Origin of the sequence: Alloyangia mangrovi (assembly GCF_002300555.2) — a bacterium.
GTDB lineage: Bacteria > Pseudomonadota > Alphaproteobacteria > Rhodobacterales > Rhodobacteraceae > Salipiger > Salipiger mangrovi.
Window position 1 is genome coordinate 1 of sequence record NZ_NTHN02000016.1, and the last position, 55,362, is coordinate 55,362.

Genomic DNA, 55,362 nt, shown 5'->3' on the forward strand with positions numbered 1-55,362 from the left:
GTGGGCGAGACCGAGCGGCTTTTCCGCTTCCTGCGCATTGCCGACGCTCGACCCGCTGCAGGCTACGTGTGCAGCGAACGGCAGAAAGGTCCGCACCCCTGACGTCCGGCCGCCCAGAATTCTGCGGTCTGGATGAATGACGGCTTCGAGGAAGCTGCGATGCGGCGACCGGCCACCCATCGAAAGGCGGCTCTGGGCCGCGGCTTCAGGTAGTAGGAGGCAGGAGGGAGCTGCGCGGTTTGTCCGCTCCAGTTGGTTCTCCGTCCATCTGGAGAAGCCGGTCAGAGCGCTAGTTGCGCAGAGACAAAATCAGCGCGTGATGCGATGTCGGTGCACGGCAGTTCCGTGATCTCATATCCGAGCGCGGTGTAGGTCTCGCGCATGACGGTGCAGGTCGCTTCGGCTTCGGCGCGGGTCTGCTTGCGTTCGGTGTCCTGCGTGAAAATCTCATCCCAATACGGCGCCAGAAAGACGCGGGCGTTGTAACTCGCTGCCTTGGCCGTAGCGGCGACGTGGGGCGGCACGGGGAGGCCGCAGAGGGTCAGGTAGCCCAAGATATCAGGGATGCCGCGGTCGAAGATCACGGGGCCTGAGAGGGCCTGAGCGTCCTCGTAGACGCGGAGGTCGCGCTCAAGCATCCGTTCGGCATAGGCCATGCGGTCCGCCCAGGGGAGGGCATCTCCGCCGCTGGCCACCTCCTCGCGAATGACCGCGCGGCCGGATTCGGGGATTGTGTGGAGGCCGCGGCGGGCAAGCTCGGTGATCAGGCTGGTCTTGCCCGCACCGGGGCCGCCCGTCACGACGAAGAAATGGTCGCTCATGGGCCATCCTCGGATTTGACAGGGGAAAGGGCTGCGCAGCGATCGACGCACCGAAAGGCGCGGATCAAAGCAGCAAGAATTTTCGCAAGGAAAACAGCGCCCGTCTGCGCGGCAGAGGCAAATCCTCTGACGAGAAAGGCAGACCTATCTGGTGTGGATCAACACGGAGGCGAGCTGCCCTTGCAAGATCGAACCTCCGAGCTCTTGCTCACCATGCGATCGCTCAACCAGCTGGTCCGAGATGCCACCCGCTCAATTGGTCTCTACGGAAGCTCGTTTCCATGTTCGACATCCGCCCAATGCTTGTTAACCGGCATACGGGCTGCCTGCTTGGCTATTTCTCCAATCTGGATCGGACGAAAATCCCACTGGTCGACGCCGACATTTATGCTGTTTCGCGAGCCTGCCCATTGATCATGGACGTGGCCGAACAGCTGCAGGGCGCCTCTGCGTGCACCGTTCCAAGTGATCATCGGATAGTGGCAGAGGACGAGGCTATGATCTCCGTCCTGGATCTCAGCCATGTACTCGGTGCTTGCCCATGGGAGAGAGATGACCGCTTCATCGTCGTGGTTGCCGATGATCAGATGCTTGCGGCCGGGCAGGCTGTGAAACCAGCTCTCGAACTGCGCCGTATCGTCAGCGCGACCGAAGGCGAAATCTCCCAAGATCCACAAGTCATCATCATGCGCGACGCAGGCCTGGAAGTTGGCGATCAGGGCCGCGTTCATCTCCGCGGTTGAGGCGAAGGGGCGCTTGCAGAAGTCGATGATGCGGTGGTGGCCGAAGTGCAGGTCAGCCGAATACCAGTTGGCCATACCTATGCCCTCCGTGTTCGTCAGACCTCAGTTTAGGGACGACATCATGCGGGCGCAAATGTCTGTCAGTTCAGAGGAATTGCGTACGGCGAAGCGGTTAGAATGTCAGCAGATGCCAGTCTTGCCCGGACAAGATGCCAAGTAGAACCGGATAGGTTCCAATCTTCGGCGAATGTCACATTAGGAGATATTGGCTGGGGCGGTAGGATTCGAACCTACGGTGCGCGGTACCAAAAACCGGTGCCTTACCACTTGGCTACGCCCCAACCGTGGCGCGGGATTTACGCCAGCCTCCGGGAGGGCGCAACCCCCTTCCGGAAAAAATCTCCGACTTTTTGACCTCACCTTGCGGAACCCCCGCCCGTCTTACCGACATCCTCTGCCGAGGCCCGCCGATCGCCCCCCTCCGGGCCCGAAGAACCCCCATGAAAGGCGAAACGACCGCGTCCCGCGCGCTTGGCCGCGTAGAGCGCGATGTCGGAGGCCTCGAGCAGATCCTCGGCACCGCGATGCGCCCCGCGCCCCGGCGCCTGAAGGGCGATTCCGATGCTCGCCGAAATTCGCACCTGCGGGTCCGCGCCCTCTGGGCCAAAGGCGTTCGGCGCCTCGAGCCGTGCGATCAGCCGGTCCGCGAGTTCGGACAGGCGCGCCCGGTCGGTCAGCCCGGCGACGATGATGACGAATTCGTCGCCGCCGATCCGCGCCACCGTATCGTCCTGCCGGGTCAGCTCGAGCATCAGCGCCGCGACGCCGGCCAGCACCCGGTCGCCGGCGCCATGGCCCAGCGTGTCGTTCACCTGCTTGAAGAAATCGAGGTCGACATGCATCACCGCGAAGCTCGCGCCCCGCCGCAGCAGGTCGGTCATCGCCCGGGTCATCGCCCGCCGGTTGCGCAGCCCGGTGAGCGGATCGGTGAAGGCGCGCTCCTCGGCCGCGAGCATGGCCCCGCGCAGGCGGCGGTTGAGAGTGCGCGAGGCCTCCATGGCTGCGGATTTCGCCTCGACGAGGTAGAGCATGTCGATCGCGAGGTCGGTGGCCGAAAAATCGCTGCTGGTGAGCGCATGGTCGCGCACCGCCTCGACGAGGCCGAGGCCGAAGGAAAGGTCGAGAATCGCGCCCCCCCTCGGCGTCGGGCATGGCAAGGCCGCGCAGGCTGTCCCCCTGCCCGACAAGCCGCAGCTGCAGCCGCCGGCCGGCAAGCGAGAGGAGATCCGGCAGGTCGCGGACCTGGCGCGGGCGGAAGATGTCGAAAAGCTCGGCGAAGTGCTTGCCATGGCGCTCCTGACCGGCGAGCACCCGGTGCAGCGTCGGCCCCATGGCCTGCACCCGCCCCGCGGCATCGAGGCGCGCGTGCATGGGGCAGAGCGCCTCGAGCGTGGCCTGGGGCAGCGCGAGCGGGGTCATCGCCGCCCTGCCCCATGCGCCCCGAGCTCGAAAGCGCGCCCCTTGGTATAGGCGGTCTCGATCACGGCGATCTCGATCACCTCCGCCTCGCCCGGGCCGCTGGCCAGCTCGAGCAGGATCAGCGCCCCGTAATCATCGGCCATGGCCCGCAGCACCCCGGCCAGAACATGCGAATAGCCCCGACTGGTGGGGCCGCTGCAGTGGCAGACCAGGGTAAAGCGGCACGGCGCAGTCTGGGTCAGTTCCAGCGGCGGCAGGTCGAGATCTGGCACCGCCAGCCGGGCGCGACCGGGCAGTTCTTCGAGAGAATGCAGAAAGTCGATGAAATCCTCGCCGCCGTAGCGCATCAGGCGACGCAGCCGCTCGTTGTTGGGATGGGTCATCAGGTAGGTCCCGATATCCTCGAGCATCGCGGCGCGCGGCTTGTCCAGTTCGATCTCGGCGCGGGTCAGCACCAGGCCGATGAGCTGCGCTTCATAGTCGAGCATGGCCTCGAATTCGGGCAGGTCGAGCCGCGCCGCGTCGGCGATGCTGCGCCAGCGGTCCTGCCCGTAGGTGTCCTGCACGAAGCATTGCAACGTCCGCGCGACCAATCCATGCATGCGCCGTCCCATCCCGAGCGCCCTCGCCCATGCGCGGGCTGCCTAAGCGCCGCCCCGCCCCTTGTGCCCGCTCACGTCGTTCCCTCCTCCGCGTCAGGTCTGCCGCTGCAGGTCTGCCGGGTCGCGGGCATACTGCCCCAATCCCGCACGATCCGGCGCGGGTGAAGAGCCACGAGTCCCGGACCGACCGAGTCATTCTAACGCGGGGACGTTAAGAGTTCCGCAAAGGGTAAAATGTGGTTGAAAGGGTAAGGATCACGCCACGACGGCGCTGAGCCAGCCCGGCAGGTGCCCGATGTCGGGCAGGATCGCATCCGCCAGGTGCCGAAGTTCCTCGGCCCCGGCGGGGCCGGTCAGCACGCCCACGGTCATCATTCCCGCCGCACGTCCAGCCTGCAGGTCATGGGTGCTGTCCCCGACCATGACCACCTGTTCGGGCGGCAGGCCGAGCGCGGCGGCGAAGGCAAGCAAAGGCGCGGGCGAGGGCTTCGCCCCATGTCCGCTGTCGAAGCCGGCGACGAAGTCGAAACGGTCGCCGACCCCGACCTGCGCGAGATGGGCGCGGGCGACGGCCTCGTTGTCGTTGGTCATCACCCCCAGCCGCAACCCCGCCGCCCGCAGCGAGTCCAGAAGCGGCGCCAGAGGCACCGCTTCGGCGAGCGGTGCACGGGCGGCCTCCTCCGACAGGAAACCCTCGATAGCCTCGGGATCGCGGCGGCCGAGCGCCCTTGCCAGGCATTCCGCCGCCTCGCGGCTGGTGCCAGCGATCACCGGGCTGTCCTTGAGGAATGTGGCGGTGCCGAGATCGAAACGCAGCTCGCAGGCCATGGCCTCGACCAGCGCAGCATCGCCCTCGGAGAGGTGCTGCATGACCCCCAGCGCCCAGGCACTCCAGGTGCGGGAAAAATCGAACAGCGTGCCATCCTTGTCGAACAGCACCGCCGCGGCGCGCAGGGGGGGGCCTGGGGCTCATGTCCAGTGCACCTCGCCGCCGCCGGGCAGATGCTGGCGTGCCTGGAAGGGCAGATCGTAGGGCAGGCCCGTCTCGTCGCAGAACCCGCGCACCCAGGCATCGTCCATCAGCAGGAAGTCGAGCACGCCGCCCTGGAACCCCGGATCGGAGAGGTTGTTGCGGAAATCCTCCGCCGAGGCGCCGGTCGCCCCGAGGAACACTGGAAGCAGCTCGTCGTTCGCCGCCAGCCAGGCCACCGCCTGAAGCCCGATCAGCTCGGCCTCGTCACGCCCCACCATCTTCATCCGTCCTTGTATTTCGAAAGGCTTTGTTAACCGGTTTTCATAAAGACTGAGCGGCGAAACGGATGCAAGCCCGCGTGGAAGGAGCGCCCGGGTGGCGCGCCGGGCGGGAGGGGCCGCGGGATCTCTGCGGGATGGCTGCGGGCCACCTGCGGCGCGGAGCGGAAACGGACAGTGGGGGCAGAAAAACGCATGGCGGGACGCATACTCATCGTCGAGGGCACGGCAAGCCACCGTATCCTGCTGCGCGCCCGGCTGACCTCGGCCTTCTACGAGGTGCTGGTTGCCGAGACCGGCAGCGAGGCGCTGGCGATGATCGAGGCGGCGCGCCCGGATCTCGTGCTCGCCGCCGCCGAGCTGCCGGACATGTGCGGCAGCGGCTTCTGCACCCGGCTGCGCGCCCTGCCCGACCACGCTGATACGCCATTGGTGCTGCTCACCGAGGAAGACCTTGTCGACGAGCGGCTGGCGCTTCTTGCGGTCGGCGCCGACGACGTGATCGCCCGCGCGGTCGAGGACATCCTGCTGCTCGCGCGGCTGCGCAGCCTGCTGCGCCGCAGCCGCGCGCAGGACGAGATTCAGCTGCGCACCGACGCCAAGCGCGCGCTCGGCCTGTCCGAGGCGCCACGCAGCTTCCAGCGGCCCGCGCGGGTCGCGCTGGTCTCGCTCGATCCGGGGCTCGGGCTCGACACCATCGCGGCACGGCTGCGGGTGGGGATCGGGGCGCAGGTCCAGATAACCGCGCCCGGAACGCTCTTGCAGAGCGGCGCCATCTCGGCCGAGGTTGCCGTGCTGTTCGACACGGGGGCGGAGCCGGGCGCAGGGCTCGCGCTGCTCTCGCAGCTTCGCACCGCCCGCGCACAGCACCGCGCGGTGCTGGTCTATGTCACCAACAAGGGCCGCGACGAGGCGGCGGCGCGGGCGCTGGATCTCGGCGCCGACGAGGTGCTGCACAATGGGCCCGAAGCGCTAGAGCTCGCGCTGCGCCTGCCGCGGCTGATCGGCCGCAGGCGCCGGTCAGAACGGCATCGCGCCGCCCTGCGCAATGGTCTGCGCGCGGCGATGATCGATCCGCTGACCGGGCTGTACAACCGCCGCTACGCGCTACCCGAAATTGCCCGCAGGGCCCAGCAGGCGGCGCAGCGCGGGCAGCCGCTCGCCCTGCTTGTCGCGGACCTCGACCACTTCAAGAAAGTGAATGACCGCTGGGGCCATGCCGCGGGGGACCAGGTGCTGGTCGCCACGGCGCAGCGGCTGACAGCGGGACGGTGCGACCTGGATCTGGTTGCCCGGCTCGGCGGAGAGGAGTTTCTCATCGCCCTGCCCGGCGCGGACACCGAGGCCGCCTTTGCCGCCGCGCGGCGGCTCTGCGAGGAGGTGGCGCGGCTGTCCCTGCCGATGCCCATGCGCAGGGCAGGACGCCCGCCGCTCTTCTCGCCGACGATCAGCATCGGGATCGCCCTGATGGAAGCGGCCGGTGAAGCCGTGGAAACCGCCCTGCTGCGCGCCGATGGTGCGCTCTACGCGGCCAAGCACGCCGGGCGCAATCGCGCCCATGTCGCGCCTCCCGCCGCCTTTTCACATGGCTACGGGGCACTGCGCGGGGCCTGAGGCACGGCCCGGATCAGATCGCCCGGACCGGGCCATGGCCCGGGATCACGCTCCGAGCCCCGCCCGGCTCGGGCGCAATCCTCAGCCCTCCGGCTTGCGCGGCGGCACGCGTTTGGCGAGTTCGTCGAGTTCCGCCTCGAGCCGGTCGGCATAGGCGGCGCGCGCCTCGGGCGAGAGCGCGGTGACATACTCCACCAGCACCTGCTGCCCCATCTTCTGCCGCTCGGCAGCACGGGCATCCTGCGCGCTAAGCGCCTCGGAGAAGGCCGCGCTGTCGAAGGGCTCGGCGCGCAGTAGCGAGAGCGCATTGCGATAATCGCCAAAGGGCGCGGGCCGCGGGCGATCCCCCTGCTTGCGCTCGAAGGAGCTGAAGAGCTGCCGCCCCAGCTCGCGCCGCTGGTCCTTCGAGAAGGCCTCGGTGTAGGGGGTGATGAACTCGCGGCCGCGCGGCGGGCCGCCATGCTCGGGCCGGCCATGCCGCAGCAGGCCGCCCGCGACAACGCCGACAACCGCGAGGTTGAGCGCCAGAGAGGCCAGCAGCAGCCAGCGCATCCAGCCCGGCGAGCGCGAGGGTTTCGGGGCGCCGGAGGGCCGGCCCGGTGTCTCGGCCGCGCTCGGGCCTGTGGTCTGGGAGTCGTCCTGCGTCATCATCAAAGTCCCAACATCGCGTAGTCGAAGCCGCTCGCCGGATCGAGGGCCGAGAGCAGGCTGCTGCTGTCCGAAGACATCAGCGTGGTCATCGTCTCCGGCGAGGCGATGCCGATCCAGACCCCCGTCGCGCAGGCCGCCGCGAGTCCTGCCACCGCCGGCCAGCCGCCGAAGGCGCGCAGCGCCTCGCGCCAGCCCGAGCGGCGGCGGGGTGCCGGTGCGGCGGGCACCGCCGGACGCGGCGCGGGCTGCTCTTCAAGCGCCAGCGCCTCCATCCGGGCCATCCAGTCGCCGGAGGGCACCGGCGCGTACTGCCGCTCTGCCTCGAACAGGGACGCCAGCGTCCCCTCTTCCTTCCTGCGCTGATCAGTCATCGTCATACCCCAGCTCTGCGCGCCGCCCGGCCAGCAGGCCCTCCAGCGCCTTGCGTCCCCGCGCGGTGAGACTTTCCACCGCGCGCACGCCCAAGTCCATGATCCCGGCGATCTCCGGGTTCGAAAGTCCCTCGAGGTGCCGCAGCACCACGGCCTGCCGCTGTCTCATGGGCAACGCGTCCAGCGCCTCCTGCAGGGCGCCCTCGCGGGCACGGCCCTGCAGCGCCGCCTCGGCACCCGGCGCGGGATCGGCGGGCTCGGCGACATCGTCGATATCCACCGCGCCGCCGCGCCGCTTGCGCATGCGGTCGATGCAGAGGTTCGACACCACCCGGTAGAGCCAGGTCGAGACCTTGGCCTCGCCCTCGCGCCAGCCCGGCGCCGCGCGCCAGAGGCGCAGCAGTGCCTCCTGCGCCACGTCCTCGGCCTCGGCCCGGTCGCCAAGCATGCGGTGGGCATGGCCGAAGGCGCGCGGACCCAGGCGCTGCACCAGCGCCCGTGCCGCGGCCTGCTCGCCCGCGGCATAGGCCGCAAGCAACGCCTCGTCGCTTTCCCCGTTCATCGCGTCATAGGGCATCCGGTCCATCCTCATGCGCTAGCCCGAAGTGCCGGACCGCGCAAGGACCGGGCCGCAGGAGGCGGCCCGGTCCTCGGGCCTTCAGTACTGCCAGAAGTCCTGCATCATGCCGCCGCGCGGGCCCTGCCCGTCACGCGGGCCTCGCTTGAAGCCCTTGCCGTCGTGATCCCGGTCACGCTCGCCGTGCCACTGGCGCTCGCCGCCTTCGTGGCGCATCATCCGGTCGCCCTTCTGGTGCTCTCCCATGCCGCGCTGCTCGTGGCGCATCGGGGCGGCTGCCGCAAGCTCGTCCTGGGTCACCTGGCCATCCTCATCCGCATCGAAGCGGTCGAAGAAGCCCATCGGCCCCTGCGCCTGCATCTCTTCTAGGGTCAGCTTGCCGTCCTTGTCGGCGTCGAAGCGCTCGAGCATACGCTCCTGCATGCGCGCCTTGCGCATCTCGAGCTGCTGCGCCTCGCGGGCGGCCTGGCGGGCGTCGGCAAAGGCGATCAACTCGGCGCCCTCCAGCATCCCGTTGCCATCCGCGTCGGCGGTGGCATAGGCCTCGGCAAAGCCCGCGGCGGGGCCATGCGCCGCGAATTCCTCGCGGCTGATCGAGCCATTTCCATCGGCGTCGAAGGTTTCGAACATCTGCGTCATGGGCGCCTGACGATTGCCCTGCGGGCCCATCGGCTTGGCGTCGTTTGCAGCAAGAGCAAGGCTCGCCGAGCCCAGAACCACAAGGGCGACGCCGGTCATCAGTTTGGTCATGCGTGTCATCGCTGCGATCTCCTCATTGCATCGCGTCTCTTGCCGGCGGCCTGTTTGCCGTCCGATCACTAGCTTTCACGCGGGGCGCCGGAACTTCCGTCGTGACTCGGGAAAGTTTTTTTTGTCGGGGGCCGATTTTTCGGATCTACCCGGCCGCGCCGTCGCGGAAAAACCTGTATCCGCCAGGCCTCTTTGCGACATCACGCCGCTGCGCGCTCCTGTCCTCTTTAAATGAGGCCGGGCTTGCGCCACCTTTGGGGCATGACTTCCAAGGTGCATCCCATGACCGACCTGTCGCCGGAGCGCGAGACCGAGCGCGAGACCTGGCCCGCCGTCTGGCGCGGCTTCCGTTGCCGCTGCCCCAACTGCGGCAACGGCCCGATCCTGCGCTCCTATCTCAAGGTGCGCGACCATTGCCCGGTCTGCCGCGAGGAGCTGCACCATCACCGCGCCGACGACGGCCCGGCCTATCTGACCATCCTCATCGTCGGCCACATCATGGCACCGGCACTGCTCTGGGTGTTCACCACCTGGCGGCCCGAGCCGCTGATCCTGATCACCATCTTCCTTATTGGCTGCATCGGGCTTTCCCTCTACCTTCTGCCGCGACTGAAGGGGGCGATCGTCGGCTTCCAGTGGGCGCGCGAGATGCACGGCTTCGCGCGCGAGCACTGAGACTGCGTCTCCCCCGCACGGCCTAGAAAAGACGCAGGGGAATGCGCATGAGCAGCGACAAGACAGCCATCCGAGACGCAGCCACGGTGATCGTGCTGCGCGACCGCGACAGCCGCCCGAGCGTGCTGATGGGACAGCGCGGCGCGGGCGCCGCCTTCATGCCCAACAAGTTCGTCTTTCCCGGCGGCGCGGTGGATGCCGCCGACGCCGAGGTGAAGCTCGCCGCCCCCCTGCCCGCCGCCTGCGCCACGCGGCTCGACGAGGATGCGCCCGCGGGTCGGGGCCCGGCGCTGGCCGCCGCGGCGATCCGCGAACTCTGGGAGGAAACCGGGCAGGTGCTGGGCTGGCCCGGCAAGTGGCCGACCCCGCCCGAAGGCTGGGAGAGTTTTGCCGAGACCGGCCACCGCCCTTCGGCCTCGGCGCTGCAATTCGTCTTCCGCGCCATCACCCCGCCGGGCCGCCCGCGCCGCTTCGACGCACGTTTCTTCCTGGTGGATGCCGAGGCGCTGAAGTCCGATCCTGATGATTTCTCCGCCGCCTCGGACGAGTTGTCGCACCTGCAATGGGTGCCGCTCGACGAGGTGCGCCGCTTCGATCTGCCCTTCATCACCGAGGTGGTGCTGGCCGAGATCGCCGCCCGGGTCACCGACCGCCGCGCGCCGAGCTCGGTGCCCTTCTTCCGCAACGACGACGAGGAAAGCCTCTTCCTGCGGCTCAACGGCCGCGCTCCCGGCACGCCCGAGGAGAGCAGGCCGAAGCGTCAGCTGCGGATCAGAAGGTAATAGACCGCCCCCAGCAGCGCTGCCAGGAGCGCGAGGTTGAACATCAGCCCCGCGAGCACGCCGAGCCGCCAGTGACTGCGCTCGGCCTTCACGTCGATCGTCTCGAGATGGCGCGCGATGCGCGCCTCGGCCCGCTCCAGCGCCGGCGTGTCGAGCCGCATGGCGAGCTTGGGATGCTCGGTCATCCCCTGCGCCGCGCGCAGCGTGGCAAGGTCGCGCCGGGCCCAACGCGGCAGCCGGTGCGCCGCGCGCCGGGAACGCTTGTCAAAGCTGCCCTTGCCGAGGCCGAGGCGGCTCTCGAAGAGCGGCATGAGCCGCGCGCCGAATTTGGGGGTCTGATCCATGGCGCAAATCTCCGGCATTTGCCGCCCGTACGCAAGCGGCGGCCGTGTTGCGGGAGGGGAAGGGCCGGATTTCCGCAGGATGCCGCGCCCAACCTCCTTCGAAAGAGGTTGCAAATCTCTGCGACGAGATTTGCCCCCGCACTCCATGCGTTTTGGACTTTTCCGTGCCCCGCCCCCGGCCTAGACAGGGCGCATGCTGAACATGATCCGCCACGGCTCCGCCACCGACCGACCGCCGCTCGTCATCGTCCACGGGCTCTTCGGCTCCGCCCGCAACTGGGGGGTGATCTCCAAGCGTCTGTCGGACCAGCGAGAGGTGATCGCGGTGGACCAGCGCAACCACGGCGACAGCCCCTGGCAGGACAGCCACGACTACGAAGGCATGGCCGCCGACATCGCCGAGGTGATCGAGTGCCTCGGGGGCCGCGCCGACGTGCTGGGTCATTCCATGGGCGGCAAGGCCACCATGGCGCTCGCGCTCACCCGGCCCGAGCTGGTGAACCGGGCCATCCTCGCCGACATCGCGCCTGTGGCCTACACGCACGACCAGAACCAGAACATCGCGGCGATGCGCTCGGTGGACCTGTCGTCGATCGAGAAGCGCTCGGACGCCAACGACCAGCTGGCAAAGGTGCTGGACGATCCGACGCTCTGCAGCTTCTTCACCCAGTCGCTCGACCTCAAGGAGAAGCGCTGGAAGCTGAACCTCGACGTTCTCGAGGCGGAGATGCCGAAGATCCTCGGCTTCCCGCAGTTCGAGACCCGCTTCGAGCGGCCGGCGCTGTTCCTCTCGGGCGCCGAGTCGAGCTACGTGACGCCCGAGCACCGGGAGCGCATCCGCGCGCTCTTCCCGGCGGCAAAATTCGCCAAGCTGCCCGGCTGCGGCCACTGGCTGCACGCCGAGAAGCCGCGCGAGTTCGAGGCGGCGGTGCGGGCCTTCCTTGATCTGACCGCCTGACCGCGCAGCGGCGCCTGCCCATTTGACGGGCTGACGCAGGGGCGGATTTTCCTTTTCCGAATCCGCGCATTCCTCTTTTCAAATCGCAAGGAGAGGCCCTTGCGTAGGCGGCGCACCCGCCCCTTCTGGTTTCCGAAACGCTTATGTTCCGGAAATCTCCCCATGCGTGCGCCTGCCCAGCCCAGCCCCGGGTCAGTCCCCTTCGAGCAGGTGCAGCTTGCCCTCGAGCCAGGGCAGCTGGCGTTGCGCCGGGGTGATCACCAGGTCACTGACAAGCTGGCGCATGGTGCGCGCCACGTCGCGCGGCACACGGTCCGCCCAATCGGCCGCCGCAAAGAGCGAGATGGTGCGGGAGAAAGGCTTTATCGGCAGCGGGTGCGCCTCGATCCGGTCGTGCACGCGCTCGGCGCGCATGTAGCCGAGCGGCGTGGTGATGCCCCAGCCGACGCCGCGGGCAACCAGCGTCATCAGCGAAAGGTGGGCGCCGATCTCGAAACGTTCGGCGAAATCCAGCTTGAGCCGCGAGAGGTGCGCCTCGATCTGCCTGCCAATCATCTGGTCGCGGTCGTAGCGCAGCATCGGCAGCGCCGACATCAGCGCCTCGGTGCCGCCCGCCTCGCGCGCCTTGCCGCGCGGCGCCACCAGCACGAAGGGATCGCGTACAAGCGGATATTCGATCACGCCCGGCGTGGAGGTGCCGGGGCTGGCGGCAATGGCGATATGCAGGTGCCGCTCGACCATCGACTGCATGATCTCGTGGCTCGGCGCGGTGACCAGCTTGAAGCGGCAGCGGGTCATGTTCTCGGCCAGTATGGTCACCAGCTGCGGCGTCAGGTCGTTGTCGAAATCGTCGATCACCCCGAGGTTGAGCTGCGACAGATGCGTCAGGTCCATCACCGTCAGCTCGTTCTGCGCCAGCCGGAGCTGGCCCAGCACCGCCTGCGTGCGCATCAGGAAGGAGCGCCCCGCCGGGGTCAGTTGCATCGGCCGCCGCCCGTGATCCACCAAGTCGACGCCGAGCGCGCTCTCGAGGTTGCGCAGCTGCTGGCTCACCGCCGGCTGGCTGAGACCCGTGCGTTCGGCCGCCTGCGCCACGGATCCGGTTGCCGAGAGCGCCTCGAAGACCTCGAGCCCGCGCAGGCTGATCCCCTTCATCAGCATAAAGCCATGCCTCACCTCTGCCGGAACCCGTACCGGCGCGGCGCGACCATGGCACAGATTAACTTTTTCCGAAACTCCCCGAAATCAGGCAAGACCCCCTCCCCATGACTGTGACCCACCTCAAGCCCGCCCCGGGCCTGCCGCCGCAGGCCGCCGCCGACACCGCCGACATCGTGCAGATCATGCTCGCCCGGCTGCGCGCCGAGGGCGAGGCGGCGGCGCTCGACTATGCCGCCCGGCTTGACGGCTGGCACGGCGAGATCGTGCTGCCAGCCGCGCGGCTCGCCGAGGCGCACCGCGCCCTGCCGGTCACCCTGGTCGAGGACATCGCCTATGCCCATGCCAATATCCGCGCCTTCGCCGAGGCACAGCGGGCCTCGGTGCAGGATTTCGAGATCGAACTGCGCCCCGGGCTGCGCGCGGGGCAGCGCCTGATCCCCGTCGGCTGCGCCGGCTGCTACGTGCCGGGTGGGCGCTATGCCCATATCGCCTCGGCGCTGATGACCGTGACCACGGCGCGCGCCGCGGGGGTGGACCGGGTGATCGCCTGCTCGCCGCCCGGCAGGGAGGGGGTGCCGCACGCGATCCTGCACGCGCTGCACGTGGCGGGCGTGGACGAGGTGCTGGCGCTCGGCGGGGTGCAGGGGATCGCCGCCATGGCCTTCGGCCTCTTCGGCCTGCCCCCGGCGGATCTCCTTGCAGGACCCGGCAACCAGTTCGTCGCCGAGGCCAAGCGGCAGCTTTTCGGCCCGGTGGGAATAGACATGGTGGCAGGGCCGACCGACGTGATGATCCTCGCCGATTCCGGCGCCGATCCCGAGGTGGTCGCGCTCGACCTGCTGGGACAGGCCGAACACGGCGGCAATTCGCCGGTCTGGCTGGCCACCGACCACCGCCCGCTGGCCGAGGCGGTGATCGCACGCCTTCCGCGACTCGCCGAGACCCTGCCCGAGCCGAACCGCTCTGCCGCGCGCGAGGCCTGGGCACAGCTCGGCGAGGTGATGCTGTGCGACAGCCGCGAAGAAATGGCCGAGATCGCAGACCGTTACGCCTCCGAGCACCTGCATGTGATGGCCCGCGACCTGCCGTGGTGGCGGGCGCGGCTGCGGTGCTACGGCGCGCTCTTCCTCGGCGCCGGGACCACCGTGGCCTTTGGCGACAAGGCGGCGGGGCCGAACCACGTGCTGCCCACCGGACGTGCCGCGCGACACACCGGCGGGCTCTCGGTACACAAGTTTCTCAAGTGCGTCACATGGCAGGAGGCGGCGCCTCCGGCGCTGCCGGAGCTTGCCCGCGCCAGCGCCGGGATCAGCCGGGCCGAGGGCATGGAGGGCCATGCCCGCAGCGCCGAGGCGCGGCTGGCGCCCGGGCCCTTCCGGGCGGTTGGATGAGATTGGACAGACCGCGCCGGGCTCAGAGCCCGGTGCACATGCGTTCGGCGCGGCTCACGAAGGCCGAGTAGCGGGTCCAGAAGTCCTTGTCGGAGCGGCGGTCCGACTGGCGGACCTCCTGTGCCTGATGCGGATCGCGGTAGAATTTCACTGCCCTGCGCTGGTCGCCGCCGCTCAACTCGTCGTTCGCCGCCGCCTGCACGCAGCCGCAGAGCGCATCGTTGCGCGCCTTGCGATCCGAGCTCATGCAGGCTTTGCTCACGGGCCCCGTCGCATAATATCTGTGGCCCGAGCCCGAGCCGCCACCGCAGCCCGCCACCAGCGCCAGAATCGTCACCAGGAAAATCGGTTTCATCCGCCTGCTCTCTTACTGCCCTTCGCATCGCGGATCTTGCGCCCGCGCTTCCTCGATTTCCCGAAGGATGCCCGAAGCCTGCGCCGGATTCAATTCACCGATTCGTTGCTGGACAGGGGCTTCCGTTACGCTATGCGGCCCGCCCGGCCGCCTGCGGCGGCGAGGGGCGCCGCCCCTCTTGGCCTGCGGCCAATTCACCCCGGGATATTTGCACCTAGAAGAAAGCCTTGGGCCGCGCCGGGAAATCGCCCGGAACCAGCGCCGTGCGGGGCTTCGCCGTGCGGCGGCGACGGGAAGGACCGCGGGAGGCGCGGGCGGATGGGCGCAGCCGCGCCGCCTGCCCTTCGATCCGGCTTGACCGGACGCCAAAACCCTTACATATCGGGCCAATCATGACCGATCTCGCGCATATCCGTAACTTCTCCATCGTTGCCCACATCGACCACGGGAAATCCACCCTGGCCGACCGGCTGATCCAGCTCACCGGCACCGTCGCCGAACGCGACATGCAGGAGCAAATGCTCGACTCGATGGATATCGAGCGCGAGCGGGGCATCACCATCAAGGCCAACACCGTCCGCATCGAGTACCCGGCGCAGGACGGCGAGACCTACGTGCTGAACCTGATCGACACGCCCGGGCACGTCGACTTCGCCTATGAGGTCGCGCGCTCTATGCACGCGGTCGAGGGCTCGCTGCTGGTGGTCGACGCCACGCAGGGTGTCGAAGCGCAGACGCTGGCGAATGTCTACACGGCGATCGACGCCGACCACGACATCGTGCCGGTGCTGAACAAAGTCGACCTGCCTGCTGCAGAGCCCGAGCGGGTGAAGGAGCAGATCGAGGACGTGATCGGCATCGACGCTTCGGAGGCCTGCCTGATCTCGGCCAAGACGGGCATCGGCATCCCCGACGTGCTGGAAGCCATCGTCAAGCGCCTGCCCGCGCCGCCCGAAGGGGATCGCAACAAGCCGCTGAAGGCGATGCTGGTGGATTCGAAGTACGACCAGTACCTCGGCGTGATCTGTATCGTGCGGATCATCGACGGCGTGCTGAAGAAGGGCGACCGGATCCGGATGATGAAGACCGGCGGCACCTATGATGTCGACGACGTCGGCGTCTACCGGCCGCAGATGACCAACGTGAAGGAACTCGGCCCGGGCGAGATCGGCTATCTCAACGCCTCGATCAAGCAGGTCCGCGACACCCGCGTCGGTGACACGATCACCCACGAGAAGAAGCCCTGCGCCGAGCCGCTGCCGGGCTTCAAACCCTCGGTTCCGGTGGTGTTCTGCGGGCTCTTCCCCGTCGATGCGAACGACTTCGAGGACATGCGCGACGCCATCGAGAAGCTGGCGCTGAACGACGCCTCCTTCACCTTCGAGATGGAGACCTCGGCGGCGCTCGGCTTCGGCTTCCGCTGCGGCTTCCTCGGGCTGCTGCACCTTGAGGTGATCCGCGACCGCCTCGAGCGCGAGTACAACATCGAGTTGATCACCACCGCCCCCTCGGTGATCTACCACCTCTATACCAAGGACGGCGAGCGCCGCGACCTGCACAACCCCGCCGACATGCCCGACATGTCGACCGTGGACCACATCGAGGAGCCGCGGATCAAGGCCACCATCATGGTGCCCGACGAGTATCTCGGCGACGTCCTCAAGCTCTGCCAGGAGCGGCGCGGCATCCAGATGGACCTGACCTACGTCGGCGGCCGCGCGATGACGGTCTACGACCTGCCGCTCAACGAGGTGGTCTTCGACTTCTACGACCGCCTGAAGTCGGTGACGAAGGGCTACGCCTCGTTTGACTATGAGATGATCGGCTACCGCGAGGACAACCTCGTGAAGATGTCGATCCTGGTCAACGACGAGCCGGTCGACGCGCTGGCGATGATGGTGCACCGCGATCGCGCCGAGATGCGCGGCCGGGCGATGTGCGAGAAGCTGAAAGAGCTGATCCCTCGCCACATGTTCAAGATCCCGATCCAGGCGGCGATCGGCGGCAAGGTGATCGCCCGCGAGACTCTGTCGGCGATGCGCAAGGACGTGACCGCCAAGTGCTACGGCGGCGACGCCACCCGGAAGAAGAAGCTGCTCGAGAAGCAGAAGGCCGGCAAGAAGAAGATGCGGCAATTCGGCAAGGTCGAAATCCCGCAGGAGGCCTTCATCTCCGCGCTCAAGATGGACAGCTGATCCGGGGCTTCCCGGGTTTGCATCAGATGGCAGGCCGGGGCAGATGCGCCCCGGCCTTTCCCGTTGTGGCGGGGCTGCCCCGCTTTCCCCTCCCCTCTTCACAGCATATCCGCATGGGAGATTTCCGATGCCCGCACCGAAGACGACCGCCGCAGCGCTTGCGCTGCTGCTCTCCGCCACCCCCCCTGTCCGCCGCGATCTGCGACTACCGACCGAGCCGGCTGGTCGGCGACACGGTGACCGGCGCCGCGGCTGCCGCCACCGGCGCCGTCGCGCAGGTCGCCGGCCATGCAACGGGCCATGCAACCGGCCAGCGCGGCGACGGCGGGTTCTACACGCTGGTCAACGCCACGAGCGGGCTCACGCTGCTGGGCGGCAAGCTCGCCGCCTCGGGCGGCGCGGCGGGACTGCTGGAGGGCGGCAGCGCCGCGGCGGCAGCGGCCATGGCCAACCCGATGGTCTGGGTCCCGGCACTGATCCTCGGCGCCGGCGGCGCCGGATACGAGGCCACCTGCGCCTATTTCGTCGACGAGCGGATCACCGATTACGACCACGTGCTGATGATCATGCGCGACTTCGAGGCGCATTCCGATCCGAGCTACTTCCGGCTCGAGGAAGACACGCTGAACCCCTTCATCGAGATCCACGACGAGGCCGGCAGCCGCGCGACCTACCGGATCGAGGATCTCTACATCGTCGACGGCATGCTCAAGCACCGGAGCTGGGGGCCGAACCGCAAGATCGGCCGGGTGGTCTTCGTGCCCGACGATGCCCCGAGCGAGGCGGTGCCGGAGGGCTCGGTGGTCGAGGTGTCGGAGACCCCTGCGCCCGAAATGTCCGCCCCCGAGGTGCCCGCTTCCGCGGCCCCAGATGCGGGCGCGGCCGAGGTCCCCTCGGCACCTGCGGCGGACCCCTTGCCCGCTACCGAGTGAGCGGGTGCAGCCCGGCTGACATGAGAAGAGCCGCCCCCGAGGGGGCGGCTCCGGGATGACCGTGGTTGAGGGGGATCACTCGGTCATCGTCTCGGGACCGGTCGGCGCGCGCTCCTGCAGCATCGCCAAGATGCGCTGGTTGAGCTCGGGGTCGGCCTGTGCCGCCTGGCCGATCTGGTTGTAGGTGTTGACGTCCATGCCATCGGTCTCGTTCACCGCATCGGCCATCTCGACCTGCGCCTGCTCGACCAGGGCCTGCTTGCCCTCGGGCTCTTCCACGGCCTCGATCTGCGTCATGTAGTCCTGCTGGACGGCCTGGACCTGGGTCGCGGCGTCGACGAAGGCGGTCAGCTGCTCTTCGCTGAACTCCAGCGCGGGCGCGGCGGGGGCTTCGGCGGCCGGGGCCTCGGCGGGCGCCTCGGGGGTGGCGGTTTGCGCCATCACCGGGGCCAGCGGGGCGGCGATGAGGGCGGCGATGACGGTCGACTTAAGCAGGGTGCTCTTGAGGGTCATAGAAGTCTCCTTCCCAGAGTGCTTGCACGGGATCATCCCGTGGCTTGCCCCGAGAGCTAGGGGGGCTGCCGCCGCGCCGCAATGCGGCGATGGCGGATCCGCGGGTCCGAGCAAGGAGTTGCCGGGAAAGCGCCCGCCCGCCAGCGGTGAGCCGCGCGTCAAATCCCCCTTGCGGAACCCCGCCGGACATTCGCGACCGGAAGGCGATCCTGCGCCTGTCCCTTCACCTCGGCGTGAACGCCCCTTTTCCCGTGCTACACTTTGACCATCCAAGGGAGGATCCCATGCAACGCCTTGCCCTCGCGCTCGCGCTCGCCCTGGTCGCGGCGCCTGCCTTCGCCTTCCACTGCCCCGCCGACATGTCCAAGATCGATGCGGCGCTTGATGCGGGTCCCAAGCTGTCCGAGGCGGACCTCGCCCGCGTCCGCCAGCTGCGCGCCGAGGGCGAACGCCTGCACGCCGCCGGGCAGCACCAGCAATCGGTCGACACGCTGGCCGAAGCCCTGCGCATCCTCGGTATCAAATAGCCGCGACCCTGCCCGATGCGGTTCCGCACCAGAGGAAGAAGCCCTTTTCTCTCAGCCGCTTCGGATCCATGGTGAGCCCCCAAGGGCCCGTCATCGGGCCGCAGATGCAGGGAGGGCATCTTGGACCCACGCGCCGCCACCACCGTCTACGCCCGCTGGGCGCCGATCTATGACCAGACCTTCGGAGCGATCACCCAGGCCGCCCGCCGCGCCGCGGTGCGCAAGGTCACCGGGCCCGAGGGCACCCGGGTGCTCGAAGTCGGCGTCGGCACCGGCCTGTCGCTGCCGCTGCTGCCGCGGCACATGAAGGTCACTGGCGTCGACTACAGCGCCGAGATGCTGGCCCAGGCCGAACGCCGGGTGGCGCGCCTCAAGCTGCCGCACATCGAAACGTTGCAGCGGATGGACGCGCGCCAGCTTGGATTCGCGGATGGCAGTTTCGACCGGGTGGTGGCGATGCACATGATCTCGGTGGTGCCCGAGCCCGAGCGGGTCATGCGCGAGATCGTGCGTGTGCTGAAGCCCGGCGGGCAGCTCATCATGTCGAACCACTTCGCCAAGAAAGACGGCCCGATGGCGCATCTGTCGCGGCGCACCGCGAAGTTCGCCGACCGCATCGGCTGGCATTCGGATTTCGACATATCGGTGGTGCTGGACACGCCGGGGCTGAAGCTGCTCGAACGCCGCGCCCTGCCGCCGGTGGGAATGATGACGCTGCTGGTGCTCGAGCGCTGCGACGCGCCCTCCCCCGCGAACGATCCGGCCCGCCCGAAGCGCTGAGCCGGAGCGTGCGGGATCAGGCCAGCATCTGCCCGTCGCCGCAGACCGAGATTGCCTGCCCCGAGATCGTCCGGCCCCGCGGGCTGGCAAGAAAGAGGATTTGGTCGGCGATCTGCTGCGGCGTCACGTACTCCTTGAGCGAGGTATAGGAAAAGGCGGCGGCCTCGACCTCCTCGAAGCTCTTGCCGAGCCGCTGGGCCTTGGCCTCGAGCACCCGGCGTTGGCGGTCCCCGGCGACGATGCCCGGCAGGATCGCATTGGCGCGGATGCTGTCCTTCCCCAACTCGATGGACAGCGACTTGGTGAAGCCGATCACGCCCCACTTGGCTGCGGCGTAAGGCGTACGCAGCGCAAAACCCACTCGCCCCGCCATCGACGAGAGGTTGAGGATCGAGGCGTTGCCGCTCTGCCGCAGCGCCGGCACCGCGTGGCGCACGCAATGGAACTGCGAAGTGAGGCTGACCGAGAGGCACTGCTCCCAGGCCTCGGGGTCGATTTCCTCGACCGGGCTCGTCGGCCCGGCGATCCCGGCGTTGTTGACCAGCACATCGAGCCCGCCGAGCGCGGCGATGGCACCTTGCATGAAGCTCTCGATCTGCCCTGCGTCGGAGACGTCGCAGCGCTGCTGCCAGACCTCGGGCGGAAGCGACGCCAGCGCGGCCTCGTCGATATCGCAGGTCGCCACCCGCGCGCCCTCGGCAAGGAAGCCCTCGACGATGGCCCGACCTATGCCCTGTGCCCCGGCGGTGACGATGACTCGCGCGCCTTCGAGTTCCAGGTTCATGGCAGGATCCTCCTGCGGCTGTCTTCCATTTCCTCGGCGCCGTAGGCGCGGATCAGCTCTGCCGCGACGCGGATGTCCTCGGTCACCGCCTGCGCCGCCGCATCGCCGTCCCGGGCGCGCAGCGCCTCGCAGAGCTGGCGGTGGTGGGCGCGCGAATGGTGCGTCCGCGAGCGGCCGATCTCCTCTTCGAGCGGCACCTCCGCCTTCACCCCTATGTCGAAGTTGATGATCGGCCCGGCCTTCAGCCAGAGCATGGTGATCACGTCCATCAGCACCTTCGACCCCGCCGCCCGGTAGAGCGCGAAATGCAGGTCCTTGTTGGCCGCCACCGCCTCGGGGCTGCCATAGGCCGTATCGAGGATCGTCTCGAAACGCTCGGCCAAGGTCAGGATCTCGTCGATCTCCTCGGGCGTGGCGCGCTCGGCGGCGCGCCTTGCGGCCTGCGCCTCGGTGAGGACCCGCATATCGGTGAGGTCGGCGAATTCCTCGCCGCTCATCAGCGGCACCTGCACGGCGCGCTTCGGCTCGACCAGCAGGGCCCCGCCCGCGGCAAGCCGGCTCACCGCCTCGCGCACCGGCATCATCGACACGCCCAGACGCTCGGCCAGATCGCGCAGCGAGATGCGGTCGCGCGGTTTCAACTGTCCTGAGAGCAGCATCTCGCACAGGGTCTCATGCACCTGTTCCGAGAGCGTGCGCGGCCGCGCTTCCGGCGGCCGTTCCTGAGTTTCGCCCATGTTTCCCATTTCTCCCCGTTGACTCTTTGCGAGTCCTTCTGCAACTGTGATCTCAGATCACACCAGAACGGGCAAGACCGCAACCGTTGATCCCGCGGCAAGGGAGGAATGACTGCCACGGGAACTCGGGTCACCAGAATCTGGTGTGATCTATGGCGCCAGCCCCGAGGAGGACCGCGATGCAGCCGACACCAACGAACACCCGCCCTTCGGCGCGCCGCGCCATGCGCACCTGATCCGGGACATCCACATGGCCAAGACCCGCAAGGTGATCATCACCTGCGCCGTGACCGGCGCGATCCACACGCCCTCGATGTCCGAATACCTGCCCGTCTCCGCCTCGGAGATCGCCGAGGCCGCCATCAGTGCCGCCGAGGCCGGGGCCGCGGTGGTGCACCTGCACGCCCGCAACCCCGAGGACGGCCGGCCGGACCAGACACCCGAGGCCTTTGCCCCCTTCCTGCAGGTGATCAAGCAGGCCTCGAACGTGGTGGTCAACATCACCACAGGCGGCGCCCCGACGATGACCATCGAGGAGCGCATCCGCCCGGCGCAGACTCACCGGCCCGAGATCGCCTCGCTCAACATGGGCTCGATGAACTTCGGCCTCTTCCCGATGCTGCAGCGCTTCCCGGACCTCGCGCACCAGTGGGAGCGCGACTACGTCGGCAACAAGGACATCATCTTCAACAACAGCTTCGGGCAGATCGAGCATATCGTCACCACGCTCGGCGCGCTCGGCACCCGCTTCGAGTTCGAGTGCTACGACACGGCGCATCTCTACAACCTGAAGTATTTCCTTGATCAGGGGCTGGTGAAGGGCCCGCTGTTCATCCAGACGGTCTTCGGCCTGATGGGCGGCATCGGCGCGCATCCCGACGACGTCATGCACATGAAGCGCACCGCCGATCGGCTCTTCGGCGACCAGTACCGCTGGTCGGTGCTGGGGGCGGGCAGGAACCAGCTTCCGATTGCCGCCATGGCGGCCGCGATGGGCGGGCACGTGCGCGTCGGGCTCGAGGATTCGCTCTGGGCCGGTCCCGGCCAGCTTGCCCGCAGCAACGCCGAGCAGGTTGGCAAGGCGCGGCAGATCATCGAGGGGCTGGGGCTGGAACTCGCCACCCCCGACGAGGCCCGCGAGATCCTCGACACCAAGGGCGCGGATGCTGTCGGCTTCTGAGCCGGACCCACTCGAGAGAATGCTCCCAAACTGCCCCCGTCGCCCCTCATAGCGCCGGGGGCTTCTTTTGATTGGAGCGGGGCGCAGCCCGCCCGGTAGCAAGGCGCAGCCGCCGGGCGAGCGCCCGCCCGTCCCGGCTCACGTAGCCCGCCTGCCCTCAGGGCTTGCGAAACAGCCGCGTCAGCTCGAACAGCTGGTCCAGCCGCTCGAAGCGCTCGCGTGCATCGGGCCAGCGTTCTTCCTGCGCCGCAGCGACAAGCGCCTCGACCAGCGACAGGGTGGAGATGTTGGAATCCCAGGCCGAGGGGATCTCGACCCAGCAGTTGAAGGCATGCTCCGCGACGCCGGCGATCGGGCTCGACCACTGGTCGGTGATCAGGATCACATGCATTCCCCGCGCCGCCGCGATCTCGGCCAGCCGCTGCAGGTTGTCCTCGTAACGGCGGATGTCGAAGATCAGCAGCGTATCGCCCTCCTCCATGTCCAGCACGTAGTGCGGCCATGTGGCGGAAGACGAAGTCAAATGGGTGACCCGCGCCCGGATCGCCTGGAAATGGGTAAAGGCATATTCCGCCAGCGAGCGGGTGATCCGCCCACCGACCACGTAGAGCCGCCCCTCGGTCGAGGCCAGCCGCTTGGCTGCCGCGTCAAACTGCGCCGCGTCGATATTGGTGAAGGTCTGCCGCAGGTTCTGCGTCACCGCCTCGGCGAAGCGGTTCAGCAGGTGCGACTCCGGCGCTTCCGAGGCCCAGACCGCCCGCCGCGCCTCGGGTCCCGAGACCTTGGCCTGCAGCTCCGACAAGAGCGCCGCGTGGAAGGCCGGATAGCCCTTGAACCCCAGCTTCTGCACCATCCGCGCCACGGTCGGCGTTGACACCCCGGCATTCGCGGCCGCGGCGGTGATCGAGGCGATCCCCGCGCCGGGGTAATCGCCCAGCAGCGCCTGCGCGAACTTGCGCTCGGAATTGGTCAGCTGCGCGTAATGCTCGCGGATGAGCTGGCGCACGGTGCCGTTCGGGCTGGTTTCCACGGGCTCCCCTTTGTGCCGGGTTCAAAAATTGGGCAGAAATCGACGGCACTTGGCGCCCGGTCCCCTCGACCCAAAATCGTTCTGAAAAAATATTGACGCATTATCGAGCGCGTGGAAAGGTTTTTCCAAAGACAGGGGGACAGACGTGTCGGAAGAAGACACCACCGCATTCGAAGTGAGCAGAGCCATGGGCCGCGGCCCGGCGCTGCTTCTTTGCGAGCACGCCTCGAACGCCATTCCCGCGCGCTATGACGGGCTGGGGCTGCACGAGGAGGACCGTCGCAGCCACGCCGCCTGGGACCCGGGCGCGCTGGCTCTGGCCGAACGGCTGGCCGAGGCGCTGGACGCGCCGCTGGTGGCGGGCAGCGTCTCGCGGCTGGTTTATGACCTGAACCGCCCGCCCGAGGCCGCCTCGTCGATGCCCACGAAGACCGAGACCGTGGACGTGCCCGGCAACATCGGCCTCTCCGACGCCGAGCGCGCCCAGCGCACCCGCGACGTCTACGACCCCTTCTGCGCCGCGGTGACCGGCGCCGTGGTGACCCGCAAGGCACTGGAGACCCCCTTTGCCCTGATCACCGTGCACAGCTTCACACCGACGTGGTTCGGCCTCCCGCGCGAGGTCGAGATCGGCATCCTGCACGACGCGGACAGCCGGCTGGCGACCGCATGCTGGACGAGGCGAGCCGCCTGCCCGGCCGTCGCATCGCGCGCAACGATCCCTACGGCCCCGAGGACGGCGTGACCCATTCGCTGAAGCTGCACGGCATCGCCAACAACCTGCCGAACGTGATGATCGAGGTGCGCAACGACCTGCTCGCCGACCAGACCGGGATCGAGATGATCGCCGGAGAACTGCTGACCCTGCTGCGCCCGGCGCTGGCGGGTCTGGGACTGACGGAGACGGACAATGCCTGAAGCCATGGTCTGCTACGTGCGGATCATCGACAAGATGAATCGCGCCATCGGGCGTTTTGCCATGTACCTGCTCTTTGCGCTGATCGGCGTGCTGATCTGGTCCTCGGTCTCCAAGACCTTCTTCACACCGACGCTTTGGACGCTGGAGACGGCGCAGTTCATCATGGTCGCCTATTACGTTCTGGGCGGGCCTTACTCGATCCAGATGGGCTCGAACGTGCGGATGGACTTCTTCTACGGCGACTGGTCGCCGCGCCGCCGCGCCATCGTCGACGTGATCACCATCTGGTTCCTGCTGTTCTACCTCGGCGTGCTGCTCTGGGGGGGCGATCAGCTCGACCGCCTACAGCTTCGGCTATTTCGGCACCGAGCCCTTCAAGTTCTTCGGCGAGCTCATCTGGGCCTTCGTCACCGGCGGGCCAAGCGCCGCCGCCGAGCACCTGGGCCATCTCGAGCGCAGCCCGAGCGCCTGGCGCCCCTACGTCTGGCCGGTGAAGGTCATCCTGTGCTTCGGCGTCGCGCTGATGATTTTGCAATGCGTCGCCGAATTCTTCCGCGACATCGCCCGCATCCGCGGAGAGGACCTCTGATGTCGCAAGACCTGATCGCAATCGTCATGTTCTCGGGGATGCTGGGCCTCTTGCTGACCGGGCAGCGCGTGTTCGGCGCCATCGGATTCGTCGCCGTGGTGGCCGCGCTCTGCCTCTGGGGCGACCGTGGCGGCTTCGACCTGGGCTTTGCCGCCTCGATCAAGCTGATGAAATGGTACCCGCTGCTGACCCTGCCGATGTTCATCTTCATGGGCTACGTGCTGTCGGAATCGAAGATCGCCGACGATCTCTACAAGATGTTCCACGTCTGGATGGGCGGCCTTTCGGGCGGTCTGGCGGTGGGCACCATCGGCCTCATGGTGCTGATCTCGGCGATGAACGGGCTTTCCGTGGCGGGCATGGCCATCGGCGCCACCATCGCGCTGCCAGAACTGCTGAAGCGCGGCTATGACAAGCGCATGGTGACCGGGGTGATCCAGGCGGGATCAAGTCTCGGCATCCTCGTGCCCCCCTCGGTGGTGCTGGTGCTCTACGCGATGATTGCCCGCCAGCCGGTCGGCCAGCTCTGGCTCGCCGGGGTGATCCCGGGCCTGCTGATGGCGGCGGCCTTCGTCATCTACATCGTCATCCGCTGCAAGCTGAACCCCGAGCTCGGCCCGATCCTGCCCAAGGCCGACCGTGACATCCCCATGGCCGAGAAGCTGCGCCTGCTGCGTGCCGGGCTGCTGCCGCTGGTCATCTTCTTCGTGATGATGGTGCCCTTCGTGCGCGGCTGGACCTCGCTGGTGGAAAGCTCGGCCATCGGCGCGGTGGCCGCCTTTGTCGCGGCGGTGCTCAAGGGGCGAATGACCCGCCAGGTCTTCGAGAACTCGGTGCGCAACACCCTCGGCGTGTCGTGCATGTTCATGTGGATCATCCTCGCCGCCCTCGCCTTCGGCGCGGTCTTCGACGGGCTCGGCGCGGTCAGCGCCATCGAGGAGCTGTTCACCGAGAAGCTGGGCCTGTCCCCCTGGATGATCCTCATCCTGATGCAGCTGAGCTTCATCGTCATGGGCACCTTCCTCGACGATACGGCCATGCTGGTCATCGTGGCGCCGCTCTACGTGCCTCTGGTCGGACACCTCGGGTTCGACCTGGTGTGGTACGGTGTCCTCTACACCATCACCTGCCAGATCGCCTACATGACCCCGCCTTTCGGCTACAACCTCTTCCTGATGCGCGCCATGGCCCCGCCGCAGATCGGCCTGCGCGACATCTACACCTCGATCATCCCCTTCGTCGCGGTGATGACCGTGGTGCTGGCGATCATCATGATCTTCCCCGAGCTGGCCCTGTGGCTGCCGGACCTCGTCTACCAGAACTAACAACGAGACCCCCGTGAAGAGGGGCACAGACATCAACCACGCAACAGGAGAGACAAGATGACCCTGACACGACGCAAGATCCTGAGCGGTGCCGCACTGGCCGCTCCGGCTGCGCTCGCGGCGCCGTCCATCGGCCGCGCGCAGGAGCCGATCAAGTGGCGCTTCCAGACCTACGCGGGTGCCGCCCTCGGCGAACAGGTGACCAAGCCGATCGTCGACTACATCAACACCGCCGCCCAGGGCGAGCTGGAGATCGAGCTCTACTACGCCGACCAGATCGTGCCCACCGGCGAGCTCTTCCAGGCGCTCCAGCGCGGCACCATCGACGCCGTGCATTCGGACGACGACTCCATGGCCTCGCCCACTCCGATGCGCGTCTTCGGCGGCTACTTCCCCTTCGCCACCAAGCACATCCTCGACGTTCCGGTGCTGTTCCAGCAATACGGGCTCGCCGACATCTGGCGCGCCGAATACGAGAAGGTCGGCGTGACCTGGCTCTCGGCCGCGGGTCAGGACCCGTGCAACTTCAATACCAAGAAAGAGATCACCAGCCTCGCCGATCTCGACGGGCTGAAGCTCTACACCTTCCCCACCGCCGGGCGCTTCCTGGCGCAGTTCGGCGTGGTGCCGGTGAACATCCCCTACGAGGATGCGGAAGTCGCTGTGCAGACCGGCGAGCTTGACGGCATGGCCTGGTCGGGCATCACCGAGGATTACACCGTCGGCTGGGCGAACGTCACCGACTACTTCCTGACCAACAACATCTCGGGCGCCTGGATCGGCTCGATCTTCGTCAACCAGCAGCGTTGGGCCGATCTGCCCGAGCACCTCAAGACGCTGGTGATGGCCGGGATCAAGGCCGCCGACACCTACCGCAACCAGTGGTACTGGGGCGGCGAGGCAAAGCTGCGCGCCACCGGCGACAAGCTGCAGCTGCGCTCGGTGCCGCCGGAGGAATGGGCCGAAGTCGAAAACGCCGCCAAGGCCTTCTGGAAGGAGATCGCCCAGGAAAGCGAGGTCCACGCCAAGGTTGTCTCGATTTTCGAAGAGTACAACGGCGTCATCAACCAAGCCGGCCCGCCCTACAACTTCTGAGGCGTTCCGTCGCAACATCTCGGCCCCCGCTCAGCTATTGCGGGGGCCGATCCCCTCGCATAAATCTGCGAGTATAATTTGATCAAATCCCCGCGCCCGCGCGCGGTGACACGGACAAGCCCAGCAAGGAGCCCGCGGAATGACCGCCCCCCTGACCCTAGACGACCTGAAAAACGCCGCACGCGCCGGCGAGATCGACACCGTCCTCGTTTGCGTCGTGGACATGCAGGGTCGTCTGCAGGGCAAACGCTTCCACGTCTCCAACTTCCTCGAGCATGCGATCGAGGAAACCCATTGCTGCAACTACCTCTTCGCCACCGACCTCGTGATGAGCACCCCCGAGGGCTTCGCCTCCACGAGCTGGGCCTCGGGTTATGGCGACTACGTGATGAAGCCCGACCTCGCCACGCTGCGCCCCGTGCCCTGGCTCGAGGGCACGGCGATGATCCTGTGCGACGTGCTCGACCACCACGGCCAGCCTGCCGCCGAGTCGCCGCGCCAGATCCTGCAAAAGCAGATCGCCCGCGCCGAGGCCATGGGCCTCACCCCGATGATGGCGACCGAGCTGGAGTTCTTCCTCTATGCCCGCTCCTACGACGACATCCGTCACAGCGGCTGGCGGGATCTGGAAACCCTCTCGCCCTACAACCAGGACTATTCGATCCAGCTCACCAGCCGCGAGGAATACGTGCTGCGCCCGGTGCGCAATCACCTCTACGCCATGGGCGTGCCGGTGGAATGCACCAAGGGTGAGGCCGAGCACGGCCAGGAAGAACTGAACATTCGCTACGCCGACGCGCTGACCTGCGCCGACCACCACGCGATCTCGAAGCACGCGGTCAAGGAAATCGCCCACCAGCAGGGCCACGGCGCCACTTTCATGGCCAAATGGCACGCCGACAAGGTGGGCAGCGCCGCGCATATCCACCAGTCGCTGTTCAAGGGGACGGAGAACGCCTTCTACGACAAGGACGGCGCGCATGGCATGTCGCAGACCATGAAGCATTACGTCGCGGGCCTGCTGAAGTATGCCCCCGACGTGACGCTCTTCCTCGCGCCCTACATCAACAGCTACAAACGCTTCGCCCCCGGCACCTTCGCGCCGACCAAGACCGCCTGGTCGGTGGACAACCGCACCGCGGGCTTCCGCCTCGTCGGCGAGGACACCAAGGGCGTGCGCATCGAATGCCGCATCCCCGGCTCGGACATGAACCCCTACCTCGCCTGCGCCGCGCAGCTGGCCGCAGGCCTTGCCGGGATCGAGGAGAAGCTCGAGCTGCCCGAGCCCGCCAAGGGCGACGTCTATGGAATGGATCACGTGCCGGACGTGCCGAACACCCTGCGCGCCGCTACCCTCGCCTTTGCCGGCTCGAAGATGCTGCGCGAAGCCTTCGGCGAGGCGGTGATCGAGCATTTCGCCCATGCCGCCCGCATCGAACAGAACGATTATGACCGCGCGGTTACCGACTACGAGCTGGCGCGCGGCTTCGAGCGCGCCTGAGGAGGCTCTCATGACCACCCTGAAGAATATCTCTCCCATCGACGGCTCGGTCTTCGCCTCGCGCGAGACGCTGTCCCTCGAAGAGGCCCGCGCGGCCGCGAACTCGGCGCGGATCGCGCAGTCAGAATGGGCCGCCCGCCCGCTCGCCGAGCGCATCGAGCTCGTCATGAGAGGTGTCGCCGAGATCGGCGCCCAGAACGAGGCGATCGTGCCCGAACTGGCGCAGATGATGGGCCGCCCGGTGCGCTACGGCGGCGAGTTCGGCGGCTTCAACGAGCGCGCCTCCTACATGGCCGAGATCGCCGAAGTCGCGCTGGCCAACATCGAGGTCGGCGAGGACGCCACCTTCAAGCGCTACATCAAGCGCGTTCCGCATGGCGTGGTCTTCGTGGTCTCGCCGTGGAACTACCCCTACATGACCGCGATCAACACCGTGGCCCCGGCGCTCATCGCCGGCAACACCGTGGTGCTGAAGGGCGCGACGCAGACCCTGCTCGTCGGCGAGCGTCTGGCCAATGCCTTCCACAAGGCCGGCGTGCCCGAGGCGGTGTTCCAGAACCTCTATCTGGATCATGACACCACCTCGGCCCTGATCGCCGAGGGCGCCTTCAACTTCGTCAACTTCACCGGCTCGGTCGGCGGCGGCAAGGCCATCGAGCGCGCCGCGGCGGGCACCTTCACCGGGCTCGGACTCGAGCTCGGCGGCAAGGATCCGGGCTACGTGATGGAGGATGCCGACCTTGATGCGGCGGTGGACACGCTGATCGACGGCGCGATGTTCAACTCCGGCCAGTGCTGCTGCGGCATCGAGCGCATCTACGTTCACGAGAGCCTCTACGACGCCTTTGTCGAGAAGGCCGTGGCGGTGGTGAAGGGCTACAAGCTCGGCAACCCGCTCGACGCGGAAACCACCATCGGCCCGATGGCCAATGTCCGCTTTGCCGAGGAAGTCCGCGCGCAGATTAAAGAGGCGCTGGAGATGGGGGCAACGGCCCATATCGACACCTTCCCCGAGGACGACGGCGCCGCCTACCTGACCCCGCAGATTCTGACCAATGTGACCCACGACATGCGCGTCATGCGCGATGAGAGCTTCGGCCCGGTGGTCGGCATCATGAAGGTGAAGGACGACGCCGAGGCCATCGCGCTGATGAACGACAGCCCGTTCGGCCTCACCGCCTCGCTCTGGACACAGGACGTGGAGCGGGCGCAGAGGGTCGGCGATGCCATCGAGACCGGCACCGTCTTCATGAACCGCGCCGACTACCTCGATCCGGGGCTCTGCTGGACCGGCTGCAAGCAGACCGGGCGCGGCGGCGGCCTGTCGGTCATCGGCTACCACAACCTGACACGACCCAAATCCTACCATCTCAAGAAGGTGACGAAATGAGCCTCACCGCCAACTGGTCCTACCCCACCGCCATCAAGTTCGGCGCGGGCCGCATCGCGGAACTGCCCGCCGCCTGCGCGCAGGCCGGCATCACCAAGCCGCTGCTGGTCACCGACCGCGGCCTTGCCACCCTGCCGATCACCGAGAGCACCATCGCCGTGCTTGAAACCGCCGGCCTGCATTGCGGTCTTTTCTCGGATGTCGATCCCAACCCCAACGAGCGCAACCTCGCCGCGGGCGTCGCGGCCTACAACGCGGGCGGCTACGACGGGGTGATCGCCTTCGGCGGCGGCTCCGGTCTCGACCTTGGCAAATGCGTGGCCTTCATGGCGGGGCAGACCCGGCCGGTCTGGGACTTCGAGGATATCGGCGACTGGTGGACCCGCGCCGACGCGGACGCCATCGCTCCCGTCGTCGCCGTGCCGACCACGGCGGGCACCGGCTCGGAGGTCGGGCGCGCGGGCGTGCTGACCAACTCCGAAACCCACGAGAAAAAGATCATCTTCCATCCCAAGATGCTCCCCGCCGTGGTGATCTGCGATCCCGAACTGACCGTCGGCATGCCCAAGGCGATCACCGCCGGCACCGGGCTCGACGCCTTTGCCCACTGCGTCGAGGCCTTCTCCTCGCCCTTCTACCACCCGATGTCGCAGGGTATCGCGCTCGAGGGCATGCGGCTGGTGATCGAGTACCTGCCGCGCGCCTACGCCGACGGCACCGACCTCGAGGCGCGCGCGCAGATGATGAGCGCCGCCGCCATGGGCGCCACCGCCTTCCAGAAGGGTCTCGGCGCGATCCACGCGATGAGCCACCCCATCGGCGCGGTCTTCGGCACGCACCACGGCACCACCAACGCCGTCTGCATGCCCGCCGTGCTGAAGTTCAACGCGGACGCCATTCGCGAGCGCTTCGACAAGGCGGCGGGCTATCTCGGCATCGAGGGCGGCTTCGACGGCTTCTGCGCCTTCGTCGACCAGTTCAACGACAGCCTCGGCGTGCCCAAGGGGCTGACCGCGCTCGGCGTGACCGAGGAGACGATCCCCGAGCTTGTCAAAGGCGCGATCAAGGATCCTTCCTGCGGCGGCAACCCGATCGAGCTGACCGAGGAGAACCTCGAGGCGCTGTTCCGCGCCGCGATGTGAGCCTGCCGGTTTGAGCTATGAGGGCCGGGGCTAGAGCTCCGGCCTTTTTTTCGTCTCCACGCGACGGCAGAGGGCGCCGGGCGCGCGCCGCGCGTGGGATGGCGCCGCCACGCTCGAGGTCGGCGCTTTATTCCGGCAAAGCCCGGAAGACACCCGAACGTCGCGCTCCGTCACAAAAGCGCCAGCCCGCCGGGACGGGCCAGCGCTCGCCCGGCGCCTTCGGCGTGATCCCGGGCGGGTCGGCTCGCGACTCTCCCTTCGCCGCCCCCATCTCTTGCGCTAAACTCCTCCCACGCACCCGGAGGATCCGCCCATGCATGCGCCCACGCCCTTCACCCTCATGGCCCGCAACAACGCCTGGGCGAACGAGACGCTCTATACCGTACTCGCGGCGCTCACCGAGGAGGAGTTCACCGATCCCCGCCCCGGCTTCTTCCCCTCGCTCAGCCTGACGATGAACCACATCCTGCTGGTCGATCTCTACTACATCGACGCGCTGGAGCGCGGCGGGCTCGGGCTCTCGCTCAGGAACCGCCCGCATGTCGACGACCCGGCACAGCTCGCCGACGAGCAGGCCAGGACCGACCTGCGCCTGCTTGCCCTCTGCGAGGCGCTCACCCCCGAGACGCTGAAGGAAGAGCGCCTCACCCAGCGCGCCTCGGGCGCGGTGCACGAGAAGGTCCAGCCGCTGCTGCTGCATCTCTTCCAGCACCAGATCCACCACCGCGGCCAGGCCCATGTGCAGCTGCAGGACGCCGGCTATGCGCCGCCGCAGCTCGACGATTTCTACCTCGAGCATGGGCGCGTTGCCTCGGCCGCGGCCTGGTTCCCGCACTAGCCCCACGCGCCCCCTTGCACATGCTGCCCCGACGTCGCCTTATGGCGCCGGAATACGAACGGGGTACGGATGATGACGAAGACGGTGGCGGTGATCGGGGCGGGCATCGTGGGCGTGAGCACGGCGATCGAGCTGCGGCGCGCCGGGCACGAGGTGGTGCTGATCGACCGTGCGGGACCGGCGACGGGCACCAGCCACGGTAATGGCGGCGTGCTGGCCGCGGCGGCCGTGCTGCCGGTGACCGGGCCGGGGCTCTGGAAGAAGGCCCCGAAGATGCTGCTCGATCCGGATCAGCCGCTCTTCCTGCGCTGGTCCTACCTGCCCAAGCTGATGCCCTGGCTGATGCGCTACATGTCCCACGCCAACGCCGAGGCTGCCCTGACCCGCGCCCGCGCCATCGCGCCGCTGCTCGGCGACAGCCTCGCCGACCACCTCGCGCTGGCGGGCGGCACCCCGGCGGAGAAATGGCTCGTCGCCTCGGATTACGTCTTTGCCTATCCCGACCGCGCCGCCTTCGAGGCAGATGCCTTCGGCTGGAAGACCCGGAGTGATCTCGGCTTTCCCCACGAGGTGCTCGAGCATGGCGCCTTCCAGGCCTATGACCCGGCGATGAGCACCGACTTCGCCCTCGGTGTGCGCCAGCCGAACCACGGCCGCATCACTGACCCGGGGCACTACGTGAAAGACCTCGCCACCCATGCCCAGAGCCTCGGCGCACGGCTGGTGATCGGCGAGGTGCGGGATTTCGTGGAGGAAGGCGGCAGGCTGACCGGCCTCAGGATCGGCGGCGAGACCCTGCCCTGCGACGCCGCGGTCGTGGCCACCGGCGTCTGGTCCGGCCCGCTGGCCAGGCGCCTCGGCCTCGAGGTCCCGCTGGAGAGCGAGCGCGGCTATCACCTCGAGCTCTGGGAGCCTTCGGTCATGCCGAAGTCCCCGGTGATGTTCGCCGCGCAGAAGTTCGTCGCCACCCCGATGGAGGGCCGCCTGCGCCTTGCCGGGATCGTCGAGTTCGGTGGACTCGATGCGCCGGCCTCCGCCGCCCCCTTCGAGCTGCTGCGCCGCTCGATCCGCAAGGCGATGCCCGGGCTCACCTGGACGCGCGAGGTGGAATGGATGGGCCACCGCCCCTCGATCGCCGACTCGCTGCCGGTGATCGGCGCGGCACCGAGGCTGGCAGGGGTCTTTGTCGGCTTCGGGCACGATCACGTCGGCCTCACGGCCGGGCCGAAGACCGGGCGGCTGCTGGCGCAGCTGGTCTCCGGGCAAACGCCCAACTTCGACCTCGCGCCCTTCGCGCCGGACCGCTTCTCGTAAGCGCTGCCTGCGATGAGCCTCCTGCCCTTCCTCGCCCGCCATGCCCGCTGGCTCATGCTCATCGGCCTCGCCTTCGGCATCGCTCTGCCGCAGGTGGCCCAATTCGTCCGGCCGTGGCTGTCCGAGCTGGTGGCGCTGATGCTCTTCGTCGCCGCCCTGCGCATCGGCCCGCGCGCGGCGCTCGGCGCGGTGCACCACCTGCGCGGCACGCTCGGCGCGCTGCTGGTCTTCCAGCTGCTCTGTCCGCTGGTGCTGATCGCCCTCGCCTCCGCCCTCGGCCTGCGCGAGAGCCCCGCCGCGCTGGCGCTGATCCTGCTGATGGCCGCGGCGCCCTTGGCCAGCAGCCCGAACCTCACGCTCATGGTCGGCGGAGCGCCCGGCCCGGCGCTGCGCATGCTGATCCTCGGCATGCTGATCCTTCCCGCCACCACCCTGCCGGTCTTCGCCCTGCTGCCTGCCTTCGGCGGCGCGGCGGGCATCCTCGGCGCGGCGCTGAAGCTGCTGCTGGTGATCCTCGCCGCGACCGGGCTGGCCTTTGTGATCCGCCCGCGCCTGCTGCCGAACCCGGGCCCCGCCGCCCTTGCGCAGCTCGACGGCGCCTCGGCACTGCTGATGACCACCATCGTGCTCGCCCTCACTTCCGAAATCCGCCCCGCCCTGCTGGAGCGTCCGCTCGAGCTCGCGGGCTGGATGGCGCTGGCCTTTGCCGCCAACCTCGGCCCGCAGGCGCTGACCCTCTGGCTGCGCGCCCGCGGCGGGCACGTCGAGGCTCTGGACGCGCTGGCGATGATCGCCGGCAACCGCAACATCGGCATCTTCCTCGTCGCCCTGCCGGTGCAGGTGACCGACCCGCTGCTCCTGTTCATCGGCTGTTATCAGGTGCCCATGTTCCTCACACCTCTGCTGATGACCCCGCTCTACCGGCGTGCCCGCGCCCGCGCCGCAGGGGTTGGCTTCGCCGGAGAGGCCGCTATCACGGGCACAGACAACGGAGACCGCAATGCCCCTCAATCCCGCCGATGACGCCTTTGCCGACACCCTGAGCCGCGCGCTGCCCGAGGGCGCCCTGCGCCGCGCCGAGCCGCGCTACCTCGAGGAGCCGCGCGGCCGCTGGCAGGGCATCTCGGGTTGGGTGGCGCTGCCGCGCAGCGTCGAGGAGGTCGCGGCCATCGTCCGCGCCTGCTCAGAGGCCCGCGTCGGCCTCCTGCCCTACGGCGGCGGTACCGGGCTCGTCGGCGGGCAGATCGCCCCCGAGGGCCCCGCCCCGCTGATCCTCTCGCTCGAGCGTATGTCGGCCATCCGCGCCACCTACCCCGAGGAGAACGTGCTGGTCGCCGAGGCCGGCGCGGTGCTGGCCGACGTGCAGGCCGCGGCGCTGGCCGTGAACCGCCTCTTCCCGCTCTCGCTCGCTTCCGAGGGCACCGCGCGTATCGGCGGGCTGCTCTCGACCAACGCCGGCGGGGTCAACGTGCTGCGCTACGGCAATGCCCGCGAGCAGGTGCTGGGGCTCGAGGCGGTGCTGCCCGACGGCACGATCTGGCACGGGCTGAAACGGCTGCGCAAGGACAACACCGGCTACGACCTGCGCGGGCTGCTGCTCGGCGCCGAAGGCACGCTTGGGGTGATCACCGCTGCCGCACTCAAGCTCTCGCCGGTGCCTGCCGCCACCGGTACCGCGCTGCTGGCCGTCGAGAGCCCCGCCGCCGCCCTCAGCCTGCTTGCGCTCGCCCGCGAGCAGCTTGGCGAGATGGTCAGCGCCTTCGAGCTGATCGGTCGCATGGGGTTCGAGTTCCTCGCCGAGGCCCTGCCCGAGGTGCGCCAGCCCTTCGCCGAGCCGCCCGCATGGTGCGTGCTGGTCGAGCTCGGACTCGCGCAGGGCATGGCCCCCGAGACGGCGCTGGAAGCCCTCTTCACCGCTGGCATGGAGGCTGGCCTCGTCAGCGACGGGCTGCTTGCCCAATCCGAGGCGCAGGCGCAGCAGTTCTGGGAAATTCGCGAACGCATCCCCGAGGCCAACCGCCACATCGGTGCCATCGCCAGCCATGACGTCTCTTTGCCGCTGAGCGCGCTGCCCGAGTTCATCGACACCGGGCTGGCGCGGCTGGCGCAGGTCGGCGACTTCCGGGTCAACTGCTTCGGTCACCTCGGCGACGGCAACCTGCATTACAACGTCTTCCCGCCCAAGGGCCGGAAGAAACAGGACTACCTCGATATCCGTGCCGAGGTGCAGCGCTGCGTGCACGATCTGGTCAATGAGATGGGCGGCTCGGTCAGCGCCGAACATGGCATCGGGCGGCTGAAGGTGGACGATCTCGAACGCTACTCCGACCCGGCCAAGCTGGCGGCGATGCGCGCTATCAAGGCGGCGCTCGACCCGGTCGGGATCATGAACCCGGGCGCGGTGATCCGGGGCTGATGCCCGGCACCAGCGGGGCGGCGCAGGGCCGCCCCGGCCATGCTCATGCAGGTGACTTGTAGGCCTTCGCCGCCTTGCCCGCCTTCTTCTGCATTTCCATCAGCTCGTCCGCCGAAAAGGCCCTTACGGTCTGGATGTTGCTCACCATGCCCGAGGCACCGACCCCCATCAGGCTGGCCAGAAGGTCGTGCACGTCGGAAACCTCCGCGATCACCATCCAATCGGTCGGCCCGGTCGTGGCGTAGAAGGACAGCATCTTGCCGCCCCCCCGCCTCGACCACCGAGCGCGCGCCCTCGGCACGGTCGCTGGGATTGGCGATCATGCCCTTCAAGGCCGCCGCCGTGTAGCACCCCGTCACTATGAATGTCGGCATACCGAGTCCTCCCGGGTAGGATCCACGGGTCGTCCTCTGCACCACGCAGGCCGGTCCGGCCCGCATCCTCCCGGGTAGAATGATACCACAGGCCACCCCCGTCGCGGTGACCGGAAGCGTGTCAAACGCCGGGGATCACCTGCCCGGGATCAGGCACCCGGGATCAACGGCAGGTGCGGCTGCCGGTGCGCAACGCGCGCTCCGAGCGGATCCTCTCGAGCTCGTCTTCCACCGCGGTGCCGGAATAGACCGCGTCGTCGACGGTGACATCGTCACGCGCGTTGCGCTCGCGCAGGACGCGGGCGGCGCCCATCGTGTCCCGAGCGTTGCGCAGCACCACGACCCTCTGCAGTTCCGAGGCGCTGGTGCTGCCGCCCATCGCCGCATCGAACTGGTCGAGCGCGGCAAGCGCCTCGTCATGGCGGCAGGCGATGGCCAGCTCGGTCACCTCCGCGGACATCCCGGCCCCGCTGGCCGGGCCGGCGCTCTGCGGCGGCGCCGAATGGGTGCAGGCAGCGAGCAGCAGCGGGGCAAGGACCACGACCGCCGAGGCGCCGGTCAGCCGGGACAAGAAGGGCAGATACATGGTCTTTTCCTCGTGGTTCATCGTCCTGCGGTCCGCGCGGCAGCCCTGCCCCGCGATCCCGCCTTCTGGATGCTGCGCGGCTTGGCCGATCAATTCAAGGCTGTGGCTGGCTCCGCCGCAGCAGCGGTGCGCGACAGTGACCCGCCTACCGCGATCAGATAGGTCGGCTGGTCAGAACGGCCAGCACCCCACCGCAGACATGGCTCAGTCCCACCACGGCCCGTGGTGCACGTCCTCGCCATCCACCCGGTCGAATCCGTGGCGGCCGAAGAAATCCCGCTGCGCCTGTATCAGCGCCGCCGTGCCGCGTGGCTGGCGCAGCGTGTCCCAGAAGGCCAGCGCCGAGCCGAGCACCGGCAGCGGGTAGCCCGCCGCAATCCCCCCCCGAGACCAGCCGGCGCAGCGCCGGGATGCCCGCGTCGAGCACCGGCGCGAAGCGCGGCGCGAGGAAGAGCTGCCCCTCGGGCGGGCTCTCGCGGAAGGCGTCGGAAATGTCATCGAGCAGCCGCGCCCGGATGATGCAGCCCGCGCGCCAGATCTCGGCGATGCGGGCGAAGTCGAGCTGCCAGCCATATTCGGCAGAGGCGGCGGCAAGGATGCGGAATCCCTGCGCGTACTCGAGGATGCGCGCCGCTAGCAGAGCCGCCTCCAGCTCCTCGAAGTCCGGTGTGAACCCGGCCCGGTCCGCGCCGAGCGCCGCGCCCGCGACCTCGCGCAGGTCCTTCTCGGCAGACCAGGCCCGCGCCGCGACGGCGCCCTCGATCATCGTCGCCGACTGGCCAAGCGTCACCGCCTCGATGGCGGTCCAGCGCCCGGTGCCCTTTTGCCCTGCACGGTCGAGGATGGCATCCACCATCGGCCCCTCGCCCAGCGGGTCGTCATAGGAGAGCACGGTGCCGGTGATCTCGAAGAGGTAACTCTCCAGCGGGCCGTCGTTCCAGCGCGCGAACTGCGCGCCGATCTCGGACGGCGACAGCCCCGCGCCATGGCGCAGCAGCTCGTAGATCTCGGCGATCATCTGCATGTCGGCATATTCGATGCCATTGTGCACGGTCTTGACGAAATGCCCCGCCCCGTCCGGCCCCATGCGGTCGGCACAGGGGGCGCCGTCGAACTGCGCGGCGATCCTCGACAGGATCGGCTGCAGCCCAACCCAGCTTTCCTCGGAGCCACCAAACATCATCGACGGGCCATGCCGCGCGCCCTCCTCGCCGCCCGAGACGCCGAGGCCGACGAAATGCAGCCCATGCTCGGCGAGGAGCGCGCTGCGGGCGCGGGTCGCGTGGAAATCGGCGTTGCCCGCGTCGATCACCGTGTCGCCCTCGGCGAGCAACGGGATCACCTGCGCGAGGAAGTCATCCATCGGTCCGGTCGAGGGGATCATCGCCAGCAGCAGCCGCGGTCTCGGCAGCGCGGCGATCAGCTCTTCCAGAGTGCCGAGCGCGGTCACATGCGCCGCGAAGGGTGCGGCGCGGGTCATGAACTCGGCGATCGGCCCCGCACTGCGGTTCGACACGGCGATGTCGATGCCCTTGTCGGCCATGTTGAGCGCCAGCGCCGCCCCCATCGTGCCCAATCCGTAAATGCCGATCTGCGGGTCTGCCATGGACGCCTCCTGTGTCTCTGCCGCGAAAGGTAGCGATAACAGGCCCCGAGGCAAGCCGCCGCCACGCGCCCGCGATGCACAGCCGCTGTGCATCCCCCGTGCACGGGACCAGCCACCGCCAAAGACGCCGGAAGCCGGGCCCTGCCGCCCGGCTTCTTCTCTTTCAAAATACGCCGGGGGAACCCGCCGCAAGGCGGGCGGGGGCGGAGCCCCCTGCCCGCGTCACGCGGATCACTGGCCGAGGCACCAGCGCATGATCGCCTTCTGCGCGTGCAGCCGGTTCTCGGCCTCGTCCCAGATCACCGACTGCGGCCCATCCATCACTTCCGAGGTCACTTCCTCGCCGCGGTGCGCCGGCAGGCAGTGCATGAAGAGCGCGTCCTTGCCCGCGGCCTCCATCAGTTTTTTCGTTCACCTGGTAGGGGCGCAGCATGTTGTGGCGGCGCTCCTTGGCGCTCTGCGCGTCATGCATCGACACCCAGGTGTCGGCGACCACGAGGTCCGCGCCCTCGACCGCCTTGAAGGGATCGCGCTCGATCGTGATGCTGGCGCCCTCATTGCGGGCAAGGCCGACGAATTCCATCTCGGGATCGAGCTGAACCGGGCCGGTGAAGGTCAGATCGAAGCCGAAGCGCCCGGCGGCATGCAGGAAGGACGCGCAGACGTTGTTGCCGTCGCCGCACCAGACCACCTTCTTGCCCTTGATCGGCCCGCGGTGCTCCTCGAAGGTGAGGATGTCGGCCATGATCTGGCAGGGGTGGGTGCGGTCGGTGAGACCGTTGATCACCGGCACCGTCGCGAATTCCGCCATCTCGGTCAGCACCGCCTCGTCGAAGGTGCGGATCATGATCATGTCGACGAAACGCGACAGCACCCGGGCGGTGTCGGCGATGGTCTCGCCGTGGCCGAGCTGCATGTCGTTGCCCGAGAGCACCATGGTCTGCCCGCCCATCTGCCGCACGCCGACGTCAAAGGAGACGCGGGTCCGGGTCGAGGGCTTCTCGAAGATCAGCGCCACCATGCGCCCGTCGAGCGGGGTCTCGTCATCGGCCATGGCCTTGGGGCGGCCGTTACGGCTGTCCTTGATCGCCTTGGCGCTGTCGATGATCCCCCGCAGGTCCGCCGGGTCGGTTTTGTGAATGTCGAGAAAGTGGTTCATCTGTTGGGTCTTTTTGTTGGGCCGGGGACTCGGGGCGCTGCCCCCGTCCGCCATGCGGCGGACTCCCCCGGGATATTTTGGCCTAGAAGAAACTCAGGCGGTGCTCAGGCGGTCACCTCGGCGGCAACCTCCAGAGCGGTGGCGGTGGCGTCGAGACGGCCGACCGCCTCGGCGATCTCCTCCTCGGTGATGGTCAACGCGGGCAGAAGGCGCACCACATTGTCCGCCGCGGGCACGGTGATCACCAGCTGCTCGTAGCCGGCCTTGACGAAATCGCCCGGGGCGACCTTGGTCTTGAGCCCGATCATCAGCCCCTGGCCGCGAACCTCCTCGAAGATGTCGGGGTGGCTGGCGATGAGTCCCTCGAGCTTCTGGCGCAGCAGGCCGCCCTTGCGGCCGACCTCCTCGAGGAAGCCCTCTGCGGTGAGCACGTCCATCACCGCGCCGCCGACAGCGCAGCCGAGCGGGTTGCCGCCATAGGTCGAGCCATGGGTGCCGACGGTCATGCCCGAGGCGGCCTCTTCGGTGGCCAGCACGGCGCCGAGGGGGAAGCCGCCGCCGATCCCCTTGGCGACCATCATGATATCCGGCGTGATGCCTGCGAATTCATGGGCGAAGAGACGCCCGGTCCGGCCCATGCCGCATTGCACCTCGTCGAGGATCAGCAGGATATCCTTGTCGTCGCAGAGCTTGCGCAGCGCCTTCAGCTGGTCGTCGGGCAGCGGGCGAATGCCGCCCTCGCCCTGGATCGGTTCGATGAGGATGGCGCCGGTGTGCGCGTCGATGGCCGCCTCGATGGCGTTCATGTCGCCGAAGGGCAGATGCTTGAAGCCGGGCAGGATCGGCCCGAAGCCCTTGACCATCTTCTCGCTGCCCGCCGCGGCGATGCCCGCCGAGGAGCGGCCGTGGAACGAGCCGGTGAAGGCGATGATGTCGGTCTTCTCGGGGTGCCCCTTCTCGTACCAGTACTTGCGCGCCATCTTCACCGCGAGCTCGCAGCTCTCGGTGCCGGAGTTGGTGAAGAAGACGGTGTCGGCGAAGGTGGCGGCCACGAGCTTGTCGGCAAGCGCCTGCTGCTGCGGGATCTCGTAGAGGTTCGAGACATGCCAGAGGTTCTGCGCCTGCTCGGTCAGCGCCGCCACCAGTGTGGGGTGGGCGTGGCCGAGCGCGTTCACCGCGATGCCGCTGCCGAGATCGAGAAAGCGTCGTCCGTCCTCCTCGATCAGCCAGCAGCCTTCGCCCTTCACGAAGTGAAGCGGGGCGCGCGAATAGGTCGGCAGGACGGAGGGGGTCATGGGGGCTTCCTCTGCAATGAGGCCCGATTGGTGCCAAGGGCCCGGGGCCAAGTCAAGTTTTCAAGGGAGTGTCTGACGGACAAACGAAGAGACGCGCCCGGATTGGGCACGGCGGGAGGAGCTCAGGCTCGTCGGATTCGGATCGCTAGCGTCATGCGCAGGCTCTTGCCGGGTTTCCCCGCGTAAATCAAGCGCCTTGCGCGGATAGGCCCGCAAACGGGTCGTCCGGGTAACCGACGCCCATCAGGTAGAGCCCGTCCGGCGGGCAGACCGGCCCGCAGGCGGCGCGGTCGGCGGCCTCAAGCGCGGCCCTGACGTCCGAGGGCGCCCAGCTGCCCGCGCCGACCCGCTCGAGCGTGCCGACGATCGAGCGCACCTGGTTGTGCAGGAAGCTGCGCGCCCGCAGGTGGAAGTGAAATTCGGTGCCGGCCCCGGTCTCGACTTGCTCGATCCGGCACGCGTCCAGCGTCTTCACCGGCGAGGCGGCCTGGCACATGGTCGAACGGAAGGTGGTGAAGTCGTGCAAGCCGATGAGATGTGCCGCACCCTCGCGCATGGCCTCGAGCGACAGCGGGTTCATCACCCGCCAGACCTGCCCCTTCTCCAGTGTCGAGGGCGCGCGGCGGACCAGAACGCGGAAAAGATAGCGCCGCTCCATCGCCGAGAAGCGCGCGTGCCAGTCGTCCTCGACCGCCGCGCAGGCGCGGATCGCCACCGGCGCGGGTTTGAGGTGGAAGTTCAGCGCCTCGCCAAGGCGGAACGGGTCCCAGGCCTTGTCCATGTCGCAATGCGCCACCTGCCCGCGCGCGTGGACGCCCGCGTCGGTGCGCCCCGCGGCGGCGATGGTGTGCTCGCGCTTTTCGAGTTTGCCGAGCGCAGCCTCGATCGCCCCCTGAACCGAGGGTTGATCCGCCTGACGCTGCCAGCCCGCGAAGGGCCCGCCGTCATATTCCACCAAAAGCGCGTATCTGGGCATGCGGAGCCCCTTAGCGCGCCGCCGCGCGTCCATCAATCCCCGCCGCGGCCCGGGCTTTCTTCTAGGTCCAAATATCCCGGGGGTGAATTCGCGCAGCGAAGAGGGCAGGCGACCCGCCTGCCCCGCCCCCTCCCGCCCCGAGGCACTGGCATCCCGCCCGCTGCGCCTCTATCTCTAGGGAAACGCAGAACGAGGGACGCCGCCTTGGTCATCGGAACCATCGCCGACACGCTCACCCGCGGGGTCGGCAACGTCACCGACACGCTGTCGGAAACCTTCTTCGAGCCGGTCGTGCGGATTGGCGTGACCGGGCTGTCGCGCGCCGGCAAGACCGTGTTCATCACCTCGCTGGTCGCCAACCTGCTCGACCGCGGGCGGATGCCGCAGCTCGCCGCCGAGGCGGAATCGCGCATCCTCACCGCCTACCTGCAGCCGCAGCCCGACGACACCGTGGCGCGCTTCGATTACGAGAGCCACCTTGCCGCGCTCACCGCGCGCGCGCCGCGCTGGCCCGACAGCACCCGCGCCGTCTCGGAACTGCGGCTCTCGCTGAGGGTGCGCCCGACCGGGCTCCTGGCCGGGTTGCAGGGGCCGCGCACCGTGCATCTCGACATCGTCGACTATCCCGGCGAATGGCTTCTCGATCTCGGCCTGCTGGAGCAAAGTTTCGAGAACTGGACAGACGCGACGCTGAAGCGCCTGCCGCAGCGGCCGGGGTCCGAGCCCTTCCTGTCGCTGCTCGGCGGGGTTGATCCCAACGAGGAGTTCTCCGAGCCCAAAGCCAAGGCGCTCGCGGAGACCTTTACCGGCGCGCTGCAAACCGCGCGCGAGGCGGGGTTCTCCGACTGCACCCCGGGACGCTTCCTACTGCCCGGCGAGAAGGCCGGAAGCCCGGCACTGACTTTCGCGCCGATGCCAAAGCCCGACAGCCCTGCCCGCCGGGGCCTCTGGCGCGAGATGGAGCGGCGCTTCGAGGCGTACAAGTCGCAGATCGTGAAGCCCTTCTTCCGCGATCATTTCTCGCGCATCGATCGGCAGATCGTGCTGGTCGATGCGCTTGGCGCGATCCACGCCGGCCCGCCGGCGCTCGACGACCTGCGGCGCACCATGGCGGGAATCCTCAAGGCCTTCCGTCCCGGCTCGAACGCCTGGCTGACACAGCTCCTGCGCGGGCGGCGGGTCGAGAAGATACTCTTTGCCGCGACAAAGGCCGACCATCTGCACCACAGCCAGCACCAGCGCCTGACCGCCATCATGGAGGCGCTGACCCGCGAGGCACGCGACCGGGCGCGCTTTGCCGGGGCCGAGACCTCGGCCATGTCGATCGCCGCGCTGCGCGCCACGGTGGAGCAGACCCTGCCGCACAATGGCAGCGAGCTCGACTGCGTGCGCGGCACGCTGCTCAACCCCGACGGCTCGCGCGGGCGGCAGGCGGCCTTCTACCCCGGTGCGCTGCCCGAGGACCCGGCGCATCTGCTCACCCCGGCGCGTGAGGGCGCGACGGGCTGGCTCGACGCCGATTACGAGATCATGCGCTTCGCGCCGGCGCCGCTGACTCTGAAGCCCGGCGAGGGCCCGCCCCACATCCGCCTCGACCGGGCCGCGCAGTTCCTGGTGGGGGATCGGCTGTGAACCCTCAGCTGCGCCCCGCCCGCCCCATGGACGCCGGCAGCCTCGGCACGATGATCACCGATGCGGTGGCCGCGCACGCCTGGAAGCCCACGCTACACAGCGGCGCCGAGGACATCGCCCATGCCGGCACGATGATCGAGCGCGGCTGGGTCACCGTCGCCGAAACCCCGGGCGGCGCGCTGCTGGGGTTCCTCGCCCGCGAGGGCGCCTACGTGCACGCGCTCTTCGTCACGCCGGAGGCCCAGGGATGCGGCATCGGCAGGACGCTGCTCGAGGACGCCCAGCGCACCGCCCGGCGGCTGGAACTCTGGACCTTCCTTGCCAACAACCGCGCCCAGCGCTTCTACGAGCGGGCGGGCTTTGCCGTGACCCGGCGTGGCGACGGCTCGGCCAACGAAGAGGGCCTGCCCGATCTCTTCTACGTCTGGGAGGCGCCCGCCTCCCGCAGCATGGAGGCCCGCCGATGAGCGATCTCCCGCCCGAAGGCCCGCGCAAGCAGGGCCCGATCCTTTTCGACCTCGACGAACAGCAGCCGGCCCTCACCCCCTCCGAGGCACCGCCTGTGCCCGAGCCCGATCTGCCGGGCCCGCAGGGGAAGGCGATGACCACCGCCGCGGCGCTGGCCGCACGGCGACCGTCGAAGCTGGCGCGCTGGTTCTGGGCGCTTGCGGGCACGCTGGTCTCGGCGCTGATCTCGATCGCCGCCTGGCGCTTCGCCATGGACCTCATCGCCTCGGTGCCGCTGCTCGGGCTCGCCGTGTCTGTGCTGATGGGGCTGGTGGTGCTGGTCGGGCTTGCCATCGTGGTCAAGGAGCTTGCCGCCATGTCGCGGCTCGCCAAGGTCGATGCGCTGCACCGGGCCGCCGATGCGGCGCTGGCTTCGGATGACCTCAAGGCCGCGCGCAAGGTGGTGGACCAGCTCTCGAGCCTCTACGCCGGGCGCGAGGACACGCGCTGGGGCCGCGAGCGGCTGAAGGAGCGCGGCGCCGAGGTCTTCGACGCCTCGGGGCTGATCGGCCTGGCCGAAAACGAATTGCTGGCACCGCTCGATACCGCAGCCCGGCGCGAGGTCGAGGCCTCGGCCCGGCAGGTGGCAACGGTGACGGCGCTGGTGCCGCTGGCGCTGGCCGACGTGATCGCGGCGCTTTCCTCCAACCTTCGGATGATCCGCCGCATCGCCGAGATCTACGGCGGGCGCTCGGGCACTTTGGGCAGCTGGCGCCTGACGCGGGCGGTGATGTCGCATCTGGTGGCCACGGGCGCCGTGGCGGTGGGTGACGACATGCTCGAGCCGGTGCTCGGTGGCGGCCTGCTCGGCAAGCTCTCGCGCCGCTTCGGCGAAGGGCTCGTGAACGGCGCGCTGACCGCGCGCGTTGGCGTCGCTGCCATCGAGGTCTGCCGCCCCCTGCCGTTCACCCGCCGCAAGCGCCCCTCGGTGCGCGAGATCATCCGCACCGCGCTGGCCGGCTTCGTGATCAAGGAGAGCGGCAAGGGCTGAGCCCGGCTCTTCCAAATTCATATCATCCGGCACCACGTCACGCGCCGGCTCACGCTTGGGCCGCGGTACCTTTCAATGGATGCGGGGGTGGCCAGTGCCGTTTAAGGAGATTTCGATCGGCACTGGCCAGGGGGATACCCCTGCACAAGAGGCATCACTTGGGAGGAAATCCTCGCCCGGACCATCCGTGAGTGGTAGCGGGTCCCAGCATTTGGGCGAGGCGCACGACAGGACGCGGGCTCTAATAGGCCTGCGCTACAGGAGGTGCAGCGGATTCGGTCCCTCCGCTCCACCCGTAAGCGGAGCCAGCGGCCCCGCGTCCCGAGGTGGCGGGGGACTCACCCACCCCACCAACCCTCAGGGTTCCGACCCCGACCAGCAGGCCGAGGAACATGAGAACCGCGATCAGCACGCCGCCGGTGAGTGTACCGGCGTGCTCTGCATGGCGCGGTTCCGCCAAGGTCAGTCCTGGCTCAGACCGAAGGGTCGAGCCGAAAGAGCCGCCACGGGAATTGCCACCTGGCAGCCCGGGGTCACGATAGGCCATAACGCCTCCACGGGTTCGGATGCGGCCGCCGGGTACTGGTTGAGTGTCAGGGGTGGCGCCGCTTTTGAGGATAAAAACCCGATCTGCCCGCAAAGATCCCCTTCTTCCACGGTCCCGGTGATTTCAGGCGTCCTGCCGCCAGATATCGGCGCGCTGTTGGCGCATCCCCGCCGCCCCGTCCGCGGACCGGCGGCGCCGCGCCGGTTTGCCTAGCGTCCAGCGGGGGATTTCCGCGCATTTCCCGTGCGTACGACCGGCATCTCCGAGGCCGCTCGGGCTGCGTGCAACCACTGGACCATCGCGAGTCGGATGCCTATAAGGCGGCCATGATGCCCCGCAATGCGATCATCATTCGAATTACATGCCCGGCGCTCTGATCACTAGAGCCGCCGGGACAAGGCGTATGGACCGCCGCGCCGACCTTTCTCAGACATCCGACATAACTTCCGGGACCGCAGAACATGTGCGCCGACACCACCACCCAGACGCCTGATTACAAGGACACGCTGAACCTTCCGCAAACCGACTTCCCGATGCGCGCGGGCCTGCCCAAGCGCGAGCCCGAGTGGCTGGAGCGGTGGGCGAAGATCGGCGTCTACGATCGCCTCCGCGACAAGGCCGCGGACGGCAGCCGCACCCCCTTCACGCTGCACGATGGCCCGCCCTACGCCAACGGCCACCTGCACATCGGCCACGCGCTGAACAAGACGATCAAGGACATGATCGTCCGCTCGCACCAGATGATGGGCCATGACGCGCGCTACGTGCCGGGCTGGGATTGCCACGGCCTGCCGATCGAATGGAAGATCGAGGAGCAGTATCGCCAGAAGGGCAAGAACAAGGACGAAGTTCCGGTCATCGATTTCCGGCAGGAATGCCGCAAGTTTGCCGAAGGCTGGGTCGACATCCAGCGCGAGGAATTCAAGCGCCTCGGCATCACCGGCAACTGGGACGATCCCTACCTGACCATGGCGTTCCACGCCGAGCGGGTGATCGCAGAGGAATTCCAGAAGTTCCTGATGACCGGTACGCTCTACCAGGGCTCGAAGCCGGTCATGTGGTCGCCGGTCGAGAAGACCGCGCTGGCCGAGGCCGAGATCGAGTACCACGACCACAAGTCGCACACGATCTGGGTGCCGTTCCGCATCGTCTCGGGCGGGCACATGGCGCTGCCGCAGGGCGAGGATGACGATTATGCCGGCGCCGACACCGAGCTGCTGGCCGAAGGTCTGCACCAGGCGCGCGTGGTGATCTGGACCACCACCCCCTGGACCATCCCTTCGAACAAGGCCGTCGCCTTCAACCCGACCATCGAATACGGCCTCTACGAGGTCACCGACACGCCCGAAGAATCCTGGGTCTCGAAGGGTGATCTCTACGTCGTGGCCGACAAGCTGGCCGGCGACGTGTTCAAGGCCGCCCGCCTCGCGCCCGAGATGTATACCCGCAAACGCGGGGTCTCGGCGGACGAGCTGTCGAGCCTCACCCTCGCCCACCCCTTTGCCGGCATGGACGGCGCCGAGGGCTTCTGGGACTACGAGGTGCCGATGATCGACGGCGACCACGTGACCGATGACGCTGGCACGGGCTTCGTGCACACCGCGCCCTCGCACGGCGCCGACGACTACGAGTGCTTCGTCAAGCGCAACTGGATCGACCGGATGACCCACAATGTCGGCGAGGACTCCGAGTTCCTGCCGCATGTGCCGTTCTTCGCCGGGCTGACCGTGTTCGACCACAAGGGCAAGGAAGGCAAGGCCAACGCCGCCGTCATCGACAAGCTGGTCGAGGCCCGCGGCATCATCGCCCGCGGCCGCGTCACCCACTCCTACCCGCACAGCTGGCGCTCCAAGGCGCCGGTGATCTTCCGCAACACGCCGCAGTGGTTCGCCTCGATCGACCGCGACGTGAACGACGGGCAGGACGAGAACGGCAAGACCATCCGCCAGCGCGCGCTCACCTGCATCGACCAGGTGAAATGGACGCCGCAGTCGGGCCGCAACCGTCTCTATTCGATGATGGAAGCCCGGCCCGACTGGGTGCTGTCGCGCCAGCGCGCCTGGGGCGTGCCGCTGACCTGCTTCACCAAGAAGGGCGCGCTGCCCACCGACGAGGGCTTCCTGCTGAAGGACCCCGAAGTCAACGCGCGCATCTGCGAGGCCTTCGAGACCGAGGGCGCGGATTGCTGGTACGCTGAGGGCGCGAAAGAGCGCTTCCTCGGCACCGGCTACAACGCCGATGAGTGGGAGCAGGTCTACGACGTGCTCGACGTGTGGTTCGACTCTGGCTCCACCCATGCCTTCGTGCTGCGCGACCGCGCCGATGGCACCAAGGACGGCATCGCCGATGTCTACATGGAAGGCACCGACCAGCACCGCGGCTGGTTCCACAGCTCGCTGCTGCAGTCGGTCGGCACCACCGGCCATGCGCCCTACCGCAACGTGGTCACCCATGGCTTCACGCTGGACGAGAAGGGCAACAAGATGTCCAAGTCGCTCGGCAACACCATCGTGCCCGAAGAGGTGATCAAGCAGTACGGCGCCGACATCCTGCGCCTCTGGGTCGCCCAGACCGATTACACCGCCGACCAGCGGATCGGGCCGGAGATCCTCAAGGGCGTCGCCGACAGCTACCGCCGCCTGCGCAACACCATGCGCTTCATGCTCGGCGCGCTTGGCCACTTCGACGAGAGCGACCGTATCGAGGCTGCGGACATGCCCGAGCTCGAGCGCTGGGTGCTGCACCGCCTCGCCGAGCTCGACGAGGTCGTGCGCGAGGGCTACCGCTCCTACGACTTCCAGCACGTGTTCCAGCAGGTCTTCACCTTCTGCACGGTGGATCTGTCGGCCTTCTACTTCGACATCCGCAAGGACGCGCTCTACTGCGACGGCGACACCACCCGCCGCAAGGCCGCACGCACGGTCATGGACCTGCTGTTCCACCGCCTCACCACCTGGCTCGCGCCGGTGCTGCCCTTCACCATGGAAGACGTCTGGCTGGACCGCTTCCCGGGCGAGGAGAGCTCGGTGCACCTGCAGGACTTCCCCGCCACCCCGACCGACTGGCGCAACGCCGCCCTGGCCGAGAAGTGGGGCAAGGTCCGCATGGCCCGCCGCGCGGTCACCGCGGCGCTGGAGATCCAGCGCACGGAGAAGGTCATCGGTGCCTCGCTCGAGGCCTTCCCGGTGGTCCATGTCGAGGATGCAGAGATGCTCGAGGCGCTGAAGACGGTGGCCTTCGAGGACATCTGCATCACCTCGGACATCGCCCTCACGGCGGACCCGGCCCCGGCCGAGGCCTTCCGCATGGCGGATGTGCCGAACGTGGGCGTGGTCTTCGAGAAGGCCGAGGGCGAGAAGTGCCAGCGCTGCTGGAAGATCCTGCCCGACGTCGGCACCCACAGCCACGCATCCACCTGCGCCCGCTGCGACGAGGCGCTGGGGTAAGCCGCCCCTGCCCTGCGCCGATACCAGCAGGGCACCGCAGACATACCAGGGGCCGGGCGCATTGCCCGGCCCCTTCTCATTCCGGGTGCTTCGCGTTCAGCTTGTCTGCAGTTGAGCTTCGATGGCACTCTTGTCGATCACCGACCAGACCTCGGCAATCCGCGCGTCCTTCACCCTGTAAAAGACATTCTCGGCGAACCGCACGCGCCGCCCGTTCACCGGAAGCCCGAAGAGCCTTCCCACCGGGGTGCAGTCGAACTCCAGCCGGCTGGCGATCTGCGGCGGCTCGCAGGCAAGTAAGGCGACCTCGAAGGACAGGTCCGGGATCGCCGCGAAATCGTTCTCGAGCATGCGGCGGTACCCCGCGAGGCCGATGCGCTCGCCATTATACGCGACCGCATCCGCGACGAAATCGCCGAGCCGCTTCCAATCCTGGCGGTTCAGGCAGGCGATATAGCCGCGATAAAGCGCTGCGAGGTCTTCCGGGGCCATCCGTGCCATCTCCGTCGGTCATCTGCGCCCGGAAGCCTAGCGCGCCGCTTGCCTGCGGCAATGCAAAAGGGGCGCCCGAACCGGACGCCCCTCGACACGCGATCGACCCGGCGCTCAGCGCGTCGGGATGCTGACCCGGAGCTGCACCGTCTCGATGCCCGGGTTGTTGTCGTAGATGTCGGCGTTCGAGCGGTGGTCATAGCTGAGTCCGACCCGCCAGCCCTGGTTGGTCTCGTAGCCCAGCTCGATCCCCGAGCGGAACTCGAGCGGGCCGCCAAGGTCGAAGCCGCCGTTGTCCATGTAGAGCCCCGGCATGAGGTGCAGCTCGGCATAGAAGGGGCTGTAGCCGAAGTTTTTCTTGTAGGTGGCGCCATAGCCCAGCCAGCCCTCGCCATCCTCGGTCACCGACACGCCGATGGCCTGACCGAAGGGACCGAACTTGCGGCCAAAGTCATAGCGCAGGTAAGCCTCGCCCTTGGTCTCGGCCTGGCGCTCGACCACGCTGCCCAGAGAGAAGGCCACGCGCGGCTGCGTCTCGTTCGGCCCGAGGCAGCCCTCGGCCGTGCCGCAATAGTTCATCCCCATGTCGGTGAGACCACCGATCAGCATCAGCACCGCGAAGGTTCCGTTGGCCATTCTGCTCTCCTGTCTGCCCCGGCGCTTGTCGCGCCGTCAATTCCTGGCGTTTGCATGGCGCAGGAACGCGGCGCTGTCCACCCGGCGGACCGGCTCGGGATGCCAGCGCATCCGCGGCGCAACAGCGCGTCAGGGCGCCAATCGCGCCAGCAGCCCCTCGGCGGCCCGCTCGACCAGATCGAGCGCTCCGTCGAAATCGCGCGTATAATAGGGGTCCGGCACCTCCGTGGCGCCGGTTTCGGGTGCATAATCGGTGAAGAGCGCCAGATCCGCCTTGCCGCCTGCGGGGCGGATCGCTTCGAGATTGGCCATGTTCGCGCCGTCCATCGCCAGGATCAAATCGAAGTGATGAAAGTCATCGGACGACACCTGGCGCGCCCTGAGACCCGACAGGTCGTACCCCCGCGCCTTGGCCGCCCGCTGCATCGGCGCGTAGGGCGGCTCGCCCACGTGCCAGTCACCGGTGCCGGCGCTGTCGATCTCGAGCCCGAGGCCGCGCGCCTCGGCCATCGCACGCAGCACTCCTTCGGCCGAGGGGGAACGGCAGATATTGCCCAGGCAGACAAAGAGAATACGGTAGGTCATGCGGGTCTCCTTCGAGCCCCGTGATAGCGCGAAGGCGGCGGCGATACAAAGCACCCCACACGCGGCAAAAGGCAGTCAGGAGGCAGAATGGCAGCGCAGGGCAGAACCGCAGCGAAGATCGTCATCCTCACCGGTGCCGGGATTTCCGCCGAGAGCGGGCTCGGCACCTTCCGCGACGAGGGTGGGCTCTGGGCGCAGCACCGGATCGAGGACGTGGCGACCCCAGAGGGATTCGCCCGCAACCCGCTGCTCGTGCACGACTTTTACAACGCCCGCCGCGCGCAGGCCGCCGAGGCCCTGCCCAATGCCGCCCACGCCGCACTGGCCCGCCTGCAGCGCGAGCACCCGGGCGAGGTGATCCTTGTCACCCAGAACGTCGACGGGCTGCATGAAAAGGCCGGGGCCGCGGCGGTCCACATGCACGGCGCGCTGGAGGGCGCGCTCTGCGCCGCCTGCGGCACGCGCTGGCAGGCGCCACTGGTCATGCGCCCCGACGTGCCATGCCCGCACTGCGCCCGCCCCGCGACCCGCCCCGACATCGTCTGGTTCGGCGAGATGCCCTACTTCATGGACGAGATCGCCGAACACCTCGAGAGCTGCGACATCTTTGCCGCCATCGGCACCTCGGGACAAGTCTACCCTGCAGCGGGATTCGTGCAGGAGGCAGCCTACGCTGGGGCGCATACGGTCGAGCTGAACCTCTCGGACAGCGACACCTCACGCAGTTTCGCCGAGCATCGGGTCGGCCCCGCAAGCCGGATCGTGCCGCTTTGGGTCGAGGAGATTCTCTCGCAGTAGGTCAGCGGGTCAGCTCGACCGGCACCTCGATGCGAATCTCCCCCGCCCGCTCGAAAGTCAGGTTGAGGCCGAGCGTCGCACCCGTTTCGAGCGGCTGCGTCAGCCCCATCAGCATCACGTGATCGCCGCCGGGCGCGAAGACATGACTGCCACCCGCGGGAATCACCACGCCGCCGCTGTGCGCGGTCATCGTCATCACTCCGCCCGCCCCTTCGGAGCTGCCATGCAGCATGGTTTTCGCAGCACTCGCGGAGCTGGCCCCGAGCAGCACGTCATCTTCGGCCCCGTCATTCCGCAGCTCGAGATAGACGGCGGCGGTCGGCGCGGAGGGCATTGCGGCCCGCGCGTATGCGTCTTCGACGAGGATATCGGCACGCGCCATCCCGGCTGTGGACAGCGCCAGCGCGACCGCGGCAAAAATCTTCAGGCGCATTCTCAGAAATCCTCCGCAAGTGAACGCAATGCTTCGGAATTCGTGGACCATCCACAAGCCTGCCGCAAGGGCATGACGTGTGGACAATCCCTGTGCAATCGCCGCGTGAAAGCGAGGCATGCGCAACTTAAAGCTATGGAAACAAAAGAAAACAGCCCCGGAGCGCAGGGCTCCGGGGCTGTGGAAATCTCTGTGGGCAGGATCAGGCCTGAGCGGCCTGTGCCTTTGCGATTTCTTTTTTTCACTTTCAGGGCATTGGCGCTGAGTTCGACGTCCTTCGCCTTGGCGAGGAACTTGTCGAGGCCACCACGGTGGTCGACCGAACGCAGGGCCGAAGCCGAGATGCGCAGTTTGACGCCGCGGCCGAGGGTCTCGGACTGCAGGGTCACATCATTCAGGTTCGGCAGAAAGCGACGCTTGGTCTTGTTGTTAGCGTGGCTCACGTTGTGGCCCGTCATCGGGCCTTTGCCGGTCAGTTCGCATACGCGCGACATTGGGTCCATTCCTTCATGTCTCGGGGCGAAAGCGGGCCTTCCGCCAATATCAAAGGGCGCCGCTTGCACAGCGCCCGGAATCTGGTCGGGCTTCTCTAGCTCCAAGCCCCATCGGCGTCAAGGGCCCTTCCCTGCATAGCCCCGCAGATAGGTGTCGAGGATTTCCTCGGCCGCCCGGGCCGGGCTCAGCTGCCCCTCCTCGACCCGGCTTGCCAGCGCCGACATGGCGCCGCGGACGGGCTCCTTGCGCAGCCGGGCGAGCAGACCCTCGCGCACCTCGGCCTCGAACCAGTGGCGCGCCTGCTCGGCCCGCCGGGCGGCAAACTGCCCCGCTCCGCGGCGCCAGCCGACCAGCGCCTGCATCTCCTCCCAGGCCTTCGCCAGCCCCGCCTCCTCCAGCGCCGAGACGGTCAGCGCCTTGGGAAAGCCCTCGGGGTCCTGCGGGCGCTTGCGCAGGAGCCGCAGTGCCCCAGCATAATCCGCGCAGGTGCGCGTGGCCGCGCCCTTCAGCTCGCCGTCGGCCTTGTTCACAAGGATGATGTCGGCGCTCTCCATGATGCCGCGCTTCACCCCCTGCAACTCGTCGCCGCCAGCGGGGGCCAGCAGCAGCAGGAAGAGATCGGACATGTCCGCCACCATGGTCTCGGACTGGCCGACCCCGACGGTCTCGATCAGGATCACGTCGAAGCCCGCCGCCTCGCACAGGCCGATCGCCTCGCGCGTGCGCCGCGCCACGCCGCCGAGCTGGGACTGCGCAGGCGAGGGCCGGATAAAGGCGCGGCGGTCGCGCGACAGCCGCTCCATGCGGGTCTTGTCACCAAGGATCGACCCGCCCGAGCGCGCCGAAGAAGGGTCCACCGCCAGCACCGCCACCTTCAGCCCTTGCCCGGTGAGCATCATGCCGAAGGCTTCTATGAAGGTCGATTTGCCCACCCCCGGCGTGCCCGAGAGACCGATCCGCAGCCCTTGGCGCCCGCCGCCGCGCAGCCGGTCGAGCAGCGCCGTCGCCTGCGCGCGGTGATCGGCCCGGCCGCTTTCCACAAGCGTGATCGCCCGCGCCAGCGCGCGCCGCTCGCCGGCCTCGATGCGTGCCGCCAGGTCCTCGATATCCATGCCACCTCGCTCCGTTTGCTCCCGATTTGCGCCGCCCGCGCCTGCAATGTCCACCCGCAGGCTCTTTCTTCTAGGCAAAAATATCCCGGGGGAGCCGCCAGGGGCGGCGGGGGCGGAGCCCCTTTCGGCGCTGCGCCCGTGGCTGACCTCGGCAGTGGGGGCGCTGCCCCCAAGGCGCGGTGCGCCTCTCCCCCGGGATATTTGGACCTAGAAGAAAGGCTCAGGTGCCGCGGGGCTTGGCGCGGAGCGTGGGGTCGGCCTCGCGCGGGTCCTCGGGCCAGGGGTGGCGCGGGTATTGCGCCTTCATGTCCTTGCGCACGTCGGCGTAGGAGCCGGCCCAGAAGCCCGGCAGGTCCATGGTGGTCTGCACCGGGCGTCGGGCGGGCGAGAGCAGCGTGACCCGCAGCGGCAGCTTGCCGACCATCGGATGGCTGCGCTGGCCGAACATCTCCTGGATGCGCAGGATGATCTCGGGGTGCTCGCCCGAGTAGTCGATGGGAATCTCGCGCCCGAGCGGCGTGGTGAACTTGCCAGGCACCCTGGCGTCGAGCGCCTGCATCTGCCCCCAGTCGAGCCGGGCCCGCAAGGCAGGCAGAAGGTCGAAGCGCTTCCAGTCGTCGGCGCTCTTCACCCCGCCGAGGAAGGGCAGCAGCCAGTCCTCGATCCCGGCGATCAGCGCCTCGGGTCCCATGTCCGGCAGGTCGAGCCCGGCGGCGCGACCGATCTCCACTCGGGCACAGAAGCGACGGGCAGCGTCGGAGAGCGGGATGCCGAGGTCGCGCACCCCGTCCAGCATGGCGCGGGAGATCGCCTCGGCGGGGGCCTCCTTCCACTGCCGGTCATCGAGCGCCAGCACGCCGAAGCGTTCCTGCCGCCGGGCGATGACCCTGCGCTCGCGCCTCGACCATTCGCAGAGATCGTGCCAGCCGATCTGATCCGCGAAGAGCGCACGCAGCTCGGACTCGGCGATCGGGATGGCCTGGCGGATGCGCGCCTCGCGCGGGTTGCCGTCGGTGTCGGTGACCACGATGAGCCGGGTCTGCGCCAGCGGGTCGGCCTCGTCCATCACCGCGCCCTTGCCGCCAGAGAGTTGGTAGCGCGGCGCATCGCCCTTGCGGCGCAACCCGATGCGGTCGGGATAGGCGAGCGCGGCCTGCGCGGCGGACGAGAGCTGCGCGCCCTGCCCCTGCCCGGCGGCGCGCGCGAGCCGCTTCGCCTCCTGCTTGATGCGCTCGAGCGCGGCGCGGGTGACCTCGAAGGGGCGGCTCTCGGTGAAGCGACGCAGGTCGCGGATGGCCTCGAGGCGGTAGTTCAAGTCCGAGGGTGCGCCGCGCAGCGGGTCGCGCTCGGCCAGCAGCGCGGCGAGCGGCGCCGCCTCGGGGCCGGCGAGGCTGAGCATATGCGCCAGCCGCGGGTGCAGCGGAAGCCGGGCGAGCTGGCGGCCATGGGCGGTGATGCGCCCCTCGGCATCGAGCGCGCCGAGCATCTGCAGGAGCGCCTGCGCCTCGGCAAAGGCGCCCGGGTGGGGCGCGGTGAGAAAGGGCAGGTCCTCGGGCGTGGCGCCCCAGAGCGCCAGCTCCAGCGCGAGGCCGGCGAGGTCGGCGGTCTCGATTTCGGCGGGAGGGAAGGCGTGCAGCGCGCCCTCCTCGCCCTTCGTCCAGAGCTTGTAGGCGATCCCTTCGGCGACACGTCCGCCGCGGCCGGCGCGCTGGGTGGCCTCGGCGCGGGTGACCTTCTCGGTCACCAGCCGCGACATGCCGGAGCCCGGATCGAAGCGTGCCCGTCGGGCGCGGCCGCCGTCGATCACCACGCGGATGTCCTCGATGGTCAGCGACGTCTCGGCGATGGAGGTGGCCAGCACCAGCTTACGACCCTGCGTTTCGGGGCGGATCGCGGCGCGCTGCGCGGCGAACTCCATGGCGCCGAAAAGCGGGCGAATGGTGATGTCTTTCGGCAGGCG

At 68.4% G+C, this 55,362-nt stretch carries 53 protein-coding genes, 1 tRNA gene and 4 pseudogenes (1 of these 58 only partly in view); 27 read left to right on the forward strand and 31 right to left on the reverse strand.

What is annotated here, in order from left to right; all coding sequences use genetic code 11:
- Positions 1 to 281: 281 nt before the first annotated feature.
- The 7 genes from CLG85_RS10450 to CLG85_RS10480 all read right to left on the reverse strand — a co-directional run bounded on the left by CLG85_RS10450 (position 282) and on the right by CLG85_RS10480 (position 4,902).
- On the reverse strand, positions 282 to 821 hold the full coding sequence (locus CLG85_RS10450) for an AAA family ATPase (protein ID WP_095882659.1): 540 nt from the start codon (positions 819 to 821) through the stop codon (positions 282 to 284).
- A gap of 263 nt (positions 822 to 1,084) precedes the next feature.
- On the reverse strand, positions 1,085 to 1,639 hold the full coding sequence (locus tag CLG85_RS10455; protein WP_095882658.1) for a metallophosphoesterase: 555 nt from the start codon (positions 1,637 to 1,639) through the stop codon (positions 1,085 to 1,087).
- A 191-nt stretch (positions 1,640 to 1,830) separates the two neighbouring features.
- A tRNA-Gln gene (locus CLG85_RS10460) sits at positions 1,831 to 1,905 on the reverse strand.
- A gap of 75 nt (positions 1,906 to 1,980) precedes the next feature.
- Complete coding sequence (locus tag CLG85_RS10465; protein WP_311734986.1) at positions 1,981 to 2,781, reverse strand: GGDEF domain-containing protein; 801 nt, start codon at positions 2,779 to 2,781, stop codon at positions 1,981 to 1,983.
- Positions 2,782 to 3,039: 258 nt separating this feature from the next.
- The gene (locus tag CLG85_RS10470) at positions 3,040 to 3,645 is read right to left on the reverse strand and encodes a heme NO-binding domain-containing protein (RefSeq protein WP_095882660.1); all 606 of its coding nucleotides are present in this window, start codon (positions 3,643 to 3,645) and stop codon (positions 3,040 to 3,042) included.
- A gap of 255 nt (positions 3,646 to 3,900) precedes the next feature.
- Entirely contained in the window at positions 3,901 to 4,584 is a 684-nt protein-coding gene (locus CLG85_RS10475) for an HAD family hydrolase (RefSeq protein ID WP_260348851.1), read from the reverse strand.
- A 30-nt stretch (positions 4,585 to 4,614) separates the two neighbouring features.
- Positions 4,615 to 4,902, reverse strand: coding sequence for a DUF3572 domain-containing protein (locus tag CLG85_RS10480; RefSeq protein ID WP_095882655.1), 288 nt, complete (start codon positions 4,900 to 4,902; stop codon positions 4,615 to 4,617).
- A 189-nt stretch (positions 4,903 to 5,091) separates the two neighbouring features.
- Between CLG85_RS10480 and CLG85_RS10485 the strand changes: the two genes are divergently transcribed.
- Positions 5,092 to 6,510, forward strand: coding sequence for a diguanylate cyclase (locus CLG85_RS10485; protein WP_260348852.1), 1,419 nt, complete (start codon positions 5,092 to 5,094; stop codon positions 6,508 to 6,510).
- A gap of 81 nt (positions 6,511 to 6,591) precedes the next feature.
- Here the strand turns inward: CLG85_RS10485 and CLG85_RS10490 are convergent, their stop codons facing one another.
- From CLG85_RS10490 to CLG85_RS10505, 4 genes are all read right to left on the reverse strand, one after another.
- Positions 6,592 to 7,158 carry a periplasmic heavy metal sensor gene (locus CLG85_RS10490; protein ID WP_224844761.1) on the reverse strand — a complete coding sequence of 189 codons (567 nt, stop codon included), beginning with the start codon at positions 7,156 to 7,158 and terminating at the stop codon, positions 6,592 to 6,594.
- 2 nt (positions 7,159 to 7,160) lie between these two features.
- A complete protein-coding gene (locus CLG85_RS10495; protein WP_260348855.1) occupies positions 7,161 to 7,538 on the reverse strand; it encodes a hypothetical protein in 378 nt (125 codons plus the stop codon).
- A complete protein-coding gene (locus CLG85_RS10500; protein WP_260348856.1) occupies positions 7,525 to 8,109 on the reverse strand; it encodes an RNA polymerase sigma factor in 585 nt (194 codons plus the stop codon). Before CLG85_RS10500 ends, CLG85_RS10495 begins: the two co-directional genes overlap by 14 nt.
- A gap of 81 nt (positions 8,110 to 8,190) precedes the next feature.
- Positions 8,191 to 8,868 (reverse strand): EF-hand domain-containing protein, encoded by a 678-nt coding sequence (locus CLG85_RS10505; protein WP_095884403.1) that lies wholly within the window; start codon positions 8,866 to 8,868, stop codon positions 8,191 to 8,193.
- A gap of 273 nt (positions 8,869 to 9,141) precedes the next feature.
- On the opposite strand from CLG85_RS10505, the gene CLG85_RS10510 reads away from it, so the two are divergent.
- Entirely contained in the window at positions 9,142 to 9,534 is a 393-nt protein-coding gene (locus CLG85_RS10510; RefSeq protein WP_224844770.1) for a DUF983 domain-containing protein, read from the forward strand.
- A gap of 47 nt (positions 9,535 to 9,581) precedes the next feature.
- Positions 9,582 to 10,316, forward strand: a complete 735-nt coding sequence (locus CLG85_RS10515; protein ID WP_260348857.1) for an NUDIX hydrolase — start codon at positions 9,582 to 9,584, stop codon at positions 10,314 to 10,316.
- On the opposite strand, the gene CLG85_RS10520 is transcribed toward CLG85_RS10515, so the two are convergent.
- Complete coding sequence (locus tag CLG85_RS10520) at positions 10,295 to 10,660, reverse strand: hypothetical protein (RefSeq protein ID WP_224844774.1); 366 nt, start codon at positions 10,658 to 10,660, stop codon at positions 10,295 to 10,297. The genes CLG85_RS10515 and CLG85_RS10520 overlap by 22 nt on opposite strands.
- 193 nt (positions 10,661 to 10,853) lie before the next feature.
- Between CLG85_RS10520 and CLG85_RS10525 the strand changes: the two genes are divergently transcribed.
- Positions 10,854 to 11,618, forward strand: coding sequence for an alpha/beta fold hydrolase (locus CLG85_RS10525; protein ID WP_095884389.1), 765 nt, complete (start codon positions 10,854 to 10,856; stop codon positions 11,616 to 11,618).
- 192 nt (positions 11,619 to 11,810) lie between these two features.
- Here the strand turns inward: CLG85_RS10525 and CLG85_RS10530 are convergent, their stop codons facing one another.
- Positions 11,811 to 12,779, reverse strand: a complete 969-nt coding sequence (locus tag CLG85_RS10530) for a LysR family transcriptional regulator (protein WP_260348858.1) — start codon at positions 12,777 to 12,779, stop codon at positions 11,811 to 11,813.
- Between the two features lie 104 nt (positions 12,780 to 12,883).
- Between CLG85_RS10530 and hisD the strand changes: the two genes are divergently transcribed.
- Complete coding sequence (hisD, locus tag CLG85_RS10535) at positions 12,884 to 14,170, forward strand: histidinol dehydrogenase (protein WP_260348859.1); 1,287 nt, start codon at positions 12,884 to 12,886, stop codon at positions 14,168 to 14,170.
- A 22-nt stretch (positions 14,171 to 14,192) separates the two neighbouring features.
- On the opposite strand, the gene CLG85_RS10540 is transcribed toward hisD, so the two are convergent.
- On the reverse strand, positions 14,193 to 14,525 hold the full coding sequence (locus tag CLG85_RS10540; RefSeq protein WP_224844782.1) for a hypothetical protein: 333 nt from the start codon (positions 14,523 to 14,525) through the stop codon (positions 14,193 to 14,195).
- Between the two features lie 392 nt (positions 14,526 to 14,917).
- Between CLG85_RS10540 and lepA the strand changes: the two genes are divergently transcribed.
- Both lepA and CLG85_RS10550 read left to right on the forward strand, forming a co-directional pair.
- Positions 14,918 to 16,720 (forward strand): translation elongation factor 4, encoded by a 1,803-nt coding sequence (lepA, locus tag CLG85_RS10545; protein WP_095883763.1) that lies wholly within the window; start codon positions 14,918 to 14,920, stop codon positions 16,718 to 16,720.
- Positions 16,721 to 16,833: 113 nt separating this feature from the next.
- Positions 16,834 to 17,652, forward strand: coding sequence for a hypothetical protein (locus CLG85_RS10550; protein WP_260348861.1), 819 nt, complete (start codon positions 16,834 to 16,836; stop codon positions 17,650 to 17,652).
- 75 nt (positions 17,653 to 17,727) lie between these two features.
- Here CLG85_RS10550 and CLG85_RS10555 read toward each other — a convergent pair whose 3' ends face one another.
- Positions 17,728 to 18,165, reverse strand: a complete 438-nt coding sequence (locus CLG85_RS10555) for a DUF4168 domain-containing protein (protein WP_224844786.1) — start codon at positions 18,163 to 18,165, stop codon at positions 17,728 to 17,730.
- A 284-nt stretch (positions 18,166 to 18,449) separates the two neighbouring features.
- Between CLG85_RS10555 and CLG85_RS10560 the strand changes: the two genes are divergently transcribed.
- Both CLG85_RS10560 and CLG85_RS10565 read left to right on the forward strand, forming a co-directional pair.
- The gene (locus tag CLG85_RS10560; RefSeq protein ID WP_095882203.1) at positions 18,450 to 18,692 is read left to right on the forward strand and encodes a PA2433 domain-containing protein; all 243 of its coding nucleotides are present in this window, start codon (positions 18,450 to 18,452) and stop codon (positions 18,690 to 18,692) included.
- A 120-nt stretch (positions 18,693 to 18,812) separates the two neighbouring features.
- Positions 18,813 to 19,472 (forward strand): class I SAM-dependent methyltransferase, encoded by a 660-nt coding sequence (locus tag CLG85_RS10565; protein WP_095882202.1) that lies wholly within the window; start codon positions 18,813 to 18,815, stop codon positions 19,470 to 19,472.
- Positions 19,473 to 19,488: 16 nt separating this feature from the next.
- Here CLG85_RS10565 and CLG85_RS10570 read toward each other — a convergent pair whose 3' ends face one another.
- Positions 19,489 to 20,256, reverse strand: a complete 768-nt coding sequence (locus CLG85_RS10570) for an SDR family oxidoreductase (protein ID WP_095882201.1) — start codon at positions 20,254 to 20,256, stop codon at positions 19,489 to 19,491.
- A complete protein-coding gene (locus CLG85_RS10575; protein ID WP_176476582.1) occupies positions 20,253 to 20,993 on the reverse strand; it encodes a GntR family transcriptional regulator in 741 nt (246 codons plus the stop codon). The genes CLG85_RS10570 and CLG85_RS10575 overlap by 4 nt, the downstream gene beginning before the upstream one ends.
- Before the next feature lie 250 nt (positions 20,994 to 21,243).
- Here CLG85_RS10575 and kce point away from each other — a divergent pair, with 250 nt between their 5' ends.
- Positions 21,244 to 22,173: a 3,5-dioxohexanoate:acetyl-CoA acetone transferase gene (kce, locus tag CLG85_RS10580; protein ID WP_095882206.1), complete on the forward strand. Its 930-nt coding sequence runs from the start codon at positions 21,244 to 21,246 to the stop codon at positions 22,171 to 22,173.
- 157 nt (positions 22,174 to 22,330) lie between these two features.
- Here kce and CLG85_RS10585 read toward each other — a convergent pair whose 3' ends face one another.
- Positions 22,331 to 23,203, reverse strand: coding sequence for a MurR/RpiR family transcriptional regulator (locus CLG85_RS10585; protein WP_095882199.1), 873 nt, complete (start codon positions 23,201 to 23,203; stop codon positions 22,331 to 22,333).
- A gap of 145 nt (positions 23,204 to 23,348) precedes the next feature.
- On the opposite strand from CLG85_RS10585, the gene CLG85_RS10590 reads away from it, so the two are divergent.
- The 12 genes and pseudogenes from CLG85_RS10590 (at position 23,349) to CLG85_RS10640 (ending at position 35,732) form a co-directional block, all read left to right on the forward strand.
- Complete coding sequence (locus CLG85_RS10590; RefSeq protein WP_375796911.1) at positions 23,349 to 23,948, forward strand: N-formylglutamate amidohydrolase; 600 nt, start codon at positions 23,349 to 23,351, stop codon at positions 23,946 to 23,948.
- A complete protein-coding gene (locus CLG85_RS27720) occupies positions 23,945 to 24,121 on the forward strand; it encodes a hypothetical protein (RefSeq protein ID WP_375796912.1) in 177 nt (58 codons plus the stop codon). Before CLG85_RS10590 ends, CLG85_RS27720 begins: the two co-directional genes overlap by 4 nt.
- Positions 24,114 to 24,711 (forward strand): annotated as a pseudogene (locus CLG85_RS10595) (TRAP transporter small permease subunit). The gene CLG85_RS27720 and the pseudogene CLG85_RS10595 overlap by 8 nt, the downstream one beginning before the upstream one ends.
- Entirely contained in the window at positions 24,711 to 26,036 is a 1,326-nt protein-coding gene (locus tag CLG85_RS10600) for a TRAP transporter large permease (RefSeq protein ID WP_095882196.1), read from the forward strand. The pseudogene CLG85_RS10595 and the gene CLG85_RS10600 overlap by 1 nt, the downstream one beginning before the upstream one ends.
- A 57-nt stretch (positions 26,037 to 26,093) precedes the next feature.
- Positions 26,094 to 27,131, forward strand: a complete 1,038-nt coding sequence (locus CLG85_RS10605) for a TRAP transporter substrate-binding protein (protein WP_095882195.1) — start codon at positions 26,094 to 26,096, stop codon at positions 27,129 to 27,131.
- 139 nt (positions 27,132 to 27,270) lie between these two features.
- Positions 27,271 to 28,632 carry a glutamine synthetase family protein gene (locus CLG85_RS10610; protein ID WP_176476581.1) on the forward strand — a complete coding sequence of 454 codons (1,362 nt, stop codon included), beginning with the start codon at positions 27,271 to 27,273 and terminating at the stop codon, positions 28,630 to 28,632.
- Between the two features lie 10 nt (positions 28,633 to 28,642).
- Positions 28,643 to 30,022 carry an aldehyde dehydrogenase family protein gene (locus CLG85_RS10615; RefSeq protein WP_095882194.1) on the forward strand — a complete coding sequence of 460 codons (1,380 nt, stop codon included), beginning with the start codon at positions 28,643 to 28,645 and terminating at the stop codon, positions 30,020 to 30,022.
- The gene (locus CLG85_RS10620) at positions 30,019 to 31,164 is read left to right on the forward strand and encodes an iron-containing alcohol dehydrogenase (protein ID WP_095882193.1); all 1,146 of its coding nucleotides are present in this window, start codon (positions 30,019 to 30,021) and stop codon (positions 31,162 to 31,164) included. Before CLG85_RS10615 ends, CLG85_RS10620 begins: the two co-directional genes overlap by 4 nt.
- A gap of 313 nt (positions 31,165 to 31,477) precedes the next feature.
- Positions 31,478 to 32,002, forward strand: coding sequence for a DinB family protein (locus CLG85_RS10625; RefSeq protein WP_095882192.1), 525 nt, complete (start codon positions 31,478 to 31,480; stop codon positions 32,000 to 32,002).
- Between the two features lie 72 nt (positions 32,003 to 32,074).
- The gene (locus CLG85_RS10630; protein WP_095882204.1) at positions 32,075 to 33,316 is read left to right on the forward strand and encodes an NAD(P)/FAD-dependent oxidoreductase; all 1,242 of its coding nucleotides are present in this window, start codon (positions 32,075 to 32,077) and stop codon (positions 33,314 to 33,316) included.
- A 12-nt stretch (positions 33,317 to 33,328) separates the two neighbouring features.
- Positions 33,329 to 34,339, forward strand: a complete 1,011-nt coding sequence (locus CLG85_RS10635; RefSeq protein WP_260348862.1) for a bile acid:sodium symporter family protein — start codon at positions 33,329 to 33,331, stop codon at positions 34,337 to 34,339.
- Positions 34,317 to 35,732, forward strand: coding sequence for an FAD-binding oxidoreductase (locus tag CLG85_RS10640; RefSeq protein ID WP_260348863.1), 1,416 nt, complete (start codon positions 34,317 to 34,319; stop codon positions 35,730 to 35,732). Before CLG85_RS10635 ends, CLG85_RS10640 begins: the two co-directional genes overlap by 23 nt.
- A gap of 43 nt (positions 35,733 to 35,775) precedes the next feature.
- Here CLG85_RS10640 and CLG85_RS10645 read toward each other — a convergent pair whose 3' ends face one another.
- The 6 genes and pseudogenes from CLG85_RS10645 to truA all read right to left on the reverse strand — a co-directional run bounded on the left by CLG85_RS10645 (position 35,776) and on the right by truA (position 41,728).
- Complete coding sequence (locus CLG85_RS10645) at positions 35,776 to 35,988, reverse strand: GYD domain-containing protein (protein WP_260348864.1); 213 nt, start codon at positions 35,986 to 35,988, stop codon at positions 35,776 to 35,778.
- Between the two features lie 281 nt (positions 35,989 to 36,269).
- Entirely contained in the window at positions 36,270 to 36,692 is a 423-nt protein-coding gene (locus CLG85_RS10650; protein ID WP_260348865.1) for a hypothetical protein, read from the reverse strand.
- A gap of 204 nt (positions 36,693 to 36,896) precedes the next feature.
- Positions 36,897 to 38,298, reverse strand: a pseudogene (gene gnd / locus CLG85_RS10655) (NADP-dependent phosphogluconate dehydrogenase).
- A gap of 231 nt (positions 38,299 to 38,529) precedes the next feature.
- Positions 38,530 to 39,457, reverse strand: a pseudogene (gene argF, locus CLG85_RS10660) (ornithine carbamoyltransferase).
- 104 nt (positions 39,458 to 39,561) lie between these two features.
- Positions 39,562 to 40,752, reverse strand: a complete 1,191-nt coding sequence (locus tag CLG85_RS10665) for an aspartate aminotransferase family protein (RefSeq protein WP_224844813.1) — start codon at positions 40,750 to 40,752, stop codon at positions 39,562 to 39,564.
- A 187-nt stretch (positions 40,753 to 40,939) separates the two neighbouring features.
- The gene (gene truA / locus CLG85_RS10670; RefSeq protein ID WP_224844815.1) at positions 40,940 to 41,728 is read right to left on the reverse strand and encodes a tRNA pseudouridine(38-40) synthase TruA; all 789 of its coding nucleotides are present in this window, start codon (positions 41,726 to 41,728) and stop codon (positions 40,940 to 40,942) included.
- Positions 41,729 to 41,932: 204 nt separating this feature from the next.
- On the opposite strand from truA, the gene CLG85_RS10675 reads away from it, so the two are divergent.
- From CLG85_RS10675 to ileS, 4 genes are all read left to right on the forward strand, one after another.
- Positions 41,933 to 43,360 (forward strand): YcjX family GTP-binding protein, encoded by a 1,428-nt coding sequence (locus CLG85_RS10675; RefSeq protein ID WP_095882564.1) that lies wholly within the window; start codon positions 41,933 to 41,935, stop codon positions 43,358 to 43,360.
- Entirely contained in the window at positions 43,357 to 43,827 is a 471-nt protein-coding gene (locus tag CLG85_RS10680; protein WP_095882563.1) for a GNAT family N-acetyltransferase, read from the forward strand. Before CLG85_RS10675 ends, CLG85_RS10680 begins: the two co-directional genes overlap by 4 nt.
- Complete coding sequence (locus tag CLG85_RS10685; RefSeq protein ID WP_095882562.1) at positions 43,824 to 44,858, forward strand: YcjF family protein; 1,035 nt, start codon at positions 43,824 to 43,826, stop codon at positions 44,856 to 44,858. The genes CLG85_RS10680 and CLG85_RS10685 overlap by 4 nt, the downstream gene beginning before the upstream one ends.
- A 1,008-nt stretch (positions 44,859 to 45,866) precedes the next feature.
- A complete protein-coding gene (gene ileS, locus CLG85_RS10690) occupies positions 45,867 to 48,851 on the forward strand; it encodes an isoleucine--tRNA ligase (RefSeq protein ID WP_095882561.1) in 2,985 nt (994 codons plus the stop codon).
- Between the two features lie 96 nt (positions 48,852 to 48,947).
- On the opposite strand, the gene CLG85_RS10695 is transcribed toward ileS, so the two are convergent.
- The 3 genes from CLG85_RS10695 to CLG85_RS10705 all read right to left on the reverse strand — a co-directional run bounded on the left by CLG85_RS10695 (position 48,948) and on the right by CLG85_RS10705 (position 50,564).
- Positions 48,948 to 49,343 carry an ester cyclase gene (locus tag CLG85_RS10695; protein ID WP_095882560.1) on the reverse strand — a complete coding sequence of 132 codons (396 nt, stop codon included), beginning with the start codon at positions 49,341 to 49,343 and terminating at the stop codon, positions 48,948 to 48,950.
- Positions 49,344 to 49,457: 114 nt separating this feature from the next.
- The gene (locus tag CLG85_RS10700) at positions 49,458 to 49,979 is read right to left on the reverse strand and encodes an acyloxyacyl hydrolase (RefSeq protein ID WP_095882559.1); all 522 of its coding nucleotides are present in this window, start codon (positions 49,977 to 49,979) and stop codon (positions 49,458 to 49,460) included.
- Between the two features lie 129 nt (positions 49,980 to 50,108).
- Positions 50,109 to 50,564 carry a low molecular weight protein-tyrosine-phosphatase gene (locus tag CLG85_RS10705; protein WP_095882558.1) on the reverse strand — a complete coding sequence of 152 codons (456 nt, stop codon included), beginning with the start codon at positions 50,562 to 50,564 and terminating at the stop codon, positions 50,109 to 50,111.
- Between the two features lie 87 nt (positions 50,565 to 50,651).
- On the opposite strand from CLG85_RS10705, the gene CLG85_RS10710 reads away from it, so the two are divergent.
- Positions 50,652 to 51,362, forward strand: a complete 711-nt coding sequence (locus CLG85_RS10710) for an NAD-dependent deacylase (RefSeq protein WP_260348866.1) — start codon at positions 50,652 to 50,654, stop codon at positions 51,360 to 51,362.
- A gap of 1 nt (position 51,363) precedes the next feature.
- Here the strand turns inward: CLG85_RS10710 and CLG85_RS10715 are convergent, their stop codons facing one another.
- The 4 genes and pseudogenes from CLG85_RS10715 to hrpB form a co-directional block, all read right to left on the reverse strand.
- Positions 51,364 to 51,795: a copper chaperone PCu(A)C gene (locus tag CLG85_RS10715; protein WP_095881824.1), complete on the reverse strand. Its 432-nt coding sequence runs from the start codon at positions 51,793 to 51,795 to the stop codon at positions 51,364 to 51,366.
- Positions 51,796 to 51,997: 202 nt separating this feature from the next.
- Positions 51,998 to 52,289: pseudogene (rpmB, locus tag CLG85_RS10720) on the reverse strand (50S ribosomal protein L28).
- 117 nt (positions 52,290 to 52,406) lie between these two features.
- A complete protein-coding gene (gene meaB / locus CLG85_RS10725) occupies positions 52,407 to 53,402 on the reverse strand; it encodes a methylmalonyl Co-A mutase-associated GTPase MeaB (RefSeq protein ID WP_260348867.1) in 996 nt (331 codons plus the stop codon).
- 220 nt (positions 53,403 to 53,622) lie between these two features.
- A protein-coding gene (hrpB, locus tag CLG85_RS10730) for an ATP-dependent helicase HrpB (protein ID WP_260348868.1) crosses the window boundary here: on the reverse strand, positions 53,623 to 55,362 show its 3' portion. It continues 705 nt past the right edge of the window; the window shows 1,740 of its 2,445 coding nt (coding positions 706-2,445); its start codon lies off the right edge, out of view; the stop codon is at positions 53,623 to 53,625.

Bases quoted from the DNA above. Each gene is read 5' to 3' on its own strand.
- CLG85_RS10450 (WP_095882659.1), bottom strand. From the start codon at position 821: ATGAGCGACCATTTCTTCGTCGTGACGGGCGGCCCCGGTGCGGGCAAG.
- CLG85_RS10455 (WP_095882658.1), bottom strand. From the start codon at position 1,639: ATGGCCAACTGGTATTCGGCTGACCTGCACTTCGGCCACCACCGCATC.
- CLG85_RS10470 (WP_095882660.1), bottom strand. From the start codon at position 3,645: ATGCATGGATTGGTCGCGCGGACGTTGCAATGCTTCGTGCAGGACACC.
- CLG85_RS10480 (WP_095882655.1), bottom strand. From the start codon at position 4,902: ATGAAGATGGTGGGGCGTGACGAGGCCGAGCTGATCGGGCTTCAGGCG.
- CLG85_RS10485 (WP_260348852.1), top strand. From the start codon at position 5,092: ATGGCGGGACGCATACTCATCGTCGAGGGCACGGCAAGCCACCGTATC.
- CLG85_RS10490 (WP_224844761.1), bottom strand. From the start codon at position 7,158: ATGACGCAGGACGACTCCCAGACCACAGGCCCGAGCGCGGCCGAGACA.
- CLG85_RS10495 (WP_260348855.1), bottom strand. From the start codon at position 7,538: ATGACGATGACTGATCAGCGCAGGAAGGAAGAGGGGACGCTGGCGTCC.
- CLG85_RS10500 (WP_260348856.1), bottom strand. From the start codon at position 8,109: ATGCCCTATGACGCGATGAACGGGGAAAGCGACGAGGCGTTGCTTGCG.
- CLG85_RS10505 (WP_095884403.1), bottom strand. From the start codon at position 8,868: ATGACACGCATGACCAAACTGATGACCGGCGTCGCCCTTGTGGTTCTG.
- CLG85_RS10510 (WP_224844770.1), top strand. From the start codon at position 9,142: ATGACCGACCTGTCGCCGGAGCGCGAGACCGAGCGCGAGACCTGGCCC.
- CLG85_RS10515 (WP_260348857.1), top strand. From the start codon at position 9,582: ATGAGCAGCGACAAGACAGCCATCCGAGACGCAGCCACGGTGATCGTG.
- CLG85_RS10520 (WP_224844774.1), bottom strand. From the start codon at position 10,660: ATGGATCAGACCCCCAAATTCGGCGCGCGGCTCATGCCGCTCTTCGAG.
- CLG85_RS10525 (WP_095884389.1), top strand. From the start codon at position 10,854: ATGCTGAACATGATCCGCCACGGCTCCGCCACCGACCGACCGCCGCTC.
- CLG85_RS10530 (WP_260348858.1), bottom strand. From the start codon at position 12,779: ATGCTGATGAAGGGGATCAGCCTGCGCGGGCTCGAGGTCTTCGAGGCG.
- hisD (WP_260348859.1), top strand. From the start codon at position 12,884: ATGACTGTGACCCACCTCAAGCCCGCCCCGGGCCTGCCGCCGCAGGCC.
- CLG85_RS10540 (WP_224844782.1), bottom strand. From the start codon at position 14,525: ATGAAACCGATTTTCCTGGTGACGATTCTGGCGCTGGTGGCGGGCTGC.
- lepA (WP_095883763.1), top strand. From the start codon at position 14,918: ATGACCGATCTCGCGCATATCCGTAACTTCTCCATCGTTGCCCACATC.
- CLG85_RS10550 (WP_260348861.1), top strand. From the start codon at position 16,834: ATGGGAGATTTCCGATGCCCGCACCGAAGACGACCGCCGCAGCGCTTG.
- CLG85_RS10555 (WP_224844786.1), bottom strand. From the start codon at position 18,165: ATGACCCTCAAGAGCACCCTGCTTAAGTCGACCGTCATCGCCGCCCTC.
- CLG85_RS10560 (WP_095882203.1), top strand. From the start codon at position 18,450: ATGCAACGCCTTGCCCTCGCGCTCGCGCTCGCCCTGGTCGCGGCGCCT.
- CLG85_RS10570 (WP_095882201.1), bottom strand. From the start codon at position 20,256: ATGAACCTGGAACTCGAAGGCGCGCGAGTCATCGTCACCGCCGGGGCA.
- CLG85_RS10575 (WP_176476582.1), bottom strand. From the start codon at position 20,993: ATGGGCGAAACTCAGGAACGGCCGCCGGAAGCGCGGCCGCGCACGCTC.
- kce (WP_095882206.1), top strand. From the start codon at position 21,244: ATGGCCAAGACCCGCAAGGTGATCATCACCTGCGCCGTGACCGGCGCG.
- CLG85_RS10600 (WP_095882196.1), top strand. From the start codon at position 24,711: ATGTCGCAAGACCTGATCGCAATCGTCATGTTCTCGGGGATGCTGGGC.
- CLG85_RS10605 (WP_095882195.1), top strand. From the start codon at position 26,094: ATGACCCTGACACGACGCAAGATCCTGAGCGGTGCCGCACTGGCCGCT.
- CLG85_RS10610 (WP_176476581.1), top strand. From the start codon at position 27,271: ATGACCGCCCCCCTGACCCTAGACGACCTGAAAAACGCCGCACGCGCC.
- CLG85_RS10615 (WP_095882194.1), top strand. From the start codon at position 28,643: ATGACCACCCTGAAGAATATCTCTCCCATCGACGGCTCGGTCTTCGCC.
- CLG85_RS10620 (WP_095882193.1), top strand. From the start codon at position 30,019: ATGAGCCTCACCGCCAACTGGTCCTACCCCACCGCCATCAAGTTCGGC.
- CLG85_RS10625 (WP_095882192.1), top strand. From the start codon at position 31,478: ATGCATGCGCCCACGCCCTTCACCCTCATGGCCCGCAACAACGCCTGG.
- CLG85_RS10630 (WP_095882204.1), top strand. From the start codon at position 32,075: ATGACGAAGACGGTGGCGGTGATCGGGGCGGGCATCGTGGGCGTGAGC.
- CLG85_RS10635 (WP_260348862.1), top strand. From the start codon at position 33,329: ATGAGCCTCCTGCCCTTCCTCGCCCGCCATGCCCGCTGGCTCATGCTC.
- CLG85_RS10640 (WP_260348863.1), top strand. From the start codon at position 34,317: ATGCCCCTCAATCCCGCCGATGACGCCTTTGCCGACACCCTGAGCCGC.
- CLG85_RS10645 (WP_260348864.1), bottom strand. From the start codon at position 35,988: ATGCTGTCCTTCTACGCCACGACCGGGCCGACCGATTGGATGGTGATC.
- CLG85_RS10650 (WP_260348865.1), bottom strand. From the start codon at position 36,692: ATGTATCTGCCCTTCTTGTCCCGGCTGACCGGCGCCTCGGCGGTCGTG.
- CLG85_RS10665 (WP_224844813.1), bottom strand. From the start codon at position 40,752: ATGACCCCCTCCGTCCTGCCGACCTATTCGCGCGCCCCGCTTCACTTC.
- truA (WP_224844815.1), bottom strand. From the start codon at position 41,728: ATGCCCAGATACGCGCTTTTGGTGGAATATGACGGCGGGCCCTTCGCG.
- CLG85_RS10685 (WP_095882562.1), top strand. From the start codon at position 43,824: ATGAGCGATCTCCCGCCCGAAGGCCCGCGCAAGCAGGGCCCGATCCTT.
- ileS (WP_095882561.1), top strand. From the start codon at position 45,867: ATGTGCGCCGACACCACCACCCAGACGCCTGATTACAAGGACACGCTG.
- CLG85_RS10695 (WP_095882560.1), bottom strand. From the start codon at position 49,343: ATGGCCCCGGAAGACCTCGCAGCGCTTTATCGCGGCTATATCGCCTGC.
- CLG85_RS10700 (WP_095882559.1), bottom strand. From the start codon at position 49,979: ATGGCCAACGGAACCTTCGCGGTGCTGATGCTGATCGGTGGTCTCACC.
- CLG85_RS10705 (WP_095882558.1), bottom strand. From the start codon at position 50,564: ATGACCTACCGTATTCTCTTTGTCTGCCTGGGCAATATCTGCCGTTCC.
- CLG85_RS10710 (WP_260348866.1), top strand. From the start codon at position 50,652: ATGGCAGCGCAGGGCAGAACCGCAGCGAAGATCGTCATCCTCACCGGT.
- CLG85_RS10715 (WP_095881824.1), bottom strand. From the start codon at position 51,795: ATGCGCCTGAAGATTTTTGCCGCGGTCGCGCTGGCGCTGTCCACAGCC.
- meaB (WP_260348867.1), bottom strand. From the start codon at position 53,402: ATGGATATCGAGGACCTGGCGGCACGCATCGAGGCCGGCGAGCGGCGC.